The sequence below is a fragment of the Endozoicomonas sp. ISHI1 genome (genome assembly GCF_024606225.1).
Lineage (GTDB): Bacteria > Pseudomonadota > Gammaproteobacteria > Pseudomonadales > Endozoicomonadaceae > Endozoicomonas_A.
Genome location: NZ_JAGRPU010000036.1, coordinates 1 through 55739 on the forward strand (window position 1 = coordinate 1; position 55739 = coordinate 55739).

Sequence of the window (55739 nt, forward strand, 5' to 3'; positions counted from 1 at the left end):
AACCTTGATAATTATGGTCGAGACACGTTACAGCTCGACGTTAAACCCTACGCAAGAGTGGAGTTAGACACGATTCGTCGTGCATCCACGGTGACGGCGTAGATAAGTCTACATAATTACAGATTATATTAGATTTTTAGTAGCGGTATTAGCGGTTGGATGAGGAGGTCATTACGTGCAGTGAATGATTATATTGGATAATTTAATGTTTTGAATTATTTTAGTTTGTTACATCTCGCAATAAAATAAGCATGAGGCATAACAAAAAAAGAGCAAATTGCTGATGTATGAAATAATGGAAAGCCAATTGGCTCGCATAAAACAATCCGGCGAATACAGAATATTTACGGACATCAATCGCATTGGAGGCAATTACCCTTGCGTGAGCCAGAGTGAACAAGGGTTGTAAACATGGATAATTACACGCTTTCACAGATCTTGGTATCCATCGCTATTGTGTTTGACCTGTTGTCTTTTCAGTTCAAAATACGCAAACAGGTGGTGTTGTGCCTGTTTATTGCGGGAGCGTTGATTGCGACGCACTTTTACTTACTCAATGCTTTCACAGCGGCCGTGGTTATGACGATTGCGTCAATACGCTATCTGACCAGTTGCTTTACGTCTCGGCCCGGGGTAAGAAACCTGTTTTTGATTATCAATGTTGTGACACTCTTTGTTACCTACGAGTCTTTCATCAGTCTCGTGGCGTTCGTCGGCTCCTGCCTGCAAACGATAGGCGCATTCAGTAAAGACGATCGTGAGATGAGACTGATCATGATGGTGGGGGCGGTAGTTTGGTTGAGCCACAACGTTCTTGTCCTTTCCCCGATGGCCGTCGTCATGGAAGTGCTGTTCCTGCTCAGTAACATCGTGGCCTACCTAAGGTTCTACAACAGGAGTCCAATAGTGACAAAGTCCGAGTACTGAGCTTTACCTCTGTTTCATTCCAGTCAATGAACAGACACCTGGCTCCCATCGCTTAAGCACCTCATTGAGGTGCTCTCTGAAGTGGTGTGTCATATGTGACTACTGACACCAAATGTTCCGTTTGCTTTTTTGCTCTGGGTCAATAACGGGTTAATCTCCTTACGAAACCTTCACAACACAGTTGAACTGGTGCATTGTGACCGGTTACATTTCGTCCCAAACCATACGCTGCCCATCAAGAGTCTGTCTTTTTGAGTTCCACGGGGTTTTGATTAAGGTTTGTGCAGTGACGTTAAAATCTAAGGGGTAACTATTTTGAACATTCTTGGCTATATGCAGAGATTGGGTAAGGCATTAATGCTGCCCATCGCCACTCTGCCTATTGCGGCAATTCTGCTGCGTCTGGGGCAGCCTGACCTGCTGGATATTGCCTTTGTCGCAGAAGCGGGTAACGCGATCTTCAGTAACCTGCCTTTGCTGTTTGCGATGGGTATTGCTGCCGGACTGTCAAAGGACGATGCCGGTGCTGCGGTGCTGGCGGGTGCAGTGGGTTATTTTGTACTGACTGCCGGGGCCAAGACCATCAATGCTGACATTGATATGTCATTCTTTGGCGGCATTATCGCCGGTATCATTGCCGGTCACAGTTACAATCGTTTTCATGCGGTAGCTCTGCCACCTTACCTGGCGTTCTTCGGCGGCAAACGTCTGGTTCCGATCATGACCGGTCTGATTGCCCTGGCTGTCTCTGTAGTAGCAGGTTATGTATGGCCAGTCATCCAGTCTGCCATTGATGCATTTGCTAATGGAATTTCTGAGTCTGGGCCTATTGGGCAGTTTGCTTACGGGGTGCTGAACCGTGGCCTGATTCCGGTAGGTCTGCACCATGTTGTGAACTCTGTTTTCTGGTTTGGCTTCGGTGAATTCACCAATGCTGCCGGTGAGGTAGTAACGGGTGATTTGCCTCGTTTCTTTGCCGGTGACCCCACTGCCGGTACTTTCATGGCGGGCTTCTATCCGGTCATGATGTTCGGTTTGCCTGCTGCTGCGCTGGCTATGTATCTGGCGGCACCTAGAGAAAATCGTGCCCGTGTGGGTGGTGTTCTGCTGTCTGTCGGTGCAACTGCCTTTCTGACCGGTGTCACTGAGCCTCTGGAGTTCATGTTCGTATTCCTGGCGCCAGGCCTCTACGCTGTTCACGCAGTGCTGACCGGACTGTCTCTGGTGGTCACCAACATGTTTGGTGTTCTGCATGGCTTTGGCTTCTCTGCAGGTGCGCTGGATATGGCTCTGAACTGGGGGCTGGCTACCAAGCCTGTGACACTGGTGTTCATTGGTCTGGCCTTCTCTGTTATCTACTTCTGTGTGTTCTACTTCGCCATCAGGGCTTTCAACCTTAAGACCCCGGGCCGTGAAGATGAGGAGCCGGAGGCAGTAACATCTTCTGGAGCAGTCAGTGGCTCAGAGCGTGCTCTGCGTTATATTGAACTACTGGGTGGAGAGGACAATCTGACCTCTGTTGAAGCCTGTATCACCCGTCTGCGCCTGACTCTGGCCAACCGTGACCTGATCAATGAAGCCGGTCTGAAAGCCTTGGGTGCCAAAGGGGTGGTGAAGCTTGGCGAAAATAACCTGCAGGTGATTCTCGGGCCTCAGGCTGAAATCATTGCGGGTGAAATAAACGCTAAAATGCTGCGCTAGCAGCCTGTCGGACTTAAGGCTGTCCTACTGCGGTTGCAATAAATTGGTCTAAAAATTCCTGCTTCTTCGTCAAATAGCTCGCTATTCTCCTCAGAAACAGAAATTTTTATCCTCAATTTCTTGCAATCCTCGCTACGGACGCTTAAGTCCGACAGGCTGCTAGGAGCCTGACCGAGAATAGTCTGCCCTACTGCGGCGGCAGCAAATTGGTCTGAAAATCCGCTTTTGTTCGTCAAATAGCTCGCTATTCTCCTCACAAAACCGAATTTTCATCCTCAATTTTCTACCGTCCTCGCTACGGGCGCTATTCTCGGTCAGGCTCCTAGTAGGTGGTGCGCTAAAAATAGCCGTTTTGCCCTGGCTCAAAGAAGGTTTTGATTTTTCTTGCCTGCGAAGCAGTTTAGTGGAAAATCCTGATACCGTTTTGGTTGAGGCTGGCTGATTCTTGGGTCATGGCGTGGAGTTTACTTAGGCTTAGCACCACTGGCTGAACGAATCAATATGTCTTGTCGGCTTTTGTTCTGCTCAAGTTACAGAGAGACCGAATATGTTTAAGAAAGATGTTGTAATTACTGCTGAGAATGGCCTTCATACTCGTCCGGCTGCTCAGTTTGTCAAAGAAGCCAAGACCTTCGAGTGTGACATTAAGCTGGAAGCTGGTGGCAAGCAGGCCAGTGCCAAGAGTTTGTTCAAACTGCAGACCCTGGGTCTGACTCAAGGCTCAACAGTGACCATCATCGGCGAAGGTGACGGAGCTGAGAAGGCTGTACAACACCTGGCAGAGTTTATCGTTACATTGAAGTAAGCTTTATGCTGGCCCGGCCTCTACGGCCGGGTTGTCTTTCGGAATAAATCAGTTGTCAATCAGGATGATTAAGTCGTTCACTGACGAAATATTTTCTGGTGCAAAAATGCCTGTAATACTAAAACGGTTACGGGTATCCTCTAAGAAGTATCACGTACCGGGTGTGTTTGAACAAATGCATCGGGACGATGTCATCCATAAGACATGAATGAAACGTGTTTTCGGGTATGTTTGATGGATAACAAGCGGGTAACGCGCACTGGTGAGTGTAGGTTGTCAGGTGTTGTTAACTGCTGAAATATGCTGGGTTTCTCCTTCAGATTGCCGTCTGTAGAGAGAAATCCGGCTGTTTGTGCACCCTTGTGTGTGCACAACGACCCATCAGGAAAGATTTACTGGGGGGGCGATGTTTTCAAGTGTGCGACTTTGTGTGTCTTGATGAGCGTATTTGTAACGTCGTTCCAATCCTGTGTCAACCCCTGATGGCCTAATATGGATAACTTTTGTTGTACTCCCTGAATAAAAGTGTCCTTTGGTGTGACTGTTTGTTGGGCAGGGTTATTAGTTCTGTCGATTGTTGAAAAAAACTGTGAGCCCTTGTAAGACAAGGGGTTTAGGTATTTTCACGAAGCTGAATTTACACCGGAAATCCTATCTACTAATCGAAGTAGCGGGTTATCCCGCTGTGACTAAGGGTATTGGAGACGTCATGATCAAAATCGCAATCAATGGCTATGGTCGTATCGGTCGCAACGTTCTGCGTGCGCTCTATGAAGCAGGTCGTCGTGAAGAATTCCAGATTGTTGCTATCAACGACCTGGGTGATGCGAAAATCAATACTCACCTGACCAGGTACGATACCGTACACGGTCGTTTCGACGCTCAAGTTGAAGAAGGTGAAGGTGCACTGTTTGTCAACGGTGACGAAATCAAGACATTCTCTGAACGTGATCCCTCTAATCTGCCCTGGGCTGCTCTGGGTGTTGACGTTGTTTTTGAATGCACCGGTGTTTTCCGTTCCAGGGAAGCTTGCAAACCTCACCTGAATGCCGGCGCGAAGAAAGTCATCATCTCTGCTCCTGGCAAGGAAGTGGACGCCACCATCGTTTATGGTGTTAACCATGACACCCTGACTGCAGACATGACCGTTATTTCTAACGCTTCATGCACTACCAACTGTCTGGCACCCATTGCCAAACCACTGAACGATGCTTTGGGTATTGAAAAAGGTCTGATGACCACTATTCATGCCTACACCAATGACCAGCGTCTCAGCGACGTATACCACAGCGACCTGTATCGTGCCCGAGCGGCTGCACAGAACATGATCCCGACTGCTACCGGTGCCGCTGCCGCTGTTGGTCTGGTGGTTCCTGAGCTGAAAGGCAAGTTTGATGGAATGGCGGTTCGCGTCCCTACCATCAACGTATCTCTGGTAGATCTGAGTTTTGTCGCCAGTCGTGACACTTCCAAAGAAGAAGTCAACGAAATCATTGCTAATGCAGCCAAGTCTTCCGATGCGATGGGCAAGGTACTGCACGTGAATTACGAGCCTCTGGTTTCCATGGACTTCAACCACAGTCCATTCTCTTCCAGCTTTGATGCCACCCAGACTCGCGTACAAGGTAACTTGGTGAAGGTGATGTCCTGGTACGACAACGAGTGGGGCTTCTCCAACCGTATGCTGGACACAGCTAAAGCTCTGCTGAGTGCCTGAGTTCAGGTGATTGAAAAGCCTCGGTGATGTGAGGCTTTTCAGATTGATGCCGATGCTCTCATAGCAGGGCGTTGGATGTCCGGGACTAAACAGCAAAAAGAAGAAGGTGTATATGAAGCTGGCTGAGGATTAAACACTCAAGCCATCTTCCGGATGTCGGGAAATTGGCATGCCATCTATAATGGGTTCAGATTGGCATGCTGGCATTTCAGGTACACACTCTCCTTTTTGTTGCTTTATCAAGATTGAACAGATGCAGGAACAAAGGCAGGTGTTTTTATTGATTACCCGTCAAATGTTTCTCACTTGAAAATTGTTATCAAACTGCCGTATGGCATTTATGCCCCGGTCGACTCTCCCTTCAGGCAGTTTTATCGTGCTGGGTCGGTTCGTGGCGAATTCGCGAGAGGATATCATGCTCAGACGCACAAAAATCGTTGCCACACTCGGACCTGCCACAGAGTCCGAAGAACAGCTCACCAAGTTGATTGAAGCCGGTGTCAACGTTGTTCGACTGAATTTCTCTCACGGTGACGCTGATGATCACCGTGTCCGTGCAGAGCGCATTCGCAGTATTGCTGCCCGTCTGGGTCGCAGTGTTGCGATTCTCGGTGACCTGCAGGGGCCCAAAATTCGTATCGGGCGTTTCCAGAATGGCAAGATCTTCCTGCCGGACGATGCGGAATTTGTTCTGGATGCCGAACTGCCCATCGATGCCGGTGATGAAACCCAGGTCGGTCTTGCCTACAAAAATCTGCCAAATGACTGCAAGGTAGGTGATGTACTGCTGTTGGACGATGGCCGTCTGAGCCTGCAGGTTAAGACTATTAAGGGTTCACGCATCGTAACCACCACTCTGGATGGTGGTGAGCTGTCCAACAATAAGGGTATCAACCTGGCCGGTGGTGGTCTGTCTGCCGATGCCCTGACCGTGAAAGATAAGGAAGACATCAAGCTGGCCGCTTCTCTGGGTGTCGATTTCCTGGCAGTGTCTTTTGTGCGCAGTGCGGCTGATGTCGAGCAAGCTCGCAAGCTGCTGGGTGAAGCCGGTGGTACAGCTGCCATTCTGTCGAAGATTGAGCGTGCAGAAGTGGTTCAAAGCTTTGAATTGCTGGAAGAAGTGATCAGGGCCTCTGATGCGGTGATGGTTGCTCGTGGTGACCTGGGTGTGGAAATCGGCGACGCTGAGTTGATTGGTGTTCAGAAGCAGATGATCAACGTTGCCCGTCGCCTGAACCGTCCTGTCATTACAGCCACACAGATGATGGAGTCCATGATTCACAACACTCAGCCAACCCGTGCTGAAGTGTTTGACGTGGCTAACGCCGTTCTGGATGGCACCGACGCTGTCATGTTGTCCGGTGAAACGGCTACAGGCAAGCGTCCACATGAAGTCGTCAAGGCTATGGCCCGTATCTGTCAGGGTGCTGAAAAACATCCTGAAATGATTTCCGGAAGCAGCCTGGACAAGGCCTATGCCGGTGAAACCGATGCAGCCATTGCGCTGGCAGCCATGCACGCGGCAAACCGTCTGGAAGGTGTAAAAGCGATTGTTTGTCTGACCAAAACCGGTGCGACTCCTCTGTGGATGTCCCGTGTTAACACCAGCCTGCCTATTTTTGCCCTGACCCGCTACAAAACTACTGAGCGTCGCGTTGCACTGTACAGGGGTGTTGAGTCAGTCGCTTTTGATAGTGGCAGCCAATACGGCCCCGAAGTCAATCAGCGTGCTATTGCCGAACTGAAAGATCGTGGCCTGCTGGAATCCGGTGACCGTATTATTCTGACCAAGGGTGAGTCCTGTGAAGTTGAAGGCGGCACCAACACCATGCAGATTGTTACTGTGAAATAATTTCAGTCAATACGGGCATGTTGACTGGGCAGCATGCCTGATGCATTCCCTGACGGGATTTAGGAGACGAGCAGATCATGGCAGAACTAAAAAAAATTGGTGTGCTTACCTCAGGTGGTGATGCCCCGGGCATGAACGCCGCCATCCGTTCCGTAGTGCGCAGCTGTATCTTTTACGGGGTTGAGCCGGTAGCTATTCATGAAGGTTATAAAGGTTTGATTAATAACGACCTGGAAGTAATGAACGCGCGCTCAGTGGCCAATATTATCAATCAGGGTGGGACTTTCCTGAAGTCTGCCCGCTGTCAGGAATTCCGTGCTCCGGAGGGGCGGGCTGCTGCTTATAAAAATGCCCGGGCTGCCGGGCTGGATGGACTGGTTGTTATAGGTGGTGACGGTTCCTTCACCGGGGCCATGCTGCTGGAAAAGGAACATGGTCTTTCCTGTATTGGTGTTCCCGGCACCATTGACAACGATATCTTCGGAACCGATTTCACCATTGGTTATGACACTGCCTTGAATACCGTGGTAGAGGCGATTGACAAGATTCGCGATACTGCAACCTCTCATAATCGTCTGTTTCTGATCGAAGTAATGGGTCGGGATGCAGGCTTTATTGCATTAAATGCCGGTATCGCCGCTGGTGCAGAAGAGATTTTGATTCCAGAAGATCAAAAGTCTGTGGATCAATTGATGAGCTCTCTTGAGCAAAGTGGCAGAGCCGGGAAAACATCCAGTATCGTAGTGGTTTCAGAAGGTGATAAATCCGGTGGTGTCTTTGAACTGTCCCGGGCTGTGGAAGAAAACTTCCCGACTTATGAAGTCAAAGTAACTGTGCTCGGTCATATTCAGCGTGGTGGCAAGCCCAGCTGTTATGACCGCGTTCTGGCCAGTCGCCTTGGAGTGGCTTCTGTGGAAGCTCTGCGTGAAGGTGTCAGTGGTGTGATGGTGGGTGTTCGTGACCAAAAAATTGTCCATACCCCTCTGGAAAAAGCCATCAGTAAGCACAATGCGATTGATGGTCATCTGCTAAAAGTAGCGGATATCGTCACCGTATAGATGGTCTCTAACTGCTGTTGTTTGTCGCTTCAGCTGTTAATCTGGAAAGGAATCGGGAGCTTCAGTCGGGTCAACTGGCCAGATTAATCAAGGGCTCCTAAAATAAACGCGTCCGAAGTAGAAGGTGAAAGCGATGGGCCTTTTTGACTCTCTGAAGAAAAGCATTGGGCTAAGCGCCGATCAGGGAACGGTGATCAAGGCACCGCTGACCGGTGACATTGTGCCGATTGAAGAAGTACCTGATCCTGTTTTTGCCGACAAGGTGGTGGGTGATGGCATCGCAATTGATCCTACTGGCAACGTGATGGTAGCGCCCTGTGATGGTGAGATTGGCAAAATCTTTGAAACCAATCACGCCTTCAGCATGGAGACGCCCACCGGGGTTGAGCTGTTTGTTCATTTTGGTATCGATACCGTCGAGCTAAAGGGCGAGGGCTTCAAGCGTATTGCCAGCGAGGGCCAGCAAGTCAAGGCTGGAGATCCGGTCATTGAAGTGGATCTGGACTTTCTGAAGGAGAAAGCCAAGAGTGTGATTACACCCGTTGTGATCTCCAACATGGACGATGTCGCCTCTCTGGAAAAATCTTCGGGCTCTGTTGTCCAGGGCAATGACAACCTGCTGGTTGTCAAAATGAAGTAGTTGTTTCAAACAGGCTGTTATTTTCGGACTTGACATCCTCCCCGCCCTAAGGAGGGTGTCGCAAAGTACGGGGTTTTGCGCTTGTTCGATAATGTCTGTCAGTACCTTGAAGCCGACACACCAGCGGCTTCCAAAATCCCCAACTTCACCTTAAAGCCTTTCAGCGTTTCCTGACGGTCAGAATACCTGACCGACACGTTAGTGACGACCTTTCTTCCTTATTCTATTCTGTCCGCGATTGAACCCTCTGGAAAACTCGTGGTCTCAATTAAAAGACAGGTATGAGTTAGAAATGCAATTCTGCGCCTTTTAAAGCAATGTGTTGTGAGCTCCTGTCATCACTGTATTCCCATAACAAAAAAACTGTGCGATTAGACTAAAGGAGGTGTATATGAAAGGAGTTGTGTCGCTTTTAGTGCTGGTGGTTACCGGCTTCCTGCTGCTGATTTTTTCATTCCAAGAGGTACCTGTGAGCCCGAAAGAAGATCGGGAGGCTGAGAACTTGCAGGTTGTTATTGACGAGTTGGACTCTGTCAGAAGAGAGACTGTGTCCCGATATCTGGACGGAGACTCTCTGTTAGGCGGGAGCAGTTACGAGTCTTATGCCCAGGCCCGCGAGGCTCGCTTGAACCGTATGACCCATCAGGAATTGGTGGCAGAACTCAAGCGTATGGAAGCCGAGCATATCAGGCAGGCTGCGCGCCTTCCTGATATCGTTCTTCCACCGGAGGAAGAATCCGCTCGGGGGGAAGAGGCATGGGGCCTGGATGACACCGTTAGAAAAAGCTCAGGCACCGGGTGTATGGGAGCAAGATCAGCCTACTCATCTTATATGTCATCTTATTATGATGACCTTATCAGGTATCAGTCACAGGGTTGTTTTGATAATTTTTCTCATTCTGTACCTTATTTCTTTATGGACCCAACCCATGAGGAATACACTGTTACCATGCCTGCAGCGATTAGCGATGATGAGCCTGAAAGCTTCACGGTCAGGGTCAGTCCGGGCAAAATGGAAATGCTGAAGCAAAAGCAGAAGCTGGACAAGATGCTGATTGATGATGTGCTCAGAATGACGGGTGAATTGCCCTGATTGATGGTTTAATAAGTAGTTAGTGTCGTTTTTTTAAAGGTGGGTCTGGTTCAAGGTTGCCAGATTTCTCTCAAATCTCCCCGTTATCGCCTGAAGATCATTTCAGTTTCGTGAGATTTTATTTGTAAAGACTGTGTTTTCCTGAGCGATCTGTGACAATCTGGTTATTATTGTCAGAGTTGTCCTGTCTATGTCATCGCTGACGTTCAGCGGCAGGCCATCTATAAAAGACATTTAATGCTATTTTTTTAGCGCTAGCAGCATCAGGAGTCACACATTGCCAATCCCTGTCGAGATCTGCGTCAACAGTCTGAATCCAGACTATGTTTACCGCTCTGTTGCAGCGGCCTGCAAGGGTGGCGCTGCACGTATAGAGTTGTGTGGTGATATGTCCTTAGGAGGTACCACTCCCACAATAGAAGCTCTCGAAGCTGCCCGGGAAGCCTTTCAGGATCGTTGTGGTTTACAGTGCATGATCCGCCCCCGGGGTGGCGATTTTTCATTCGGTACCGAAGAAATTTTGCTTATGGAACGGCAGATCTGTGATGCCGCCAAAGCGCGTGCTGATGGTGTCGTCATAGGTGCTCTTGCACTTCCCGGCAATACCATTAATCGTGATGTACTGGGGCGACTGGTCGACACCGCCAAGACCCGTAATCTGTCCGTGACGTTTCACCGTGCACTGGATGCTACACCCAACGTGTTTGAGAGTCTGGATATACTGATTCAATACGGTGTGGATCGTATTCTGAGCAGTGGTACAACCTGGAGTTCTGCTGACGGCGCTTTTGAAGGCGTGAGGATGCTCGAGCAACTGATGTTGAAAGCCGAAAACAGGTTGGAGCTGGTCGTCGGTGGTGGGGTTGGTCCGGACAACGCCGGGAAGATTCTTCAACAACTACCCGTAGAAATTCATTCGACCAGCATTCATGCGTACAGCAGTGTTCTTGATGAGGGAGAAGTATCGGTTGAGAGAGTGCGTTCCCTCTGTACAGCAGTAGAGTCTTTTCAGTAACCCGGTTTACATGGATTGAATGACTTCTTCCATCTCGGTTCGGATGTTGTCGGATTGAGTGCCAAAGATGGCCTGCATATTCTGACCCACCACGACAACAGCCGTGGCTCCCAGTTGTTTAATGGCTTCCTGGTCAACGTCGTCAGGGTTGTTAACCGTGACTCTCAAACGAGTGATACAGGCATCCAGATTCTTAATGTTTCCCTTGCCGCCAAAAGCCAGAATAAGGTCTCTCGCCAGGGCGCTGGATGGAACCACTTTGGCTGAAAGTTCAGCTTCAACTTCACGTCCGGGTGTTTTGAGGTCCAGCAGGGTAATCATGACCCTGAAGATCACATAATAGAGAACTGCATAGACCAGACCCAGGGCAATAATCCAGAGGGGCTTGGTGGCAATGCCGAAGTAAAGGAGATAATCGATCAGGCCGTTGGAAAATGACATGGCCATCTTAATATCAAGATAGTTGGTGATGGCATAAGCCAGTCCGGCCAGCAGGGCATGAATGCCATAAAGTACCGGGGCGACAAAAAGGAATGAAAACTCTATGGGCTCTGTAATGCCTGTGAGCAATGAAGTGAGAGCCGCTGACAGCATTAGGCCACCGACTTTTTGTTTGTTCTCTGGCCTGGCGCAATGCCAGATGGCAATGGCCGCAGCAGGCAAGCCAAACATTTTGAAAAGGTAGCCACCAGCCAGGAATCCGGCAGTGGGATCACCGGCAAAAAAACGTGCAATGTCGCCTCTAAAGACATTACCTGATGGATCAATGAATTCACCCATCTCCATCTGGAAGGGCACATTCCAGATATGATGCAGGCCAAACGGAATCAGGGCACGTTCAACCACACCATAAACAAAGCCTGCCATGACCGGGTTTTCAGTCACCGACCATTGTGAAAAGGCGTCAATAGCACCCTGAATAGGGGGCCAGATAAAGCTCAGCAGGATGCCGAGAAAGACAGCCCCGATGGCGGTGACAATGGGAACAAAGCGCTTTCCTGCAAAGAAGCCCAGATAATCCGGAAGTTTGATCTTGTAATAGCGATTGAACATCCAAGAGGCCATGATACCGACAATAATTCCACCGAAAACACCGGTATCAATCGTATCTATGCCCATAATAGAACTGGGTTCTACTCCGAGCTCTGCGGCCATGACACCCATGGTTCCCAGCATGACCACGAAGCCTACAGTTGCCGCCACTGAGGAAACACCGTCATTATCAGTAAGGCCAATGGCAGTACCAATAGCAAAGATAATGGGCAGGTTTCCGAAGACCATGCCACCCGCCTGGGCCATGATGCTGGAGACGAGATCTGGAATAAAATCGAAGCCGGCACTGCCTACGCCCAGCAGTATTCCCGCAACAGGCAGAACGGCTACAGGCAGCATCAACGCCCGACCTATCTGCTGAAGTGTGCCGAATGCAGATTTGACCATTGGAGAGACTCCGGGGGAGAAGATTCTAATCTGAGAGCAAGCTGAAGATGGGTAAACTTATGGAAGAATAGACCAAACGGCCGTGAGCGTAGAAATAACATTTACTTCCATGGGCGTGTTGACGGCCAGAGTATCTCCAGCTCCCTCCGGGAAGCAAAAGCTACGCATGATCCGCCATTCATTACGGCGATTCATTCATCCTGATGCAGGTGAGATCTTTTTGTCCGGCATCCTTTGTGACGAGTTGCTTTACTGCCTGATCAGACGCCTGTCATCCTGCCCGGCCCGGTCACTACTGCGCCAGGGGTTAATATCCAGTCCTCCCCGGCGTACATAGCGAGCATAGACGGTCAGAGATTCCATTTCGAAACGGGCCCGGATCTCTGTGAAAACTCTTTCCACACACTGCTCATGAAATTCCTGATGCCCCCGGAATGAACAGATAAACCTCAAAAACGACTCATGACTAATGGCTTCACCTTTATATTGGACGACCACGGTACCCCAATCTGGTTGCCCGGTAACTGGACAGTTGGACTTCAGCAAATGAGAGTGGATGGTTTCTTCCCGGGTGCCTTCAGCCTTTTGCAAGAGGTCAGGCTTATAGTCATAGCAATCAATGGCCACATCCAGCTGATCTACGCCAATACCGGGAGCCGGTTTGAATCCGAAAACTTCCATTTCGGCAATCGTCATCAGCTTTACGCTAACCGGTGCACCTGCCGCTTGACTGAGATCCTTTTCCATTAGCGCCTGAACCTGAGACACAGAGTCAAACTGAGTCTGGTTGAATGAATTCAGGTAAAGCTTGAAGGACTTTGATTCAATGAGACAGGGCGAATGGCACGGCAACTCAAAACGACCCACCATTGCCAACGGCTTACCCTTTTTATTGAGCCATGACAGTTCATAGCCATGCCAGACATCACTGCCAACGAAAGGGAGATTTTCCGGGTCCAGCCCCAACTCCAGCTGCTTATCCTTACGGGGAATGGGAAACAAAAGTTCCGGATTATACTCCGCCTGGTACTCACTGTTTTTCCCCAGTGGGGAGGCATTCACTAATTCACTCATAATTTCACACTCTGACTCAACTCTTTCTGCCCCATAACCCGGCCAGTTCTGCACTCTCCACATTCAGTTTCGCAGGCCTTTGCCCACTCGCAGGAGATGAAGGGCCCATGTGGCCATGATAACGATAGCCAGAACCATCACAACAAAAGCCCAGCCAGTGCTGATACCGCTGTCCTGCCCGAGGATTCCATAACGGAAGGCATTCACCTGATAGAGGATAGGGTTCAACAGTGAGATGGAGCGGAATGGCTCGGGAAGAACGTCTACTGAGTAGAAAACCCCTCCCAGGTAAGTAAGTGGAGTTAATACAAATGTCGGGATGATGGCGACATCGTCAAATTTTCTGGCAAACACTGCATTGATGAAACCACCCAATGCAAAAAGAGTTGCAGTCAGAAAAACGGCCAGCAGGGTAATAAGAATATGATGAACCTGAAGCTCCACAAAGAAGGCTCCCAGCAGCATAACCAGAACACCAACATAGAGCCCCCTGACAACACCGCCCATAGTGTACCCGGCCAGAATCACCCAGTTCGGTACCGGTGACACCAGCAACTCTTCAACACTCTTCTGAAACTTGTTGCTGAAAAAGCTGGAAGCCACATTACTGAAGCTGTTGGTAATCACCGCCATCATAACCAGACCCGGTACGACAAAGGTCATATAATCAAAGCCACCCATTTCGCCCACTCTGGAGCCAATCACGGCACCAAAAATAACGAAATACAGAGACATGGTGATCGCTGGCGGCAATAGGGTCTGTGGCCAAATGCGCATGAAACGACGAATTTCTTTACTGAAGATCGTATTAAACGCGACCAGGTTATACTTCCACTCACTCACCGTGCGCTTCCCCCTTCTCAGCTGCACTGCCTTTAGTTTGTCCCGAAGAGTCAGCTCCCGAAGCGTCTGTCGCCGAGGCATCAGAAGTTAAATTGACAAACAGCTCTTCAAGCCGGTTGGACTTGTTTCTCATACTGGCTACTTCAATACGACATTCACTCAGCTGCCTGAACAGGTCATTCACTCCCTGATGCTTGCCAACCTCAACTTCAATGCTACGGTTATCCAACATCTTGACGGTATAACCTGCAAAGGTAGGCAGATATTCAATCGGCTTTTTCAGATCCAGCACAAAGCTCTCTTGTTGAAGCTTGCCCAACAAAGCCTTGGTACTGGTGTTCTCGACAATCTTGCCACTATCGATAATGCCAATATTGCGGCAGAGCTGCTCAGCCTCTTCGAGATAATGAGTGGTCAGGATAATCGTGGTGCCCTGCCCATTGATGTCCCTGAGGAAGTCCCAGAGAGAGCGACGAAGCTCAATATCAACACCGGCGGTCGGTTCATCAAGAATCAGTAGTCTGGGCTGGTGAATCAGGGCTCTGACAATCATCAAACGGCGCTTCATACCGCCGGACAACATTCTTGAGACATTGTGTCGTTTATCCCACAGGCCCAACTGCTTGAGATACTTCTCAGAGCGCTGGCGGGCTTCTTTTGCTGGTATGCCATAGTAACCGGCTTGCGTCACAATGATATCTTCAACTTTTTCAAACTGGTTGAAGTTGAATTCCTGGGGAACGACTCCCAGCATCCGCTTGGCCCTGACAAGATCAGTATCAATGTCGTGCCCGAATATTGAAACCTTGCCAGAAGTCTTTCGAACCAGTGATGAAATAATACCGATAGAGGTTGATTTGCCGGCACCATTGGGTCCCAGCAGGGCGTAAAAATCGCCTTCTTCAACCGAGAGATCAATCCCTTTCAGGGCTTGAAATCCATTGTCGTATTGTTTTCTTAGATTCTGTATTTTCAGTGCCTGAGGCATGTTTTTATAGTCCGTGTTATGCAGAGCTTCTTCTCCATCAAAGCCTTTGCATAGTGTCACTCTTGCTTTTACCCTGCTTTCTCTCATCCATCCAGTGAAATCAAACAGAGGCGATTACTCATGGCAGTTACTTTGAACGTTTTTCCGTCATCAGGAAATAGAAAAATATCCTGCTGCTTATGGCTGTCACTACTTATTGATGTATTGATCTGTAGAGCTTCACTCTCTGCAACGCTGTGGCATAGTCCTTGGAAGAGGCTAAAAAGAGCACTGAGAGAGACGCCCAACCCTTCCCCAAAATGAAAAAAGGATGATTTTATTATAAAACGATAAATTAAACGGCATTTTTAAATTATTTTTTCATACTAAGCCCCAATCAACTGAGTCAGTGCTGGTTTAAGTTGTGGATAAGTGAATGAAAATCCTTCAGCCATGAGACGCTGTGGGTAGATATTCTGGCCTTTCAATACCATTTCAGAAGACTCCCCCAACATTCCCCTGAGAACCATGGCTGGCATTTTCAGGAAGGCCGGACGATTAAGAGTGCCGGCCAGAGTCACGGCAAAGTCTTTATTACTGACAGCTTCAGGAGCGGTGGCATTAAAGGCGCCCTCAGCTGAGTCATTCTCCAGCAAAAATTCCAGCGCATTCACCATATCTTCCATGTGAATCCACGACATCATCTGCTTGCCAGAACCCAGCGGACCACCAATACCCAGACGGAAAGGAAGCATCATTTCCCGGAGCGCACCGCCTTCAGGGTGCAATACTACTCCGGTTCTGACCAGACAAACCCGCAGCCCCAAATCCTTTGCACGCACAGCAGCCTGCTCCCAGCGTATACACAGTCCTGCAGCAAAGTCATCCCCAGCCCCGGAAGACTCATCCAGACGGGCAGCATCGTCCCTACCACCATAAAACCCAATAGCAGAGCCACTGATCAGACAGTCTGGCCGGTTTTCCATTCTCTCAGTCAGGTCAACCAATTCTGAAGTCAATGCGATCCGGCTATTGAGCAACTGTCTTTTTCTTGAGGGAGTCCAACGCTTATCCATCACTCCTTCACCGGCCAGATTGACAATGGCATCGAAGGCTTCAGAGGGCTTCACAGCCGACAAGGACTTTACAGGCTTCACTTCAGTGGACAGAAGGCGGTGTACATCCCTGGCATCCTGTCTGCTCAAAATGGTCAGCCGATGCCCTTTTGATAAAAGTCTGGCCACCAGTCGGCGGCCAATAAACCCTGTTCCCCCGGTAATCAGTATCTGCATGACATAAGTCCCGAATAAGCCTTGAAATGAAATGGAGCGTCCTCAGTCTCACGGGATAAAATCCCATGATTCCATATTAAACAGCCATGAGCTTCAGAAACAATTTTTTACTGATGATTTTTATTGCAGAATGAATGAACTTTGAGGCAGATTTTTTACCCATAAAAAAATACCCTGGGTCCCCTCAAACCCGGGTATTTGATCAGCTGGCTTGTCACTGGCTCCCGCTTCTTTTTTTTATGTCCCTTATTCTCTGGCGCTTTTTATTATTTTTCTTGATTGGCCCGAGTGACTTCATAATACGTATTACCTACTACAAAAACCTTGATCTATATCAATAAAGCTTCGGTTTACACCTATGCGAATATCCAGTCACGAATATAAGGCATTTGTCTTTTTTTATTTCACTTTCACTCAAGCAGTCCAAAACCCGGTTTTTTGACTTATGTCAGCCATAATGTCACCACTCCATGAAACCGACTGCATCTAAAAAGACACAGTGTAAACTGAGCGTCCTGACTATTTTTACCGTAAAACATTTTTTGAGTGTTTCGGGCAATTGATCAAGAGTCCGCAAAGCACTCCGGCTAACTGTATACCAGACAGGAGTACGACTATGGATCCTGAGTCCGCTGTAATTGAGATTATCATCAACTCTGGCCAGGCTCGCAGCTGTGCTTACGAAGCTTTGTCCAAGGCAAAGGCTGGGGATTACGAAGGAGCCGAAGAGATGATAGCTCACGCCCGGGAGGCCGCAAAAGGGGCTCAAAGAATCCAGACTCAACTGATCGAGGAAGATCAGGGCGAAGGGAAAAGGCCAATGACCCTGGTGATGGTACATGCCCAGGATCATTTGATGACATCCATGCTGGCTCAGGAAATGGTTCAGGAGCTGATAACACTTCACAAAAAAATCGATCAGAAGCAAAAATGGCCACAATAAAAGACGTCGCTGAGCGAGCAAAAGTATCCCGTGCTATGGTATCCAGGGTACTGAAAAATACCGGACAGGTAACGGAGACAACCCGCCTGTGAGTGGAGTTTGCTATTCAAGAGATGGCTGCAGGTTGTGTGGAAGCCTTTGCTTTTCTCTGTGAATACAGTTTAACGAAACTCGCGAAATTCTCCATCCATAGCCTCTCATTGGGAGCGTAGCGACCTTTGAAGGTTTGGATGGAGATGGATAGCGAATAGCCCGTATAGGGCTGTCATTTCTCCGGCCTCTCCTGTTTCTGTATGTATTCCTTCAGAACTTCCAAAGGCGCACCGTCAGCCGTTATCAAGCAGTACGCCCTTGTCCATAGAACAGGCTTCCAATAATGCATTTTCAAGTGCTTTGAAAACTCTTTTCGGATAAGCCTGCTGGTGACAGTTTTCAGGTTGTTCACGAACTTGCTGGGCATGATGTTCGGATGCAGATCAAGCATTAGGTGAACATGGTCAGCCTCTCCACCAAACTCTTCAAGATCAACCTCCCACTTTTGGCAAAGGTCACGACAGATTTCTTCCAACCTGACCAGCATGGGAGCTGTGAAGCATCTACGGCGGTATTTTGTTACTAACACTAAATGATATTTTAGCTTATAGACACAATGATAGTGGGATTTCATTCTATTACACTAAGTTATTTTGTGTTATTATAGTCGTATGAGAGCATACAAGTACAGAACCTACCCCAACCCTGAACAGCGAGTGCTGATTGAAAAGCACTTCGGTTGCTCTCGTCATGTCTATAACTGGGCATTGTCAGAAAAAGACAAACATTACAAAGAAACCGGAAAGAGCCTGTCAAAGCGTCAGCTTCAGGATCGTCTGGTTGCCAGCAAGAAAGACGACAAAGAATGGTTGACGGACGTCAACAGTCAAAGTCTGCTGGCCTCTCTCGCCAACCTGGATACTGCGTTCACCAACTTTTTTCAGGGTCGAGCCCAGTTTCCAAAATTCAAATCAAAATATTCCGGCTGGCAGTCTTTCCAATGCCCCCAGCATGTAACGGTTGATTTTGAAGCATCGGCTATCAACCTGCCAAAGCTGAAGGGAATAAAAGCAAAACTTCATCGCCCGTTTTCCGGCAAGGTCAAAACCGTTACTGTCAAGCGTTCACCGTCAGGCAAATACTTTGCCAGTGTGTTGGTTGATGATGGTGTTGTTGATCCAGCTCCTGCAACGATTGAAAGAGAAAACACTGTTGGTCTTGATGTTGGGCTGACTGAATTTCTTATTGATAGTAAAGGTAACAAGACTGAAAACCCTCGTATTCTGAAGGCTTCACTGGTTCGGCTGGCAATGGAGCAAAAGATACTCGCCAGAAAGAAAAAAGGTTCAGCCAACAGATCAAAGCAAAAACGCAAAGTCTCCATAATCCATGAAAAAATAGCCAACCGTCGCTACGATTTCACGCACCAGGCAACAGCAAATTTGGCTGACAAAAGCCACGCAACCACCTTTGCTGTAGAAGACCTCAATATCAAAGGCATGATAAAAAACCGTAAACTTGCCAGAGCAATACAGGACGCAGGCTGGGGAATGTTTCTGACGACACTGGAATACAAGTGTCGTTGGAATGGCAAGAACCTGATTCGGATAGGGAGGTTCCATCCGAGTTCCAAACTGTGTAATTGCTGCGGCTATAAAATGGAAGCCATGCCCCTGTCTGTGCGGGAGTGGCAGTGCCCAAATTGTCAATCTGTCAATGACAGGGACATAAACGCCGCCTGTAATATCCGTGATATTGGTTTAGCTGATTCGCTGGGATGCAGCGTTTGTATAAAGAGTTCCCCTGTAGCAATATCTGTCAGCGCAGGTGCTACAGCGAAAGGTGTTGAGAGTTCTCAGCGTGGGTCGCAAGAAGCCCCCACTAAAGCTGCTTCAGCGGCTTAGTGGTGGGAGTACATCACCCCGTAAATTAATCATCAAAATAAATAGAAGGATGAGGAGGGCAGAGCACGCCAACGAATGCACCAGCGGCAAAACCAGCAAAATGACTAGCAGCAAGGTAGCCATAAAATGCATAAGCTATAGGGCAGCTGGCAAGGCTAATAGAAAAACCTATAAACCCGTAAGGTAGTACTTCAATTACGCTATTTCCCGCTCCAAAAACAGCTCCGGATAGAGTAGCTGTGCGTACACCAGCAGCCAAAGCGGTCATAACATCACCAGTCTCAGCCAAACCACTGTAAATATTAATAATGCCAGAGGTACCAATAAGAGTTGCCCCAATAAGAGCAGAGCCAGCAGCACCAATAAAAGCATTAGTAGCAATTTGAGATATTCTGGTTACCCGTTCACGCAATGATCGAGGAGGAGGCATATTCTCAAAAACATATGACGGCACCGGAGCCCTACAGCTAGGACAAGTCTTGGAATGGCCATACCATATAGCAAGACATTTTCTTCCAAAAACATGAGATTCATGGCACGGGAGAACCACTTTTTTATTCTTACATCGAAGATCTTCATTATCTTTTTCATTAAAAGACCCGAGACAGATTTGACATGCATCCGAAACACTCATTGTCATAAAATAAGTTCCATTTCTGTTCATTAGTAAATAATGAGATAAAAAACTGGCAGAAAAGTTCCCCAAATTTTATGACTTACCCTGTGAAAAGCCATAACGATGCCAGGCGGAAGAACCGTTGCCTCGTCTCAGCTTTGCTCGCTACTTTTGCGACAGCTTCCTCCGTGGGAATGACGCCCTCCTACTTAGCGACCATTCTGGCAATATCATCATGCTCCATGCCACTCCGGGCGAAGAAGTGCTTGAGACGATTGCACCCGGAGCCGGTCCCGGTACGTGCCCCAAAGTTCGGGCAATACGGGAAAGGTTGACTGAACCCATCTGCATGAGGCCAAAAATAACCAGCGCAATAAGGTCAATACAGGATTGATGCCCAAGAGAGGTTTCAAGATGATTTGCCAGTAAATGGGGGCTTGTCCCCTGCAGAGGTCGTCAAGTTGCAAGATCAGTCATTTGGTCCATATATATTCTTCAGCATATGGAGGTTATTGGCTGATATGAAAAAATATATAGCTCTGACTGCTCTTTTTTGTCTTTCCTGTAAGAGTGTTGCCACAGGCTATGTTATCCGCAGTCCTTATGACTACAATTCTGTGGCTAATTTTGTGCTTCAATCAAATGGCTGGGGTATTCTTTGGGTGTCCATCCGGCAGCAGGCTTTTCCATACTGGGTGCAAGGCTTCCCCGCGCCAACAAACTTTTTCCCTAGTCATATGGGTATTATGATTCGAGGCTGCATGTATTATGTTGAGGTACTGGATTACTTCTCTCCCTAGCAGCCTGACACGGCCATTCCAGCTGACGCCTTCGGCGGAGCTGAATGTCGTCGGGGATAGCGGGGGCTGCCCGACTCAGCGCTCGACGGGCTGCAGGGGGATAATGTAATCTTCCCAATCCTCTTCAGGCACTGAGCTTTCTGATTGCGCAAACGCCCCGATGGAAATGCCAGCCAAATGAACGCTGTCCGGGTTTCCGGATATCAGAGGGTGCCAGTCGCAAAGCGGTTTGCCTTCGGCCAGAAGTCGATAGGCACAGGTGTCTGGCAGCCAGTGAAAATGAGGAATATCACTGGCTGTCAGCTTAAGGCATTCAGGGACTTTTTCCTTGCGGTGTTCATAATCTGAACACTGGCAGCTATGAATATCCAGCAGCTTGCAGGCCAGAGAGGTGTAGTGAACCTCTCCTGTATCCTCATCTTGCAGCTTTTGCAGGCAGCAGCGACCGCAGCCATCACAGAGGCTCTCCCATTCATCAGGAGTCATCTGTTCGAGGGATTTGGTCTGCCAGAAAGAGGTTGTCATACCGCAATAGTGTTCATTTAATGTGAAGTAGTGCAATTACCGGCAGAAAGTAACGAACTAATAGCCATGAAGCAACTCTAATTCCTGACAACTCTCACAAACATCAAGAGCAACTTCCAATAATAAAGGGTCTCGCCTTTTTAGAAGAATGCTCTTTTCTGAGTTTTTGCAGGGCAGTCAAAGAAGTAAACAGTTCGAATACAGGCCGGGCGTTGTTGGCGTCCAGAAAACGCAACTGATCAGCTCCTGCATCCATGCAGTTGTGCGGTTGCGATAAATTGGCCTGAAAATTCATGCTCCCTCGTCAAATAGCTCGCTATTCTCCTCGGGATCAGAAATTTTTATCCTTAATTTCTCGCAACCTTCGCTACGGACACATAAGTTCGACAGGCTGCTAGTCTTTCCATTTCGGCCAGTTGAAAATCGCTTTCACTTGCTCATATTGGGGCAAGCCTCTTGACGTAGACATGGACGAGAAAGCGCGGAACAGCTCCTCATTGAATCCATGCTCATACTGCTGGTCTTTCGATTCCAGCCGACTCAGCGTGTCTTTCACTTCCTGCTGATGCTTGGGCAAGCCTCTGCCATGATTCCTGGACGCGTAGTAGAGGAACAGCGCCGTATTGAACTTGTCATCCCGTCTCCATTCAAGCCAGCCCAGCACCACTGTCACTTCCTCATGTTTGGGGAAGCCTTTGCCATGATTCATGGACGAGAGGGCGAGGAACAGCTCCGTATTGAACCGGCCATCCTGGTCTCTCCATTCCGGCCAGTCCAGCATTAGTCTTACTTCTACGTGTTTGGGAAAGCCTCTGCCATGATTCATAGACGAGACGGCAAGGAACAGCTTCGTATTGAACTCGCCATCCTGGTCTCTCCATTCCGGCCAGCTCAGCAGCACTGCCACTTCCTCATGTTTGGGAAAGCCTTTGCCGTGATTCATAAACGAGACGGCGACGAAAAGCTTCGTATTGAACTTGCCATCCCGGTCTCTCCATTCCGGCCAGCCCAGCAGCACTGTCACTTCCTCATGTTTGGGAAAGCCTCTGCCATGATTCATAGACATGACGGCGAGAAACAGCTCCGTATTGAACTTGCCATCCTGGTCTCTCCATTCCGGCCAGCCGAGCAGCACTGCCACTTCCTCATGTTTGGGAAAGCCTCTGCCATGATTCACAGACGTGACGGCGAGGAACAGCTTCGTATTGAACTTGCCATCCTGGTCTCTCCATTCCGGCCAGCCCAGCAGCACTGCCACTTCCTCATGTTTGGGAAAGCCTCTGCCATGATTCACAGATGTGACGGCGAGGAACAGCTTCGTATTGAACTCGCCATCCTGGTCTCTCCATTCCGGCCAGCCCAGCAGCACTGCCACTTCCTCATGTTTGGGAAAGCCTCTGCCATGATTCATAGACATGACGGCGAGAAACAGCTCCGTATTGAACTCGCCATCCTGGTCTCTCCATTCCGGCCAGCCCAGCAGCATTGTCACTTCTTCATGTTTGGGAAAGCCTCTGCCATGATTCATAGACGAGACGGCGAGGAACAGCTCCGTATTGAACTCGCCATCCTGGTCTCTCCATTCCGGCCAGCCCAGCAGCATTGTCACTTCTTCATGTTTGAGAAAGCCTCTGCCATGATTCATAGACGTGACGGCGAGAAACAGCTCCGCATTGAACTTGCCATCCCGGTCTCTCCATTCCGGCCAGCCCAATACCTCTTTTACTTTCTCCTTATGTTTGTGCAGGCCTTTGCCATGATCCATGCACGAGAAGACGAGGAACAGCTTCGTATTGAACTCGCCATTCTTGTCTTTCCATTCAGGCCAGCTCAGCACCGCTTTCACTTCCTCATGTTTGGGAAAGCCTCTGCTATGATTCATAGACGAGATGGCGAGGAACAGCTGTGTATTGAAATTGTCATTCTGGTCTTTCCATTCCGGCCAGCTCAGTATTGCTTTCACTTCCTCATGTTTGGGCACACCTTTGCCATTGTTCATGGATGCAAAGGAAGTTAATACATTCAAACTGGCTAAATATGCGAGTTCATCCTGGCTACGTTCGACAAAATCAGAGATATGTTCTTTTCTATTCTTCAGCATGTCGGTCAGCACGTCAGTATTTTTGATGCTTTCAGTAAGGTGCCCAAAAAAAGCAATGGCATTATCGAAGAAACCATTAAAAGAATTTCTCTCTACGAAACCAAGCAGCCTGTAAAAAGAGTACTTAACCGTGATGTTTTCTTTCTCGAATACCACCATCAGGGATTGCACTTTTTCCAATTCTTCATTGGTTAATTCGTATTCGATATTCTCTTTTACTTCTTCCAATGGTTCATTTTTTTTACTCTCAGTCCCCGGCGGGCAGTTGTCACATAAAAACGCTGAAGCTGATTCCTCATTAGCTATACGCTTTAATTCTTGTTGATTCAGTGGCTTGTTACACTTCGAACAAGTTGCAACCGAACTTCCAGTGTCCTGCTCAGCCGAGGGTTTCAGTGGGTCATCGCCCCCACTACCACTGTCGTCTTCTGAATCGGTTTCCTGGCCAGGGACGGCGGCTTGGGAAATCTGGCCGGATTGGCCTGACCCGCCTGTTGTCGCAGTCGACGATGCTGCAGTCGTTCGGGAGGGGTGACCCTTTTTCCCGGAACCCGCCTGACGGCCAGAACCTTTACCAGAAGTGATCTCACGGTAAATACTGAGTTCCTGATCATTATCTGCCAGCCATGTTTGAAGCAGTCCTGGATCAATCGTGGCAGGGTCTGACCTTTCCAGATCCATAAGATCCGCTTCAATCACCATGATCCGGTTTGACAAAACCCGAGCTAGTGTTGTTTGGTTTTTATTAGTAGATAATTGTCGTTTTAATCGTAGCTTACGAAGCAGTTCCTTTTTTTTTTGCAGGTATTTTTGAACAGGGCTGAGAACAAGGTTATGGGCAGGCTGGGGCTGTGGATCGGTATTCCAGTTGTTTCCGTCACTTGGCCAAATGGGGAGGGGAGGCAATTGTTGAGCGAGTGGCATAAACCCAGCCGAATGAGGATTGGTTTTTACAGGTTCAGTCAACTTATTGGTATAAACGAAATGCACTGGTGGTGGGCTTGAGCCGGCTAATCCCAATGCGGGCAGCGACTCCCCAAACATTATGCTCATCAACAGAAGCAGCGGTCGGAGCATTAAGCAGAGAGTTTGGTTTTTTTGTTGGCGTCTCGTAGATTCAGGCTTAAAAAAAATCCGCATCACGGACTCCTTCGCTATTGGAAAAACACGTTATTTTAACGTCATCCGGCTCATGACCATTGAATGACCTCTCATTGGCACCGGAATATATAGCAGCCAGATAGTCAGTGCGCCACGATCGGAGTTGGCGAAAAGTTTTTTTTAAGTGAGAGAGTTCGCCTGACAGAAGCTTTCGTCAAACTTAAAGAAGCGGGTTAGCTTAATTGAGGCTTTTATAAAACGACAGTAGTCTAAAGAAATCTGCTGAGTCAGACGAAAGACATATGCCTATTAAAAAATACTTCCACACCCATCAAATAACTCTAATTCCTGACAACTCTGATAAACATCAGGATCAACCTCTGATAATAAGGGGTCTTGCCTTTTTAACCGCTTTATTTCGCTGCATGCCCGTTGCCTCCATCCTTCCAGTATGTGGTTATCGATATCGATTTTGGCTTTTTTAAGGACGGTTACTGTGTGCATCAGCTCCATTTCATCTCCATAATCGTCCAGCAAGTTCAGTATTTCGATGCTAAAAACTTCTGTCTGGTTGAGCTTTAACCATAAACTGCCAAACGCCTGTTTTTCTTGTTTGTCGTCTGGCGGGTTAACGTTTTGCGGTTCCGGTTCAATCACCGACTCAGAGGCTTCAGTTTCCCTGGATTGAAGGTTTTCCAGATATTGGGACAGCGATGCTTTAACCTCATCGGGGCATTCTGTACCTGATGTTTCCATTCTTTCCTTCAGTTTGCCAAGCAGGGATACAGGCAGTCTCTCTTTATGATGTTCAAGGGATTTCCAGGCGACGGGTTTGATGACCATTCCTCTCTTGATCAGGGTAGCGAGAACATGAACAGGTAAAGGGTTGAAAGGGGCTGCTTCAACCGCACCTTTAGCCTTCAGCGCTTCATTTGCGGCCAGTCTGGCTTCGCGTCTTTGGATGTATACCGGGTCATCCGGGTTTAAGTGCTTTTGCCATTGATCTGCTGTCAAATAATAGTGTTCAGATACCCCTGTGATTTTCAAAAAAATCCTGAACTGCTCCTCTGACCAGTTGCTGATTTCTATTTTTTCATCATCTATTTTCAGCTGTGGCACTGGAAAACGGTAGATCTGAACACCGTCACCCAGTACTTCAACCTCAAGCCAATGCCCTTTGACAGTAAAAGACATCTGGTTAATGTTCTGCATGAGCACAGTGATATAACTCAGGGCCAGCTGTTCTCCTGACGTTATAAGACCAGAGACAGGTATCTCAACGTTGTTGTTGCCGGTTGTATGCATTCCGGACAGAAAATGATCGCCGATATCTTGATCCCAGGGCAGAAGGCTATGGGTTTTGAGCAGCGCTTCAAACAGTATCTGGATGCCTTCTTTGGTGATGTCATGGGTTTTTAGTTGGAGGCAGGCTTCAAGCAGCCGTTTTAACCATTGGGAGGAATGCTCTTTGCTGAGTTTTTGCAGAGCGCTCAACGAGGGAAACAGCTCGAATACAGCCCGGGCATGGCTGGCATCAAGAAAACGGAGCTGATCATCCTTTGTTAAGGGTTGCAGGATTTTCAGGTAGAGCCTTTGCATGTAGTCGAGTTTCAGCACCCCTGACAATGGTTGTAAATGGGCTGAGTACTGTTCCCATAGTCCTTTATCCGGCACTGACTTCAGCTGCTTGACAAAGTAGACAAAACGCTCCCTGTCTTCATCGGAAGAAAACAGAAACATGGCTTTATTTAACACACGCAAAGGCACGGCTTTCATTGAATGACGCCACAAAAAATGCCGATCCAGTTGACTAGACTGAAGGTAGCGCTCGACGCTTTTCCCTCCGGAAGAAGATAAAAGCCCTATCAATGATTCCAGCATCAGAACCGTTTTAGTCTTTTCATGGAGTTGACAGAATTGTTTTAAAACCGTCCATGTTAGTGACCAGTCTGGCTTAGGGGTGGAAAGATAAAGGGCGACCGTTTTTATCTGGCGATTGCATTTTTCTTCATCATCCTCTGAGTCGCTATTGTATTCGTCATCTTCCTTATCATCCGGGTTGCTGCGTTCTCCAGTCAATTTTGTATACAGCCACTGTTTCAGTCGTGTTTCCTGATGTTGGAGCGCTTCAGCAGCAGGTAGCCCTTCTGATTTCCAGAGTCTGGTCATAATTTGCAATAGCAGATGATTGAGCGCCCCCCGGTAACGCACCCAGCCCAGCACTTTTTTTACAGGTTCATTTTTGGGCAAGCCCCGGCCATTATTCATGGACGAAAAAGCACGGAACAACTTCATATTGAACTGGTCATCCCTGTGTTTCCATTCCGGCCAGTTCAGCACCTCTTTCACTTTCTCATGTCTGAGCATGCCTCTGGCATTATTCATGGACGAGAATGCGCGGAACAGCTCCATATTGAACTCGTCCCCCTTGTCTTTCCATTCCGGCCAGCCCAGCACTTCTTTCATGTCCTCATGCTTGAACATGCCCTGGCCATGATTCATGGAAGAGAAGGCGCGGAACAGCTCCATATTGAACTCGCCATCCTTGTCTTTCCATTCCGGCCAGCTCAGCACCTCTTTCACTTGCTCATGTTTGAGCATGCCTTTGGCATGATTCACGGACGAAAAGGCGCGGAGCAGTTCCATATTGAACTCGTCATCCTTGTCTTTCCATTCCGGCCAGCCCAGCACCTCTTTTACTTGCTTATATTTGAGCATGCCTTTGCAATGATTCATAGACGAGAATGCTCGGAACAGCTCCATACTGAACTCGCCATCCTTGTCTTTCCATCCCGGCCAGTTCAGCATCTCTTTCACGTTCTCATGTTTGGGCAAGCCCTGGCCATGATTCATAGACGAGAAAGCACGGAACAACTTCATATTGAACTCGCCATCCTTGTTTTTCCATTCCGACCAGGCAAGCACCTCTTTCACTTCCTCATATTTGAGCATGCCTGTGCCAGTATTCATGGATGAGAAAGAGCGGAACAGCTCCATACTGAACTCGCCATCCTTGTCTTTCCATTCCGGCCAGCCCAGCTCCTCTTTCAGTTGCTCATGTTTGAGCGTGCCTTTGCCATGATTCATAGACGAGAAGGAGCGGAACAGCTCCATACAGAACTTGCCATCCTTGTCTTTCCATTCCGGCCAGCCCAGCACCTCTTTCACTTGCTCATGATTGAGCATGCCTTTGCCAGTATTCATGGATGAGAAAGAGCGGAACAACTTCATATTGAACTCGCCATCCTTGTCTTTCCATTCCGGCCAGCCAAGCACCTCTTTCACTTGCTCATGTTTGGGCAAGCCCCGGCCATGATTCATGGAAGAAAAGGCGCGAAACAGCTCAATAATGAACACTCCATCCTTGTCTTTCCATTCAGGCCAGCCCAGCATCTCTTTCATGTCCTCATGTTTAAGCATGCCTTTGCCATGATTCATGGATGAGAAGGTGTGGAACAGCTCTGTATTGAACTCACCATCCTTGTCTTTCCATTCCGGCCAGCCCAATACCTCTTTTACTTTCTCCTTATGTTTGTGCAGGCCTTTGCCATGATTCATGGACGAGAAGGCGCGGAACAGCTCTACATTGAACTCGCCATTCTTGTCTTTCCATTCAGGCCAGCTCAGCACCGCTTTCACTTCCTCATATTTGAGCATGCCTCTGTCATTATTCATGGACGAGAAGGCGCGAAACAGCTCCGTATTGAACTCGCCATCTTTGTCCTTCCATTCGGGCCAGCTCAGCACCTTTTTCACTTTCTCATGTTTGAGCTTTCCTTTGGCATGATTCATGGACGAGAAGGCGCGGAACAACTTCATGCTGAACTCGCCATTCTTGTCTTTCCATTCCGGCCAGTCCAGCACCTCTATAACTTCCTCATGGTTGAGCAGGCCTCTGCTATGATTCATGGACGAGAAGGCATGAAACAGCTCCGTATTGAACTTGCCATCCTTGTCTTTCCATTCAGGCCAGCCCAGCATCTCTTTCACTTTTTCATGTTCAAGCGTGCCTTTGCTGCTATTCATGGACGAGAAGGCGCGGAACAGCTCCATGCTGAACTTGCCATGCCTGTCTTTCCATTCGGGCCAGCCCAGCACCGCTTTCACTTCCTCATGTTTAAGTATTCCTCTGCCATGATTCATGGACGAGAAGGCGCGGAACAGCTCCATACTGAACTGGCCATGCCTGTCTTTCCATTCAGGCCAGTCCAGCACCTCTTTGACTTCCTCATGTTTGGGCAAGCCCCGGTTATTCTTCATGGACGAGAAAGAACGGAACAGTTCCATATTGAACTCGCCATTCTTGTCTTTCCATTCCGGCCAGCCCAGTATTGCTTTCACTTCCTTATGTGTGGGCAGACCTTTGCTACTATTCATGGACGAGAAAGAAGTCAATACATCCAAACTTGCTAAATATTCGAGTTCACTCTGACTACGTTCTGCAAAACTACGGATATGTTTTTTTAGATTACCCAGCATGCTGGTCAGCATGCCTGTATTTTTGAAGTTTTCAGAAAGGTGCGCAAAAAAAATGCTCGTATTCTCGAAGAAGGCATCAAAAGAATCTCTCTCTAAGAAACCAAGTAGCTTATAGAAAGTATGCTTTACAGTGATGTTTTTTTTCTTGAATACCTCCATCAGGATTTGAGCTTTTTCAAGCTCTTCCTCGCTTAATTCGTATTTAATATTTGCTTTTACTTTTTCCAATGGGTCATCGGTAATCTGATTGTCTGTCGGCTTCTTTTTTTTGGCTGGTGGTGCAGCGGCTGTTTTTGAGTTATTTCTCTTTCTACCCGGACCCTTCTTTTTTTTCTGAGCCGGTTCTGATGAATCAGGTTCTGTTTCTTCCGGGGTTTGTCTTGCTCTTTTTTTACCATGAGTGCCCGACAGGCACTTGTTGCATAAAATCGCTGAGGCAGCTGCCTCATTGGTTATTTGCCTTAATTCCTGTGTATCCAGTGCCTTGTTACACTTGGAACAAGTGACAACCGAACTTCCGGTATCCTGCACAACTGAAGGTTCCGGTGGGTCATCGTCTCCACGACCACTGTCGCCTGTAGAATCGGTTCCCTGGTTACGGGCAGTGGATTGGCTTATCTGGCCGGTCTGATCTGTTGTCGCAGTCGTTGATGCTTTGGTCATTCGGGAGGATGGATTCTTTTTCTCAGTACCTACCTGTCGGCCAGAATATTTGGCAGAAACGATCCCACGGTAAACACTGAGTTCCTGACCATTCTCTGCCAGCCATGTCTGAATCAGCGCTGGTTGAATCGCGGCAGAATCTGACCTTTCCAGATCAAGAAGATCTGCTTCAATCACCATGATCCGGTCTGACAATATCCGGGCCAGCGTAGTTTGGCCCGTCGCAATAGACCATAGTCGTTTGATTCGTAGCATTTGAAGTAGTTGTCTTTTTTGTTGCAGGCATTTTTGAACAGGGGCAAGAACAAGGTAAGGGTGAGACTGGGGCTCCGGATCAGGATTCCATTCGTATCCGTCAGGTGGCTTATCGCCACCATCTCCTCCGGCAGCGCCCGTGGCGATCAGCGCATTGGGAGTGTTCTCCGGAAATTCGGGAGGCTCAGCTAACGGGGCAATTCCGCGTGTCTGCTTCATTGGCCAAACGGGTAGGAGAGGCCATTGGAGAGACTCAAGAGGACTGTTATTTGGCTGCAGCTCCAGAAAACTGAGTGCAAATGTCACAAACCCAACCGGAAGAGCGTAGGGTGGTTCAGGTACGACCAACTTATTGGTATATAAGAAATGGGCTGATAGCGGGCTAGGGCCAACTAATTCCAATGCAGGCGGCGACCCCCCAAACGTTATGGTCACTAACAGCAGCAGTGATCGGACCACCAAGCAGGCAGTTTTGTTTTTTTCAGGGCGTCCCATAGACACAGGACCATCGATTGACCTTTGTTATTTGCAACGGGACGTATAGCACTGCACTGGCCAGTCTGCCATGAACGGAATTAGAAAATACTCCCGCACCCATCAAGTAACTCTAATTCCTGACAATGCTGATAAACATCATCAGTAACATCTAATAATAAAGGGTCTCGTTTTTTTAACCGCTCTATTTGACTGCATGCTCGTTGCCTCCATCCTTCCAGCATGCGGTTATCGATATCAATTTTGGCTTTTTTAAGGACGGTCACTGTGTGCATAAGCTCCATTTTATCGCCATAATCTTCCAGTAAGTTCAGTATTTCGGTACCAAAAACTTCTGTCTGGTCGAGCTTCAACCATAAACTGCCAAACGCCTGTTTTTCTTGTTTGTCGTCTGGAGGATTGCTGCTCTGTGGCGCCGGCTCGCAGGCTTCAGTTCTCCTGAGTTGAACGTTATCCAGATATTGGCACAGTGATTCTTTGATCTCATCGGGGCATTCTGTACCTGATGTTTCGACTCTCTCTCTCAGTTTGTTAAGCAGAGACTCAGGCAGTCTCTGCTTATGATGGTCAAGGGATTTCCAGGCGACGGGTTTGATGGCCATTCCTCTTTTGATCAGGGTAGCCAGAACATGAACAGGTATAGGGTTGAAAGGGGCTGCGTCAACCGCAAATTTAGCCTTCAGCGCTTTGTTTGCGGCTAGTCTGGCTTCGCGTCTTTGGATGTAGACCGGGTCATCCGGGTTTAAGTGCTTTTGCCATTGATCTGCTGTCAGATAATAGTGTTCAGATACTCCTGTGATTTTCAAAAAAATCCTGAACTGCTCCTCTGACCAGTTGCTGATTGCCATTGTTTCATCCTGTATTTTCAGCTGTGGCACGGGATAGCGATAGATCTGAACACCGTCATCCGGCACCTCAACCTCAAGCCACTGACCTTTAACGGTAAAAGACATCTCGTTGAGGTTCCGCATCAACACAGCGATATAACTCAGGGCGAGCTGTTCTCCTGATGGGATAAGTCCGGAGACGGGTACCTCAACGGTGTTGTTGCCGGTCGTTCGCATCCCGGAAAGAAAGTGGTTGGGGATATCTTGATCCCAGGGCAGAAGGCTATGGGTTTCCAGTAGCGCCTCAAAGATTAGCTGGATGCCTTCTTTGGTGATGTCATGGTTTTTTAGCCGAAGGCAGGCTTCAAGCAGCCGTTTTAACCATTGGGAAGAATGCTCTTTGCTGAGTTTATGCAGGGCGCCCAACGAGGGAAACAGGTCGAATACAGCCCGGGCACGGCTGGCATCCAGAAAACGCAGCTGATCATCCTTTGTTAAGTTTTTCAGGATTTCCCAGTAGAGCCTTTTCATATAGTCGTGTTTCAGCACCCCCGACAATAGTTGCAACTGGGCTGAGTACTGTTCCCACAGGCTTTTGTCCGGCAATGACTTCAGCCGCTTGGCGAAATAGACAAAACGCGATCTGTATTCATTGGCAGAAAACAGAACCATTGCCTTATTTAACACGTGCAAAGGCACGGCTTTAGTCGAATGATGCCACAAAAAATCCCGGTCTTGTCCACTGGCGTGAAGGAAACGTTCGACGCCTTTCCCTCCATAAGAAGAAAGAAGCCTTATCAATGATTCCAGCATCAGAAAAGCTTTGGTATTTTCATGGAATTGATGAAACTGTTTTAAAATCGCCCAGTTTAATAACCAGTCTGGCTTAAGGGTGGAAAGATAAAGAGCAACCGTTTTTATCTGGCGATTGGAATTATCATTCTCTTCATTCTCTGAATCGCTATTGTATTCGTCGTCCTCTTTACTATCTGAATCACTTTTATCTTCAGTAAGTTCTGTTAACAGCCACTGTTTTAGTTGTGTTTCCTGATGTTGCAGCGCTTCGATGTCAGGTAGCCCTTCTGCTGTCCAGAGCCTGGTCATAGTTTGCAGGAGTCGATGATTGAGCGCACCCCCGCAACTTGTCCAGACCATCATTTTTTTCAATCGCTCATGGCTGGGAACGCTTTTGCCATGATTCATGGACGAGAAGGCGTGGAACAGTTCCATATTGAACTCGCCATCCATCTCTTTCCATTCAGGCCAGTCCAGCACCTCTTTTACATCATCATGTTTGAGTATGCCGTGGCCATTATTGATGGAGGAGAAGGAGCGGAAGAGCTCAATATTGAACCTGCCATTCTTGTCTTTCCATTCCGGCCAATCCAGTACCTCTTTCACTTCCTCATGTTTAAGCATGCCCCTGTTGCAATTCATGGACGAGAAGGCGCGGAGCAGCTCAATGTTGAACTTGCCATCCTTGTCATTCCATTCAGGCCAGTCCAGCACCTCTTTTACTTCCTCATGTTTTGGCATGCCTTTACAGCTGTTCATCGATGAGAAAGCGCGGAACAGTTTTATACTGAACACACCATCCCTGTCTTTCCATTCTGGCCAGCTCAGCACCTCTTTCACTTGCTCATGTTTGGGCACGCCTTTGCCATGATTAATAGACGAGAAGGAGCGGAACAACTCCATAATGAACTCGCCATCCTTGTCTTTCCATTCCGGCCAGCCCGGCATTTCTTTCACTTCCTTATGTTTGGGCATGCCTTTGCCATTATTCATGGATGAGAAGGAGCGGAACAGCTCCATGCTGAACTCGCCATCCTTGTCTTTCCATTCCGGCCAGCCCAAGACCTCTTTCACTGGCTCACGTTTGAGCATGCCTTTGGAATGGTTCATAGACGAAAAGGAGCGGAACAGCGCCATACTGAAGTCGCCATCCTTGTCTTTCCATTCCGGCCAGCCCAGCACCTCTTTCACCTGCTCATGCTTGAGCATGCCTTTGCTATGATTCATCGACGAAATGGCGCGGAAAAGCTCCATATTGAACTCGCCATTTTTGTCCTTCCATTCCGGCCAGTCCAGCACCTCTTTAACTTCCTTATTATTGAGCATGCCTTGGCCATTATTCATGGACGAAAAGGCGCGGAACAGCTCCATACTGAACCCGGCATCCTTGTCTTGCCATTCCAGCCAGCCCAGCACCTCTTTCACTTGCTCATGTTTGGGCATGCCTTTGCCATGATTCATGGATGAGAAGGCTCGGAGCAGCTCCATACTGAACCCGGCATCCTTGTCTTGCCATTCCGGCCAGCTCAGCACCTCTTTCACTTCCTCATGTTTGAACAGGCCTTTGCTGTGATTCATGGACGAGAAAACGCGGAACAGCCCATTTCTAAACTCGTTATTCTTATCTTTCCATTCCGGCCAGCTCAGCACCTCTTTCACTTCCTGATGTTTGGGTGTGCCTTTTTTGTTGTACATGGACGAGAAAGCCCGGAGCAGTTCCATACTGAACTCGTCATTCTTGTCTTTCCATTCCGGCCAGTTCAGCACCTCTTTCACTTTTTCATGTTCGAGCATGCCCCTGCAATTATTCATGGACGAGAAGGAGCGGAATAGCTCCATATTGAACTCGCCATTCTTGTCTTTCCATTCCGGCCAGCCCAGTATCTCTTTCACGTCCTTATGTTTGAGCATGCCTTTACTACTATTCATGGATGAAAAAGCGCGGAATAGTTCCATGTTGAACTCGCCACCCTTGTTCTTCCATTCCGGCCAGCCCAGCACTTCTTTCACTTCCTCATGGTTGAGTATGTCTTTGTCGTGATTCATGGATGAGAAGGTGCGGAACAGTTCCATATTGAACGCGCCATCCTTGTTTTTCCATTCCGGCCAGCCCAGCACCTCTTTCACTTCCTCGTGTTTGAGCATGCCATTACTACGTTTCATGGACGAGAAGGCGCGGAACAGCTTCATATTGAACGCGCCATCCTTGTCTTTCCATTCCGGCCAGCCTAGCACTTCTTTCACTTGCTCATGTTTGAGCATGCCTTTGCAATGGTTCATAGACGAGAAGGAGCGGAACAGCTCCATACTGAACTCGCCATCCTTGTCTTTCCATTCCGGCCAGCCCAGTATTGCTTTTACTTCCTTATGTGTGGGCAGACCTTTGCTACTATTCATGGACGAGAAAGAAGTCAATACATCTAAACTTGCTAAATATTCGAGTTCACTTTGACTATGTTCTGCAAAACTACGGATATGTTTTTTTAGATTACCTAGCATACCGGTCAGCATGCCTGTATTGTTGAAGTTTTCAGGAAGGTGCCCAAAAAAAGCGGCGGCATTATCGAAGAAACCATTAAAAGACTTTCTCTCTAAGAAACCAAGAAGTTTATAAAAAGTGTGCTTCACGGTAATGTTTTTTTTCTTGAATACCTCCATCAGGGTTTTTACTTTTTCCAGCTCTTCCTTGTTTAATTCGTATTTGATGTTTTCTTTTACTTTTTCCAATGGGTCAGTGGTGATTTGAGTGTCTGCCGGTTTCTTTTTTTTGGCCGGTGGTGCAGCTGCTGCTATTGAATTTTTTCTCTTTCTACCCGGGCCCTTCTTTTTTTTCTGAACAGGTTCTGATAAATCCTGCTCTGTTTCTTCCCGGATTCGTTTTGCTCTTTTTTTACCGTGAGTACCCGATAGGCACTTGTTGCATAAAATCGCTGAGGCAGCTGCTTCATTGGTTATTCGCCTTAATTCCTGTGTATTCAGTGCCCTGTTACACTTGGAACAAGTAACAACCGAACTTCCGGTATCCTGCTCAGCTGAAGGCTCCAGAGGGTCATCATCTCCACGACCACTGACGTTTGTTAAGCCAGTTTCCTGGTTACGGGCAGCAGATTGGCTCATCTGGCCGGTCTGACCTGTTGTCGCAATCGTTGATGCTTTGGCCGTTCGGGAGGATGGATTCTTTTTCTCAGTACCTACCTGCCGACCAGAATATTTGGCAGAAACGATCCCACGGTAAACACTGAGTTCCTGACCATTCTCTGCCAGCCATGTCTGAATCAGAGCCGGTTGAATTGCGGCAGAATCTGACCTTTCCAGATCAAGAAGATCTGCTTCAATCACCATGATCCGGTCTGACAATATCCGGGCCAGCGTTGTTTGGTCTGTCGTAATAGCCCATAGTCGTTTGATTTGTAGCATTCGAAGCAGTTGCCTTTTTTGTTGCAGGTATTTTTGAACAGGGACAAGAACAAGAGAGAGGTCAGGCTTGGGCTCCAGGTCAGGATTCCAGCTGTTTCCGTGGGGTGGCTTATCGCCATCATCTCTCCCGGCAGCCCAAGTGGTGAACAGAGTTTTGTGATGCCCTCGAAGAGGGTTGGGTGGTTCAGGTTCGGCTAACTTACCGGAATACAAGAAATGGGCTGGCAGTGAGTTTGAGCCTATTAGCCCCACTGCAGGCAGAGGCTCCCCAAACACTATCGTCACTAGCAGAAGCAGTGATCGGACTACTGAGTAGAAAATTTGGTTTTTTTGTGAACGTCTCATAGATCCAGACTTAAAAAATCAGCGTCTGTGAATCCATTCGCTATTGGGCTAAATTCGTACGTCATCTGACATAAGGCTCAGGTCTATTCAATGATGTTTGCGTCAGACTGTATAGCATCGAAATGGCGAGCTTACCATGAAGGGAATTAGTGAAAAGCTTGTTTTTAGAAGCTTCCATAAGACGACACAGGTCTTTTTAGAAAGTACTCCCACTCCCATCAAGTAAATCTAATTCCTGACAACTCTCATAAACATCAGGGTCAACCTCTGATAATAAAGGGTCTCGCATTTTTAACCGCTTTATTTCGCTGAATGCCCGTTGTATCCACCCTTCAAGTATGTGGTCAGAGATATTGATTTTGGCTTTTTTAAGGACGGTCACTATATGCATAAGCTCCATTTCATCCTTATACTCGTCCAGTAACGTCAGTATTTCGGTGCCAAAAACTTCTGTCTGGTTGAGCTTTAACCATAAATTGCCAAACGCCTGTTTTTCGCTTTTGTCGTCCGTTGGATTAACGCTCTGCGGTTCCGGTTCGCTGATTGGCTCACAGGCTTCAGCTGCACCGGATTGAACGCTATCCAGGTATTGGGACAGTGATTCTTTAACCTCATCGGGGCATTCTGTAACTGATGTTTCCATTCTTTCTTTCAGTTTGCCAAGCAGAGATTCAGGCAGCCTCTCTTTGTGATGGGCAAGGGATTTCCAGGCGGCAGGTTTGATGGCCATTCCTCTTTTGATCAGGGCAGCCAGAACATAAACAGGTAAAGGATTGAAGGTGGCTGCTTCAATTGCACCCTTTGCCCTGTGCTCTCTGTTTGCGACTAATCTGGCTTCGTGTCTTTGGATGTATAACAGGTGATCCGGTTTCAAACGCTTTTGCCAATCATCTTCTGTCAAATAATAGTGTTCAGGCATATCAGTGATTTTCAAAAAAGTTCTGAACTGCTCTTCTGACCAGTTGCTGATTGCTATTTTTTCATCTTGTATTTTCAATTGTGGCATTGGAAAACGGTAGATCTGAACTCCGTCATCCAGTGCCTCAACCTCAAGCCAATGCCCTTTGACAGTAAAAGACATCTGATTAATGTTCTGCATGACCACAGTAATATAACTCAGGGCCAACTGCTCTCCTGATTGGATAAGTCCGGAGACAGGTATCTCAACATGGTTGTTGTCGGTTGTTTGCATCCCGGACAGAAAGTGATCGTGGATATCGTGATCCCAGGGCAGAAGGCTATGGGTTCTGAGCAGCGCTTCAAACAGTATCTGGATGCCTTCTTTGGTAATGTCGTGGGTTTTTAGTTGAAGGCAGGCTTCAAGCAGCCGTTTTAAATATTGGGAGGAGTGCTCTTCGCTGAGTTTTTGCAGGGCGCTCAACGAGGGAAACAGCTCGAATACAGCCCGGGCGTGGCTGGCATCCAGAAAACGCAGCTGATCATCCTTTGTTAAGGGTTGCAGGATTTCCAGGTAGAGCCTTTGCATATAGTCGAGTCTCAGCAACCCCGACAAGGGTTGTAACAGTGCTGAGTATTGCTCCCATCGTCTTTTATCCGGCAATGACTTCAGCCGCTTGACAAAGTAGACAAAACGCTCCCTTTCTTCATCGGAAGAACACAGAAACATGGCTCTATTTAACACACGCAAAGGCACGGCTTTCATTGAATGGCGCCACAAAAAATGCCGATCCCGTTGATTAGCCTGAAGGTAGCGCTCGACGCTTTTCCCTCCGGAAGAAGATAAAAGCCCCATCAATGATTCCAGCATCGGAACTGTTTTAGACTTTTCATGGAATTGGCAGAATTGTTTTAAAACCGTCCATGTCAGCGACCAGTCTGGCTTAGGGGTGGAAAGATAAAGGATGACTGTTTTTATCTGGCGATTGCATTTTTCTTCATCATCCTCTGAGTCGCTATTGTATTCGTCATCTCCTTCATTACCCGGGTTGATATGTTCTCCAGTAAATTTTGTAAACAGTAAATGTTTCACTTGTGTTTCCTGATCTTGCAGCACCTCAATAGCTGGTAGCCCTGTCGACGCCCAGAGCCTGGTCATAATTTGCAGTAGCCAATGATTGGGTGTACCCCGGTAACTTATCCAGCCCAGCACTTTTTTCACAGGCTCATATTTGGGCAGACCCTGGCCATTATTCATGGACGAGAAAGCGCGGAACAACTTTATATTGAACTCGTCATTCTTGTGTTTCCATTCCGGCCAGTTCAGCACCTCTTTCACGTTCTCATGTTTGAGCATGCCTTTGGAATGATTCAAGGACGAGAAGGCGCGGAACAGCTCCATATTGAACTCGCCATCCTTGCCCTTCCATTCCGGCCAGCCCAGCACCACTTTGACTTCCTCATGTTTGGGCACGCCTTTGCAATGATTCATGGACGAGAAGGCACGGAACAGCTCCATATTGAACTTGCCACCCTTGTCTTTCCATTCCGGCCAGTCCAGCATCCTTTTCACTTCCATATGTTCGGGAATGCCTCTATTGGAGTACATAGATGAGAATGAGCGGAACAGCTCCATACTGAACTCGCCATCCTTGTGTTTCCATTTCGGCCAGCCCAGCACCTCTTTCACTTTCTCATGTTTGAGTATGCTCTTGGTATGATTCATGGACGAGAAGGCGCGGAACAGCTCCATATTGAACTCGTCATCCTTGTCTTTCCATTCCGGCCAGCCCAGCACCTCTTTCACTTCCTCATGTTTGGGCATGCCTTTGCTATGATTCATAGACGAGAAGGAGCGGAACAGATCCGTACTGAACTCGCCATCCCTGTCTTTCCATTCCGGCCAGCCCAATACCTCTTTCACTTGCTCATGTTTGAGCATACCTTTGTTATGGTTCATAGACGTGAAGCAGCGGAACAGCCACATACTGAACTTGCCATTCTTGTCTTTCCATTCCGGCCAGCCCAGCACCTCTTTCACTTGCTCATGTTTGAGCATGCCTTTACCATTATTCATGGATGAGAAGGTGCGGAACAGCTCCATGCTGAACTTGCCATCCTTGTCGTTCCATTCAGGCCAGCTCAGTACCTCTTTAACTTGCTCATGTTTGAGCATGCCTTTGCTACTATTCGAAGACGAGAAAGAGCGGAACAGCTCCGTACTGAACTCGCCATTCCTGTCTTGCCATTCCGGCCAGCCCAGTACCTCTTTAACTTGCTCATGTTTGAGCATGCCTTTGCTACTATTCATGGACGAGAAGGATCGGAACAGCTCTATATGGAACTCGCCATCCTTGTCTTTCCATTCCGGCCAGCCCAGCACCTCTTTCACATCCTCATGTTCAGGCATGCCTTTGCCATTATTCATGGATGAGAAGGAGCGGAACAGCCCCATACTGAACTCGCCATCCTTGTCCTTCCATTCTGGCCATCCAAGCACCTCTTTTACTTGCTCATGTTTGAGCATGCCTTTGCCATTATTCATGGATGAGAAGGTGCGGAACAGCTCTATACTGAACTCGCCATCCTTGTTGTACCATTCAGGCCAGCCCAGCACCACTTTGACTTCCTCATGTTTGGGTATGCCATGGCTATTATTCATGGACGAGAAAGAGCGGAACAGTTCGATATTGAATTCGCCTTCCTTGTCGTTCCATTCAGGCCAGCCCAGTACTTCTTTCACTTCCTTATTTGTGGGCACACCTTGGTTTTTGTTCATGGACGAGAAGGAAGTCAATACATCCAAACTCGCTAAATATTCAAGCTCATTCTGGCTACGTTCTGCAAAACTACGGATATGTTTTTTTCTATTATTTAGCATGCTGGTCAGCATGCCGGTATTTTTGAAGTTTTCAGAAAGGTGGCCAAAAAAAGCGGCGGTATTATCGAAGAAGCCATTAAAAGACTTTCTCTCTACGAAACCAAGCAGTTTATAAAAAGTGTCCTTGACAGTGATGTTTTTTTTCTTGAATACCTCCATCAGGGTTTGCGCTTTTTCCAGCTCTTCCTGACTTAATTCGTAATGGATATTTGCTTTTACTGTTTCCAATGGATCATCGAAAATTTGAGTATCTGCCAGTTTCTTTTTATTGGCTGGTGGTGCAGCCGCTGCTTTTGAAATTTTTCTCTTTCTAGCCGCGCCCTTCTTTTTTTTCTGGTCAGGTTCTGATGAATCCGACTCTGTTTCTTCCCGTATTCGTTTTGCTCTTTTTTTACTGTGAGTGCCCGAAAGGCAATTGTTGCATAAAAACGCTGAAGCTGTTGCTTCATTGGCTAAACGTCCTAATTCCTGTCGATTCAGTGCCTTGTTACATTTTGAACAAGTTATCATCGGGTTTCTGGCATCCTGCTCAGCTGAGGGTTTCAGAGGGTCATCATCTCCACGACCACTGCCGCTTGTTGATCCGGTTCGCTGGTTGCGGGCAGTAGATCCGCTCTTCTGGCCGGTCTGACCTGTTGTTGCGGGCGTTGATGCTTTGGTCGTTCGGGAGGATGGATTCTTTTTCCTGGTGGCCGCCTGCCGACCAGAATATTTACCAGCAGCGATCTCAAGGTAAACACTGAGTTCCTGACCATTCTCTGCCAGCCATGTCTGAACCAAGCCCGGATGCATCGTGAAAGGGTCTGATCTTTCCATATTCAGAAGATCCGCTTCAATCACCATGATCCGGTCTGATAAAATCCGGGCCAGCGTTGTTTGGCTTGTCGTAATAGCCCATAGTCGTTTGATTCGTAACATTCGAAGCAGCTGCCTTTTTTGTTGCAGGCATTTTTGAACAGGGGCAAAAACAAGATTAAGGTTAAGGTCAGGCTGGGGCTCCGGATCTTCTGGGGATATAGCCAACAGGCTAATGTGGCGGGTTGGCTTCATTGGCCAAAAGGGCAGGGGCAACAACTCGTTCCCACGGCTGGGACCCTCAGGGCCTGAGAGCATGGGAGCCAGCATTTTGTGACGCCCTCGAAAAGGATTGGGCAGTTCAGGTTCAGCTAACTTACCGGCATACAAGAAATGAGTTGGCAGCGGGTTTGAGCCGACGAGTCCCATTGCAGGCAGCGACTTCCCGAACATTACTGTCACTAGCAGAAGCAGTGATCGGACTAGTGAGTAGAAAATGTTGTTATGTTGTGAGCGTCTCATAGATCCAGACTTAAAAAATCAGCGTCTGTGAATCGATTCGCTATTGGGCCAAATTCGTACGTCATCTGACATAAGGCTAAGGCTCATTAATTGATGTTTGCGTAAGACTGTATAGCACCGAACTGGCGAGCTTACCATGAATGGAATTGGCGAAAAGTTTGTTTTACTAAGCTTCCACCAGACGACAAAGGTCTTTTTAGAGAATACCCTCACACCCATCAAGTAACTCTAATTCCTGACAGCTCTGGTAAACATCATCAGCAATGTCTGATAATAAAGGGTCTCGCTTTTTTAACCGCTCTATTTTACTGCATGCCCGTTGCCTCCATTCTTCCAGTATGCGGTTATCGATATCGGTTTTGGCTTTTTTAAGGGCGGTAACGATGTGCATAAGCTTCATTTCATCTCCATACTCGTCCAGTAAGTTCAGTATTTCGGTGCCAAAAGCTTCTGTCTGGTTGAGCTTTAACCATAAACTGCCAAACGCCTGTTTTTCTCGTTTGTCGTCTGGCGGGTTAATGTTTTGTGGTTCCGGTTCACTCATCGACTCAAAGACGTCTGCCCCCCTGGATTGAACGTTATCCAGGTATTGGGACAGTGATTCTTTAATCTCATCCGGGCATTCTGTACCTGATGTTTCCATTCTATTTCTTATTCTGAAAAATAAAGATTCAGGCAGCCTCTCCTTATGATGTTCAAGCGATTTCCAGACGATTGGTTTGACGGCCATTCCATTTTTGATGATGTTAGCCAGAACATAAATGGGTAAAGGTTTGAAGGGGGTTGCTTCAACAGCACCTTTTTCCATGGGGTCTCTGGTTCCCGCCTGTCTGGCTTCGTATCTTTGGATGTATACCGGGTAATCCGGTCTTGAGCGCCTTTGCCAATCATCTGCTGTTAAATAATAGTGTTCAGATATATCAGTGATTTTCAAAAAAATCCTGAACTGCTCCTCTGACCAGTTGCTGATTTCTATTGTTTCATTCTGTATTTTCAGCTGTGGCATCGGATAGCGATAGATCTGAACACCGTCACCCACCGCCTCAACCTCAAGCCAATGCCCTTTGACAGTAAAAGACATCTCATTGAGGTTCTGCATCAGCACAGCGATATAACTCAGGGCCAGCTGTTCTCCTGATGGAATGAGTTCAGAGACAGGTATTTCAACGTTGTTGTTGTCAGTTGTGCGCATCCCGGACAGAAAGTGATCGGGGATATCCTGATCCCAGGGCAGAAGGCTATGGGTTTTGAGCAACGCTTCAAACAGTATCTGGATGCCTTCTTTGGTGATGTCATGGGTTTTTAGCTGGAGGCAGGCTTCAAGCAGCCGTTTTAACCATTGGGAGGAGTGCTCTTTGCTGAGTTTTTGCAGGGCACTCAACGAGGGAAACAGCTCGAATACAGCCCGGGCATGGCTGGCATCCAGAAAACGCAGCTGATCATCCTTTGTTAAGGGTTGCAGGATTTCCAGGTAGAGCCTTTGCATATAGTTGAGTTTCAGCACCCCGGACAATTGTTGAAACCGGGCTGAGTACTGCTCCCACTGTCTTTTATCTGGCAATGACTTCAGCCGCTTGAAAAAATAGACAAAACGCTCCCTGTCTTCATCGGAAGCACACAGAAACATGGCTTTATTTAACACGCGCAATGGCACGGCTTTCATTGAATGACGCCACAAAAAATGCCGATCCCGTTGATTAGCCTGAAGGTAGCGCTCGACGCTTTTCCCTCCGGAAGAAGATAAAAGCCCCGTCAATGATTCCAGCATCGGAGCCGTTTTAGTCTTTTTATGGAATTGGCAGAATTGTTTTAAAACCGTCCAGTTTAATGACCAGTCTGGCTTAAGGGTGGAAAGATAAAGGGTGACTGTTTTTATCTGGCGATTGCATTTTTCTTCATCATCCTCTGAGTCGCTATTGTATTCGTCATCTCCTTCATTATCCGGGTTGATATGTTCTCCAGTAAATTTTGTAAACAGTAACTGTTTCAGTTGTGTTTCCTGATCTTGCAGCACCTCAATAGCTGGTAGCCCTTTCGACGCCCAGAGCCTGGTCATAATTTGCAGTAGCCAATGATTGGGGGCCCCGTAGTCACCTATCCAGCCCAGCACTTTTTTCACAGGCTCATGTTTGGGCAAGCCATGGCGATGATTCATAGACGAAAAAGTACGGAACAACTTCATATTGAGCTTGCCATTCTTGTGCTTCCATTCCGGCCAGTTCAGCACCTCTTTCACTTTCTCATGTTTGGGTATGCCTTTGTGAGTATTCATGGACGAGAAAGCGCGGAACAGCTCCATATTGAATTCACCATCCTTGTTTTTCCATTCCGGCCAGCCCAGCACGTCTACCACTTCCTCATGGTTGAGTAGGCCTCTGCAATGATTCATGGACGCGAAGGCTCGGAACAGCGGCATATTGAACTCGTCATCCTTGTCTTTCCATTCTGGCCAGTCCAGTACCTCTTTCACTTCCTCATGTTTTAGTATGCCCCGGCCATGATTCATGGACGAGAAGGAACGGAACCACTCCATACTGAACTCATCATTCTTGTCTTTCCATTCCGGCCAGCCCAGTACCTCTCTCACTTCCTGACGTTTGAGCATGCCTTGGCCATTATTCATGGACGAGAAGGCTCGGAACCGCTCCATATTGAACTCATCATCCTTGTCTCTCCATTCCGGCCAACCCAGCACATTTTTTACTTCCTCATGCCTGAGCACACCCAGGCCATTATTCATGGACGAGAAGGCGCGAAAAAGCTCTGTATTGAATTTGCCATTCTCGTCTTTCCATTCCGGCCAGCCCAGCACTTCTCTCATTTCCTGATGTTTGAGCATGCCTTTATTATTATTCATGGACGAGAAGGCGCGAAACAGCACCACACTGAACTCGCCGTCCTTGTCTTTCCATTCCGGCCAGCTCAGCACCTCTCTCACTTCCTCACGTTTGAGGATGCCTTGGCCATTATTCATGGACGAGAAGGCTCGGAACAGTAGCATATTGAACTCGCGATTCTTGTCTTTCCATTCTGGCCAGTTCAGCACCTCTTTCACTTCCTCATGTTTGAGTATGCCCTGGCCATGATTCATGGACGAGAAGGAACGGAACCGCTCCATACTGAACTCGCCATTTTTGTCTTTCCATTCAGGCCAGCCAAGCACTTCTACCACTTCCTCATGGTTGAGCCGGCCTCTGCAATGATTCATGGACGAGAAGGCGCGAAAAAGCTCGCTATTGAACTCGCTATTGTGGTCTTTCCATTCCGGCCAGCTCAACACCTCTTCCACTTCCTTTTTTTTGAGCATGCCTTTGCCAACATTCATGGATGAGAAAGCGCGGAACAGCTCTATATTGAACTCGCCATTCTTGTCTTTCCATTCCGGCCAGCTCAGCACCTTTTTCAGTTCGTCATGTTCAAGCATGCCTTTGCCGCTATTCATGGACGAGAAAGCGCGGAACAATTCCATACTGAACCCGCCGTTCTTGTCTTTCCATTCCGGCCAACTCAACACTGCTTTCACTTCCCCATGTTTCAGCATTCCTCTACCATGATTCATGGACGAGAAGGTGCGTAACAACTCCATACTGAACTTGCCGTGCCTGTCTTTCCATTCTGGCCAGTCCAGCAACTTTTTGACTTCCTCATGTTTGAGCAAACCCTGGCCATTATTCATGGACGAGAAAGAGCGAAACAGTTCCATATTGAACTCGTCATCGTTGTTTTTCCATTCTGGCCAGCCCAGTATGGCGTTCACTTCCTTATGTGTGGGCACACCCTTGTTACAATTCATGGATGAGAAAGAAGTCAATACATCCAAACTCGCTAAATATTCGAGTTCACTCTGGCTACGTTCGGCAAAACTACGGATATGTTTTTTTGTATTATTTAGCATGCCGGTCAGCATGCCTGTGTTTTTGAAGTTTTCAGAAAGGTGCCCAAAAAAAGTGGCGGCATTATCGAAGAAGCTATTAAAAGACTTTCTCTCTACGAAACCAAGTAGCTTATAAAAAGTCGGCTTTACAGTGATATTTTTTTTCTTGCATATCTCTATCAGGGTTTGCGCTTTTTCCAGCTCTTCCTGATTGAGTTCGTACTTTATATTTGCTTTTACTTTTTCCAATGGGTCATCGGTAATCTGATTGTCTGCCGGTTTCTTTTTTTTGGCCGGTGGTGCAGCCGCTGCGGTTGAATTATTTCTTTTTCTACCCGGGCTCCTCTTTTTTTTCTGAGCCGGTTCTGATGAATCCGACTCTGTTTCTTCGCGGATTCGTTTTGCTCTTTTTTTACCCTGATTGTCCGAAAGGCACTTGTTGCATAAAAACGCTGAGGCTGTTGCTTCGTTGGCTAAACGTCTTAATTCCTGTCGATTCAGTGCCTTGTCACATTTTGAACAAGTTACCATCGGATTTCTGGCATCCTGCTCAGCTGAGGGTTTCGGTGGGTCATCATCTCCACGACCACTGCCGCCTGTCGAACCAGTTCCCTGGTTACGGGCAGCAGATCCACTCATCTGGCCGGTCTGACCAGTTTTTACGGTCGTTGCTGCTTTGGTCGTTCGTGAGGATGGATTGTTTTCCCCGGTACCTGCCTGTCGGCCAGAATAGTTGCCAGCAGCGATCTCACGGTAAACACTGAGTTCCTGATCATTCTCTGCCAGCCATGTCTGAATTAGCCCCGGTTGAATCGTAGCAGGGTCTGACGTTTCCAGATCAAGAAGATCTGCTTCAATCACCATGATCCGGTCTGACAATATCCGGGCCAGAGTGGTTTGACCCGTCACAGTAGCCCATAGTCGTTTGATTCGTAACATTCGAAGCAGTTGCCTTTTTTGTTGCAGGCATTTTTGAATGGGGGCAAGAACAGGGGAGAGGTCAGGCTCGGGATCAGGATTCCAGTTGTTCCCGTCAGGTGGTTTATCGCCATCATCTTCCCCGGCAGTGCCCATAGCGATCAGCTCAGTGGAAGGGTGTTTTGAGGCTTCGGGGGACATAACCATCAGGTCAATGCGGCGTGTTTGCTTCATTGGCCAAACGGGTAGTGGAGGCAATTGGAGAGACGCTAGAGGACTGTTATTTGGCAGCGGCTGAAGCAAATGGAGGCCGAGTTGCATAAACCCAACCTGAAGGGTGCCGGGCAGTTCAGGTCCAGCCAACCTGTCGTCATACAAGAAATGCGCTGGTAGCGGGCTTGAGCCGACTAATTCCACTGCAGGCAGGGACTCCCGGAACATTATTGTCACTAACAGAAGTAGCGATCGGACTATCGGGCAGATAGTGTTGTTTTTTTGTGGGCGTCCCATAGACTCAGGCACATTGATTGACGTTTGCACGAGACTGTATAGCATCGCACTGGCTTGTGCGCCATAAACGGAGTTGGTGAACAGCTTGTTTTGTAAAGGATTGGGTCCGTCTGACAGAAATCTTAATCAGACGACAAAGGTCTTTTTAGAAAATACTCCCACACCCATCAAGTAACTCTAATTCCTGACAGCTCTGATAAACATCAGAATCAATCTCTAATAATAAAGGGTCTCGCTTTTTTAACCGTTTTATTTCGCTGAATGCCCGTTGTATCCATCCTTCCAGTATGTGGTCAGAGATATTGATTTTGGCTTTTTCAAGGACGGTTACTATGTGCATAAGCTCCATTTCATCCTTATACTCGTCCAGTAATGTCAGTATTTCGGTGCTAAAAACTTCTGCCTGGTTGAGCTTTGACCATAAACTGCCAAACGGCTGTTTTTCTCGTTTGTCGTCTTGCGGGTTAAAGTGTTGTGGTTCCGGTTCACTGACCGGCTCAGAGGCTACAGTTTCCCTGAATTGAACGTTTTCCAGATATTGGGACAGTGATTCTTTAATCTCATCGGGGCATTCTGTGCCTGGTGTTTCCATTCTTTCTTTCAGTTTGCCAAGCAAGGATTCAGGCAGTCTCTCTTTATGATGGTCAAGGGATCTCCAGGCGACGGGTTTGATGGCCACTCCTCTTTTGATCAGAGTAGCCAGAACATGAACAGGTAAAGGATTAAAGGGGGCTGCTTCAACCGCACCTTTAGCCTTCAGAGTTTTGTTTTCGGCTAGTCTGGCTTCGTGTCTTTGGATGTATACCGGGTCACCCGGGTTTAAACGTTTTTGCCAATCCTCTGCTGTCAAATAATAGTGTTCAGGCATGTCAGTGATTTTCAAAAAAAACCTGAACTGTTCCTCTGACCAGTTGCTGATTTCTATTGTTTCATCCTGTACTTTCAGCTGTGGCATCGGATAACGATAGATCTGAACACCGTCACCCATTGCCTCAACCTCAAGCCAATGCCCTTTGACAGTATAAGACATCTCGTTGAGGTTCTGCATCAGCACAGCGATATAACTCAGAGCCAGCTGTTCTCCTGATGGAATGAGTTCAGAGACAGGTATTTCAACGTTGTTGTTATCAGTTGTGCGCATCCCGGACAGAAAGTGTTCGGGGATATCGTTATCCCAGGGCAGAAGGCTATGGGTTTTGAGCAACGCTTCAAACAGTATCTGGATGCCTTCTTTGCTGATGTCATCCGTTTTTAGTTGAAGGCAGGCTTCAAGCAGCCGTTTTAACCATTGGGAGGAATGCCCTTGGCTGAGTTTTTGCAGGGCGCTCAAAGAAGGAAACAGGTCGAATACAGCCCGGGCATGGCCGGCATCGAGAAAACGCAGCTGATCATCCTTTGTTAACGGTTGCAGGATTCCCAGGTAGAGTCTTTGCATATAGTCGAGTTTCAGCACCCCCGACAAGGGTTGTAACAGTGCTGAGTACTGCTTCCATAGTCGTTTATCCGGCAATGACTTCAGCTGCCTGGCAAAATAGACAAAACGCTCCCTGTCTTCATCGGAAGAACAGAGGAACATTGCTTTATTTAACACCCGCAAAGGCACGGCTTTAACTGAATGACGCCACAAAAAATGCCGATCCAGTTGATTAGCCTGAAGGTAGCGCGCGACGCTTTTGCTTCCAGAAGAAGATAAAAGTCCTATCAATGATTCCAGCATCAGAACCGTTTTAGTCTTTTCATGGAATTGGCAGAATTGTTTTAAAACCGTCCATGTTAGTGACCAGTCTGGCTTAGGGGTGGAAAGATAAAGGGCGACCGTTTTTATCTGGCGATTGCATTTGTCGTCATCCTCTTCATCCTCTGAATCGCTATTGCATTCGTCATCTGCTTCATGATCCGGGTTGCTGTGTTCTCCAGTAAGTTCCGCAAGCAGTAACTGTTTCAGTTGTGTTTCCTGATGTTGCAGCACCTCAATAGCGGGTAGCCCTGCTGATGCCCAGAGCCTGGTCATAATTTTCAGTAGCCAATGATTGGTTGCTCCCCGTTGACCTAACCAGCCCAGCACCTTTTTCACGGGCTTATGTTTGGGCAAGCCCTGGAAATGATTCATGGACGAGAAGGCGCGGAACAACTTTATATTGAACTCACCATTCTTGTCTTTCCATTCTGGCCAGCCCAGCACCTCTCTCACTTGATCATGTTTGAGCATGCTTTTGCCATGATTCATAGACGAGAAGGAGCGGAACAGCTCCATATTGAACTCGCCATCCTTGTCTTTCCATTCCGGCCAGCCTAGCACCTCTCTAACTTCCTCATGTTTGAGAATGCCTTCGCCATTATTCATAGACGAGAAGGAGCGGAACAGCTCCATATTGAACTCGCCATACTTGTCTTTCCATTCCGGCCAGCCCAGAACCTCGCTCACTTCCTCATGTTTGAGCATGCCTTTGCCATTATTCATAGACGAGAGGGAGCGGAACAGCTCCATACTAAACTTGCCATCCTTGTCCTTCCATTCCGGCCAGCCCAGAACCTCGCTCACTTGCTCATGTTTGAGCATGCCTTTGCCATTATTCATAGACGAGAAGGAGCGGAACAGCTCCATATTGAACTCGCCATAGTTGTCTTTCCATTCGAGCCAGCCCAGCACCTCTCTCACTTCCACATGTTTGAGCATGCCTTTGCCCATGTTCATGGATGAGAAGGAGCGGAACAGCTCCATATTGAACTCGCCATCCTTGTCTTTCCATTCTGGCCAGGCGAGTACTTCTTTCACTTCCTTTTGTTTGAGCATGCCTTTGCCACTATTCATGGATGAGAAGGAGCGGAACAGCTCCATACTGAACTCGCCATCCTTGTCTTTCCATTGCGGACAGGCGAGTACCTCTTTCACTTGCTCATGTCCGGGGATGCCTTTGCAATGATTTATAGACGAGAAGGAGCGGAACAGCTCCATACTGAACTGGCCATCCTTGTCTTTCCATTGTGGCCAGGCGAGTACCTCTTTCACTTCCTCAAGTTTGAGCATGCCTTTGCCATGATTCATAGACGAGAAGGAGCGGAACAGCTCCATACTGAACTCGCCATCCTTGTCTTTCCATTCCAGCCAGCCCAGCACCTCTTTCACATCCTTTTGTTTGAGCATGCCTTTACCGCTGTTCATGGATGAGAAGGAACGGAACAGCTCCATACTAAACTCGTCATCCTTGTCTTTCCATTCCGGCCAGCCCAGCACCTCTTTCACATCCATTTGTTTGAGCACGCCTTTACCATTGTTCATGGATGAGAAGGAGCGGAACAGCTCCATATTGAACTCGCCACTCTTGTCTTTCCATTCCGGCCAGCCCAGCACCTCTATCACATCCTTTTGTTTGAGCAAGCCTTTACCATTGTTCATGGATGAGAAGGAGCGGAACAGCTCCATATTGAACTCGCCACTCTTGTCTTTCCATTGTGACCAGCCCAGCACCTCTCTTACTTCCTCATGTTTGAGCATGCCTTTGCCATGACTCATAGATGAGAAGGAGCGTAACAGCTCCATATTGAACTCGTCATTCTTGTCCTTCCATTCCGGCCAGGCAAGCACCTCTTTCACTTGCTGATGTTTGAGTATGCCTCTACACGTGTTCATGGATGAGAAGGAGCGGAACAGCTCCATACTGAACTCGCCATCCTTGTCTTTCCATTCCGGCCAGCCTAGCACCTCTTTCACTTGCTCATGTTTGAGCATGCCTTTGCTGCTATTCATGGACGAGAAGGATCGGAACAACTTCGTATTAAACTCGCCATCCCTGGCTTTCCATTCTGGCCAGCCCAGTATTGCTTTCACTTCCTTATGTGTGGGCACGCCTTTACCATTATTCATGGACGAGAAGGAATTCAATACATCCAAACGTGCTAAATATTCGAGTTCACTCAGGCTACGTTCTGTGAAACTCCGGATATGTTTTTTTCTATTGTTTAACATGCTGGTCAGCATGCCTGTATTTTTGAAGTTTTCAGAAAGGTGCCCAAAAAAAGCGGTGGCATTATCGAAGAAGCTATTAAATGAACTTCTCTCTAGAAAGCCGAGGAGTTTATAAAAAGTAGACTTGACTGTGATGTTTTTTTTCTTGAATACCTCCATCAGGGTTTGTACTTTTTCCAGCTCTTCCTGACTTAATTCGTATTCGATATTTTCTTTTACTTTTTCCAATGGGTCACCGGGGATCTGAGTGTCTGCCGGTTTCTTTTTTTTGGCCGATGGCGCAGTAGCAGCTGCTTCAGTATTATTTCTCTTTCTACCCGGGCCCTTCTTTTTTTTCTGGGCCGGTTCTGATGAATCCGGCTTTGTTTCTTTCCGGATTCGTTTTGCTCTTTTTTTACTCTGATTGTCCGAAAGGCACTTGCTGCATAAAATCACGGAGGCAGTTGCCTCATTGGTTATTCGCCTTAATTCCTGTGTATTCAGTGCCTTGTTGCACTTGAAACAAGTGACAGCAGAACTTCCGGTATCCTGTTCAGCTGAAGGTTCCAGCGGGTCTTCATCTTCACGACTGCTGTCGTTTGTCGAATCGGCTCCCTGTTTACGGGCAGCAGATCCGCTCATCTGGCCGGTCTGACTCGTTGTTGCGGTCGATGATGCTTTGGTCGTTCGGGAGGATGGATTCTTTTTCTTGGTAGCCGACTGTCGGCCAGAATATTTGCCAGCAGCGATCTCACGGTAAACACTGAGTTCCTGACCATTCTCTGCCAGCCATGTCTGAATCAATCCCGGATGCATCGTTGCCGGATCTGACGTTTCCAGATCAAGAAGATCTGCTTCAATCACCATGATCCGGTCTGACAATATCCGGGCCAGAGTGGTTTGACCCGTCGCAGTAGCCCATAGTCGTTTGATTCGTAACATTCGAAGCAGTTGCCTTTTTTGTTGCAGGCATTTTTGAACAGGGGCAAGAACAAGGGAGAGATCCGGCTCGGGCTCCGGATCAGGATTCCAGTTGTTTTTGTCAGGTGGCTTATCACCATCATCTCCCCCGGCAGCGCTCGTGGTGAACAGCGCAGTGGAAGGGTGCTCTGAGGCTTCGGGAGACATAACCATCAGTTCAGTGCGGCGTGTTTGTTTCATTGGCCAAACGGGCAGGGGAGGCAATTGGAGAGACGCGGGAGGACTGTTATTTGGCAGCAGCTGAAGCAAATGGAGGGCGAGTTGCATAAACCCAACCTGAAGGGGGCCGGGCAGTTCAGGTCCAGCCAACCTGTTGTCATACAAGAAATGCGCTGGTAGCGGGCTTAAGCCGACTAATTCCACTGCAGGCAGGGACTCCCGGAACATTATTGTCACTAACAGAAGCAGCGATCGGACTATCGGGCAGATAGTGTTGTTTTTTTGTGGGCGTCCCATAGACTCAGGCGCATTGATTGACGTTTGCACGAGACTGTATAGCATCGCACTGGCTTGTGCGCCATAAACGGAGTTGGTGAGCAGCTTGTTTTGTAAAGGATTGGGTCCGTCTGACAGAAATCTTAAGCAGACGACACAGGTCTTTTTAGAAAATACTCCCACACCCATCAAGTAACTCTAATTCCTGACAGCTCTGATAAACATCAGGATCAATCTCTAATAATAAAGGGTCTCGTCTTTTTAACCGCTTTATTTCGCTGAATGCCCGTTGTATCCATCTTTCCAGTATGTGGTCAGAGATATTGATTTTGGCTTTTTTAAGAACGGTCACTATATGCATAAGCTCCATTTCATCCCAATATTCGTCCAGTAATGTCAGTATTTCGGTGCCAAAAACTTCTGTCTGGTCGAGCTTTAACCATAAACTGCCAAACGCCTGTTTTTCTTGTTTGTCGTCTGGCGGGTTAACGTTTTGTGGTTCCGATTCACTGACCGGCTCAGAGGCTTCAGCTTCCCTGGATTGAAGGTTTTCAAGATATTGGGACAGTGATTCTTTAATCTCATCGGGGCATTCTGTGCCTGATGTTTCCATTCTTTCTTTCAGTTTGCCAAGCAAGGATTCAGGCAGTCTCTCTTTATGATGGTCAAGGGACCTCCAGGCGACGGGTTTGATGGCCATTCCTCTTTTGATCAGGTTAGCCAGAACATGAACAGGTAAAGGGTTGAAGGGGACTGCTTCAACCGCACCTTTAGCCTTCAGCGCTTTGTTTGCGGCCAGTCTGGCTTCGCGTCTTTGGATGTAGACCGGGTCATCCGGGTTTAAGTGCTTTTGCCATTGATCTGCTGTCAAATAATACTGTTCAGACACCCCTGTGATTTTCAAAAAAATCCTGAACTGTTCTTCTGACCAGTTGCTGATTTCTATTGTTTCATCCTGTATTTTCAGCCGTGGCATGGGATAGCGATAGATCTGAACACCGTCAGCCAGCACCTCAACCTCAAGCCGCTGCCCTTTAACAGTAAAAGACATCCCGTTGAGGTTCTGCATCAGCACAGCGATATAACTCAGGGCCAGCTCTTCTCCTGATGGAATAAGTCCAGAGACAGGTATCTCAACATTGTTGTTGGTCGTTCGCATCCCGGACAGAAAGTGACCAGGGATATCGTGATCCCAGGGCAGAAGGCCATGGGTTTTGAGCAGTGCTTCAAACAGTATCTGGATGCCTTCTTTGGTGATGTCATGGGTTTTTAGTTGGAGGCAGGCTTCAAGCAGCCGTTTTAACCATTGGGAGGAACGCTCTTTGCTGAGTTTTTGCAGGGCGCTCAACGAGGGAAACAGCTCGAATACAGCCCGGGCATGGCTGGCATCCAGAAAACGCAGCTGATCATCCTTTGTTAAGGGTTGCAGGATTTCCAGGTAGAGCCTTTTCATGTAGTCGAGTCTCAGCACCTCTGACAATGGTTGTAAATAGGCTGAGTACTGTTCCCATAGTCCTTTATCCGGCAATGACTTCAGCCGCTTGGCAAAATAGACAAAACGCTCCCTGTCTTCATCGGAAGAAAACAGAAACATGGCTTTATTTAACACACTCAAAGGCACGGCTCTCATTGAATGATGCCACAAAAAATGCCGATCCAGTTGACTAGCCTGAAGGTAGCGCTCGACGCTTTTTCCTCCGGAAGAAGATAAAAGCCCTATCAATGATTCCAGTATCTGAACCGTTTTAGTCTTTTCATGGAATTGGCAGAATTGTTTTAAAACCGTCCAGTTTAATGACCAGTCTGGCTTAAGGGTGGAAAGATATAGAGCGACCGTTTTTATCTGGCGATTGTATTTGTTATCCCCTTCATCCTCTGAATCACTATTGTATTCGTCATCTCCTTTATTACCCGGGTTGCTATGCTCTCCGGTAAATTCTGTAAACAGCGATTCTTTCAGTTGCCTTTCCTGATGTTGCAGTACTTCAACCGCAGGAAGCCCTGCTGATTTCCAGAGCCTGGTCATAATTTGCAGTAGCCAATGATTGGAGGCCCCGTAGTCACCTATCCAGCCCAGCACTTTTTTCACAGGCTCATGTTTGGGCAAGCCATGGCGATGATTCATAGACGAAAAAGTACGGAACAACTTCATATTGAGCTTGCCATTCTTGTGCTTCCATTCCGGCCAGTTCAGCACCTCTTTCACTTTCTCATGTTTGGGTATGCCTTTGTGAGTATTCATGGACGAGAAAGCGCGGAACAGCTCCATATTGAATTCACCATCCTTGTTTTTCCATTCCGGCCAGCCCAGCACGTCTACCACTTCCTCATGGTTGAGTAGGCCTCTGCAATGATTCATGGACGCGAAGGCTCGGAACAGCGGCATATTGAACTCGTCATCCTTGTCTTTCCATTCTGGCCAGCCCAGCACCTCTTTCACTTCCTCATGTTTTAGTATGCCCCGGCCATGATTCATGGACGAGAAGGAACGGAACCACTCCATACTGAACTCATCATTCTTGTCTTTCCATTCCGGCCAGCCCAGTACCTCTGTCACTTCCTGACGTTTGAGCATGCCTTGGCCATTATTCATGGACGAGAAGGCTCGGAACCGCTCCATATTGAACTCATCATCCTTGTCTCTCCATTCCGGCCAACCCAGCACATTTTTTACTTCCTCATGCCTGAGCATACCCAGGCCATTATTCATGGACGAGAAGGCGCGAAAAAGCTCTATATTGAATTTGCCATTCTCGTCTTTCCATTCTGGCCAGCCCAGCACTTCTCTTATTTCCTGATGTTTGAGCAAGCCTTTGTTATTATTCATGGACGAGAAGGCGCGAAACAGCACCACACTGAACTCGCCGTCCTTGTCTTTCCATTCCGGCCAGCCCAGCACTTCTTTGACTTTTTTATGTTTGAGCATGCCTTTGCCACTATTCATGGACGAGAAGGCACGGAACAGCTCCATATTGAACTCGCCACCCTTGTCTTTCCATTCCGGCCAGTCCAGCACCTCTTCCACTTGCTCATGTTTGAGCATGCCTTTGCTATGGTTCATTGACGAGAAGGAGCGGAACAGTTCCATACTGAACTCGCCATACTTGTCTTTCCATTCCGGCCAGCCCAGCACCTCTTCCACTTGTTCATGTTTGAGCATGCCTTTGCCATGGTTCATTGACGAGAAGGAGCGGAACAGTTCCATACTGAACTCGCCATCCTTGTCTTTCCATTCCGTCCAGCTCATCATCTCATTCACTTCCTCATGTTTGAGCCTGCCCTGGCCATTATTCATGGACGAGAAGGAGCGGAACAGCTCCATACTGAACTCGCCATCCCTGTCTTTCCATTCCGGCCAGTCCAATACCTCTTTCACTTGCTCATGTTTGAGCAGACCTTTTCTATGGTTCATAGACGAGAAGCAGCGGAACAGCCACATACTGAACTTGCCATTCTTGTCTTTCCATTCCGGCCAGCCCAGCACCTCTTTCACTTGCTCATGTTTGAGCATGCCTTTGCCATTATTCATGGATGAGAAGGTGCGGAACAGCTCCATGCTGAACTTGCCATCCTTGTCGTTCCATTCAGGCCAGCCTAGTACCTCTTTAACTTGCTCATGTTTGAGCATGCCTTTGCTACTATTCGAAGACGAGAAGGAGTGGAACAGCTCCGTGATGAACTCGCCATTCCTGTCTTGCCATTCCGGCCAGCCCAGTACCTCTTTAACTTGCTCATGTTTGAGCATGCCTTTGCTACTATTCATGGACGAGAAGGATCGGAACAGCTCCAAACGGAACTCGCCAACCTTGTCTTTCCATTCCGGCCAGCCCAGCACTTCTTTCACATTCTCATGTTCGGGTATGCCTTTGCCATTATTCAAGGATGAGAAGGAGCGGAACAGCCCCATACTGAACTCGCCATCCTTGTCCTTCCATTCTGGCCATCCAAGCACCTCTTTTACTTGCTCATGTTTGAGCATGCCTTTGCCATTATTCATGGATGAGAAGGTGCGGAACAGCTCCATGCTGAACTCGCCATCCTTGTCGTTCCATTCAGGCCAGCCCAGCACCAGTTTGACTTCCTCATGTTTGAGCAAACCCTGGCCATTATTCATGGACGAGAAAGAGCGAAACAGTTCCATATTGAACTCGCCATCCTTGTTTTTCCATTCTGGCCAGCCCAGTATGGCGTTCACTTCCTTATGTGTGGGCACACCCTTGTTACTATTCATGGATGAGAAAGAAGTCAATAAATCCA

General features: G+C 47.8%; 28 protein-coding genes. 13 read left to right on the plus strand and 15 right to left on the minus strand.

The window, feature by feature from the left end; genetic code table 11:
- The first annotated feature begins 411 nt into the window (after window positions 1-411).
- The 9 genes from KBW69_RS18800 (at window position 412) to KBW69_RS18840 (ending at window position 10808) form a co-directional block, all read left to right on the plus strand.
- Entirely contained in the window at window positions 412-927 is a 516-nt protein-coding gene (locus KBW69_RS18800) for a YgjV family protein (protein ID WP_257254108.1), read from the plus strand.
- 315 nt (window positions 928-1242) lie between these two features.
- Window positions 1243-2628, plus strand: coding sequence for an N-acetylglucosamine-specific PTS transporter subunit IIBC (nagE, locus tag KBW69_RS18805; protein ID WP_257254107.1), 1386 nt, complete (start codon window positions 1243-1245; stop codon window positions 2626-2628).
- Between the two features lie 547 nt (window positions 2629-3175).
- Window positions 3176-3433 (plus strand): HPr family phosphocarrier protein, encoded by a 258-nt coding sequence (locus KBW69_RS18810; protein ID WP_257253431.1) that lies wholly within the window; start codon window positions 3176-3178, stop codon window positions 3431-3433.
- A gap of 709 nt (window positions 3434-4142) precedes the next feature.
- Window positions 4143-5150 carry a type I glyceraldehyde-3-phosphate dehydrogenase gene (gene gap, locus KBW69_RS18815; protein WP_257253430.1) on the plus strand — a complete coding sequence of 336 codons (1008 nt, stop codon included), beginning with the start codon at window positions 4143-4145 and terminating at the stop codon, window positions 5148-5150.
- Window positions 5151-5565: 415 nt separating this feature from the next.
- Window positions 5566-7002 carry a pyruvate kinase gene (gene pyk, locus KBW69_RS18820; protein WP_257253429.1) on the plus strand — a complete coding sequence of 479 codons (1437 nt, stop codon included), beginning with the start codon at window positions 5566-5568 and terminating at the stop codon, window positions 7000-7002.
- Window positions 7003-7079: 77 nt separating this feature from the next.
- Complete coding sequence (pfkA, locus tag KBW69_RS18825) at window positions 7080-8060, plus strand: 6-phosphofructokinase (protein WP_257253428.1); 981 nt, start codon at window positions 7080-7082, stop codon at window positions 8058-8060.
- Window positions 8061-8193: 133 nt separating this feature from the next.
- Entirely contained in the window at window positions 8194-8700 is a 507-nt protein-coding gene (gene crr, locus KBW69_RS18830) for a PTS glucose transporter subunit IIA (RefSeq protein ID WP_257253427.1), read from the plus strand.
- Window positions 8701-9091: 391 nt separating this feature from the next.
- A complete protein-coding gene (locus KBW69_RS18835; RefSeq protein WP_257281859.1) occupies window positions 9092-9793 on the plus strand; it encodes a hypothetical protein in 702 nt (233 codons plus the stop codon).
- Window positions 9794-10070: 277 nt separating this feature from the next.
- A complete protein-coding gene (locus KBW69_RS18840; protein ID WP_257281860.1) occupies window positions 10071-10808 on the plus strand; it encodes a copper homeostasis protein CutC in 738 nt (245 codons plus the stop codon).
- 6 nt (window positions 10809-10814) lie between these two features.
- Here KBW69_RS18840 and ptsG read toward each other — a convergent pair whose 3' ends face one another.
- The 5 genes from ptsG to KBW69_RS18865 all read right to left on the minus strand — a co-directional run bounded on the left by ptsG (window position 10815) and on the right by KBW69_RS18865 (window position 16424).
- The gene (ptsG, locus tag KBW69_RS18845) at window positions 10815-12248 is read right to left on the minus strand and encodes a PTS glucose transporter subunit IIBC (RefSeq protein ID WP_257253423.1); all 1434 of its coding nucleotides are present in this window, start codon (window positions 12246-12248) and stop codon (window positions 10815-10817) included.
- A gap of 249 nt (window positions 12249-12497) precedes the next feature.
- Entirely contained in the window at window positions 12498-13322 is an 825-nt protein-coding gene (gene queF / locus KBW69_RS18850) for an NADPH-dependent 7-cyano-7-deazaguanine reductase QueF (protein WP_257253436.1), read from the minus strand.
- Window positions 13323-13385: 63 nt separating this feature from the next.
- Entirely contained in the window at window positions 13386-14099 is a 714-nt protein-coding gene (locus tag KBW69_RS18855; protein WP_373690717.1) for an ABC transporter permease, read from the minus strand.
- Window positions 14100-14157: 58 nt separating this feature from the next.
- A complete protein-coding gene (locus tag KBW69_RS18860; protein ID WP_257253434.1) occupies window positions 14158-15153 on the minus strand; it encodes an ABC transporter ATP-binding protein in 996 nt (331 codons plus the stop codon).
- A gap of 365 nt (window positions 15154-15518) precedes the next feature.
- Window positions 15519-16424 carry a TIGR01777 family oxidoreductase gene (locus KBW69_RS18865; protein ID WP_257253418.1) on the minus strand — a complete coding sequence of 302 codons (906 nt, stop codon included), beginning with the start codon at window positions 16422-16424 and terminating at the stop codon, window positions 15519-15521.
- Between the two features lie 616 nt (window positions 16425-17040).
- Between KBW69_RS18865 and KBW69_RS18870 the strand changes: the two genes are divergently transcribed.
- Window positions 17041-17367 (plus strand): PTS lactose/cellobiose transporter subunit IIA, encoded by a 327-nt coding sequence (locus KBW69_RS18870; protein WP_257281863.1) that lies wholly within the window; start codon window positions 17041-17043, stop codon window positions 17365-17367.
- A complete protein-coding gene (locus KBW69_RS18875; RefSeq protein WP_257281864.1) occupies window positions 17355-17459 on the plus strand; it encodes a LacI family DNA-binding transcriptional regulator in 105 nt (34 codons plus the stop codon). Before KBW69_RS18870 ends, KBW69_RS18875 begins: the two co-directional genes overlap by 13 nt.
- Window positions 17460-17632: 173 nt before the next feature.
- Here KBW69_RS18875 and tnpA read toward each other — a convergent pair whose 3' ends face one another.
- On the minus strand, window positions 17633-18034 hold the full coding sequence (tnpA, locus tag KBW69_RS18880; RefSeq protein WP_257253413.1) for an IS200/IS605 family transposase: 402 nt from the start codon (window positions 18032-18034) through the stop codon (window positions 17633-17635).
- A gap of 37 nt (window positions 18035-18071) precedes the next feature.
- On the opposite strand from tnpA, the gene KBW69_RS18885 reads away from it, so the two are divergent.
- A complete protein-coding gene (locus KBW69_RS18885) occupies window positions 18072-19304 on the plus strand; it encodes a transposase (RefSeq protein ID WP_257253411.1) in 1233 nt (410 codons plus the stop codon).
- 25 nt (window positions 19305-19329) lie between these two features.
- Here the strand turns inward: KBW69_RS18885 and KBW69_RS18890 are convergent, their stop codons facing one another.
- The gene (locus KBW69_RS18890) at window positions 19330-20010 is read right to left on the minus strand and encodes an RING finger domain-containing protein (RefSeq protein ID WP_257281866.1); all 681 of its coding nucleotides are present in this window, start codon (window positions 20008-20010) and stop codon (window positions 19330-19332) included.
- Between the two features lie 371 nt (window positions 20011-20381).
- Between KBW69_RS18890 and KBW69_RS18895 the strand changes: the two genes are divergently transcribed.
- A complete protein-coding gene (locus tag KBW69_RS18895; RefSeq protein WP_257281867.1) occupies window positions 20382-20720 on the plus strand; it encodes a hypothetical protein in 339 nt (112 codons plus the stop codon).
- A 75-nt stretch (window positions 20721-20795) separates the two neighbouring features.
- Here the strand turns inward: KBW69_RS18895 and KBW69_RS18900 are convergent, their stop codons facing one another.
- The 8 genes from KBW69_RS18900 to KBW69_RS18935 all read right to left on the minus strand — a co-directional run.
- On the minus strand, window positions 20796-21245 hold the full coding sequence (locus KBW69_RS18900) for a YcgN family cysteine cluster protein (protein ID WP_257253875.1): 450 nt from the start codon (window positions 21243-21245) through the stop codon (window positions 20796-20798).
- Window positions 21246-21639: 394 nt separating this feature from the next.
- Window positions 21640-24063, minus strand: a complete 2424-nt coding sequence (locus KBW69_RS18905) for a hypothetical protein (protein ID WP_257281868.1) — start codon at window positions 24061-24063, stop codon at window positions 21640-21642.
- A 693-nt stretch (window positions 24064-24756) separates the two neighbouring features.
- Window positions 24757-30063 carry a hypothetical protein gene (locus KBW69_RS18910; protein ID WP_257281869.1) on the minus strand — a complete coding sequence of 1769 codons (5307 nt, stop codon included), beginning with the start codon at window positions 30061-30063 and terminating at the stop codon, window positions 24757-24759.
- Between the two features lie 356 nt (window positions 30064-30419).
- Window positions 30420-35723, minus strand: a complete 5304-nt coding sequence (locus KBW69_RS18915) for a hypothetical protein (protein WP_257281870.1) — start codon at window positions 35721-35723, stop codon at window positions 30420-30422.
- 196 nt (window positions 35724-35919) lie between these two features.
- Window positions 35920-40818: a hypothetical protein gene (locus KBW69_RS18920; protein ID WP_257281871.1), complete on the minus strand. Its 4899-nt coding sequence runs from the start codon at window positions 40816-40818 to the stop codon at window positions 35920-35922.
- A gap of 196 nt (window positions 40819-41014) precedes the next feature.
- Window positions 41015-45931: a hypothetical protein gene (locus tag KBW69_RS18925; RefSeq protein WP_257281872.1), complete on the minus strand. Its 4917-nt coding sequence runs from the start codon at window positions 45929-45931 to the stop codon at window positions 41015-41017.
- A 334-nt stretch (window positions 45932-46265) separates the two neighbouring features.
- Entirely contained in the window at window positions 46266-51314 is a 5049-nt protein-coding gene (locus KBW69_RS18930) for a hypothetical protein (protein WP_257281873.1), read from the minus strand.
- A gap of 334 nt (window positions 51315-51648) precedes the next feature.
- On the minus strand, window positions 51649-55739 hold a 4091-nt coding region (locus KBW69_RS18935), incomplete at its 5' end, for a hypothetical protein (RefSeq protein ID WP_257281874.1).

Excerpts from the sequence above, each read along its gene's own strand:
- KBW69_RS18800 (WP_257254108.1), top strand. The coding sequence starts at position 412 with ATGGATAATTACACGCTTTCACAGATCTTGGTATCCATCGCTATTGTG.
- KBW69_RS18810 (WP_257253431.1), top strand. The coding sequence starts at position 3,176 with ATGTTTAAGAAAGATGTTGTAATTACTGCTGAGAATGGCCTTCATACT.
- gap (WP_257253430.1), top strand. The coding sequence starts at position 4,143 with ATGATCAAAATCGCAATCAATGGCTATGGTCGTATCGGTCGCAACGTT.
- pyk (WP_257253429.1), top strand. The coding sequence starts at position 5,566 with ATGCTCAGACGCACAAAAATCGTTGCCACACTCGGACCTGCCACAGAG.
- pfkA (WP_257253428.1), top strand. The coding sequence starts at position 7,080 with ATGGCAGAACTAAAAAAAATTGGTGTGCTTACCTCAGGTGGTGATGCC.
- crr (WP_257253427.1), top strand. The coding sequence starts at position 8,194 with ATGGGCCTTTTTGACTCTCTGAAGAAAAGCATTGGGCTAAGCGCCGAT.
- KBW69_RS18835 (WP_257281859.1), top strand. The coding sequence starts at position 9,092 with ATGAAAGGAGTTGTGTCGCTTTTAGTGCTGGTGGTTACCGGCTTCCTG.
- ptsG (WP_257253423.1), bottom strand. The coding sequence starts at position 12,248 with ATGGTCAAATCTGCATTCGGCACACTTCAGCAGATAGGTCGGGCGTTG.
- queF (WP_257253436.1), bottom strand. The coding sequence starts at position 13,322 with ATGAGTGAATTAGTGAATGCCTCCCCACTGGGGAAAAACAGTGAGTAC.
- KBW69_RS18855 (WP_373690717.1), bottom strand. The coding sequence starts at position 14,099 with ATGCGCATTTGGCCACAGACCCTATTGCCGCCAGCGATCACCATGTCT.
- KBW69_RS18860 (WP_257253434.1), bottom strand. The coding sequence starts at position 15,153 with ATGCCTCAGGCACTGAAAATACAGAATCTAAGAAAACAATACGACAAT.
- KBW69_RS18865 (WP_257253418.1), bottom strand. The coding sequence starts at position 16,424 with ATGCAGATACTGATTACCGGGGGAACAGGGTTTATTGGCCGCCGACTG.
- KBW69_RS18870 (WP_257281863.1), top strand. The coding sequence starts at position 17,041 with ATGGATCCTGAGTCCGCTGTAATTGAGATTATCATCAACTCTGGCCAG.
- KBW69_RS18875 (WP_257281864.1), top strand. The coding sequence starts at position 17,355 with ATGGCCACAATAAAAGACGTCGCTGAGCGAGCAAAAGTATCCCGTGCT.
- tnpA (WP_257253413.1), bottom strand. The coding sequence starts at position 18,034 with ATGAAATCCCACTATCATTGTGTCTATAAGCTAAAATATCATTTAGTG.
- KBW69_RS18885 (WP_257253411.1), top strand. The coding sequence starts at position 18,072 with ATGAGAGCATACAAGTACAGAACCTACCCCAACCCTGAACAGCGAGTG.
- KBW69_RS18900 (WP_257253875.1), bottom strand. The coding sequence starts at position 21,245 with ATGACAACCTCTTTCTGGCAGACCAAATCCCTCGAACAGATGACTCCT.
- KBW69_RS18910 (WP_257281869.1), bottom strand. The coding sequence starts at position 30,063 with ATGAAGCAGACACGCGGAATTGCCCCGTTAGCTGAGCCTCCCGAATTT.
- KBW69_RS18915 (WP_257281870.1), bottom strand. The coding sequence starts at position 35,723 with ATGAGACGTTCACAAAAAAACCAAATTTTCTACTCAGTAGTCCGATCA.
- KBW69_RS18920 (WP_257281871.1), bottom strand. The coding sequence starts at position 40,818 with ATGAGACGCTCACAACATAACAACATTTTCTACTCACTAGTCCGATCA.
- KBW69_RS18925 (WP_257281872.1), bottom strand. The coding sequence starts at position 45,931 with ATGCAACTCGGCCTCCATTTGCTTCAGCCGCTGCCAAATAACAGTCCT.
- KBW69_RS18930 (WP_257281873.1), bottom strand. The coding sequence starts at position 51,314 with ATGCAACTCGCCCTCCATTTGCTTCAGCTGCTGCCAAATAACAGTCCT.